The 57,671-nt window shown below is 45.8% G+C and carries 45 protein-coding genes, 1 other RNA gene and 2 pseudogenes (1 of these 48 only partly in view); 16 read left to right on the plus strand and 32 right to left on the minus strand.

Annotated elements, in window-relative coordinates:
* Together DN599_RS04455 and DN599_RS04460 are read left to right on the plus strand one after the other, a co-directional pair.
* A protein-coding gene (locus tag DN599_RS04455) for an efflux RND transporter permease subunit (RefSeq protein ID WP_110456417.1) crosses the window boundary here: on the plus strand, positions 1 to 2,036 show its 3' portion. It extends 1,033 nt beyond the left edge of the window; the window shows 2,036 of its 3,069 coding nt (coding positions 1,034–3,069); its start codon lies off the left edge, out of view; its stop codon occupies positions 2,034 to 2,036.
* 277 nt (positions 2,037 to 2,313) lie between these two features.
* Positions 2,314 to 4,314, plus strand: a complete 2,001-nt coding sequence (locus DN599_RS04460) for a methyl-accepting chemotaxis protein (protein ID WP_110456418.1) — start codon at positions 2,314 to 2,316, stop codon at positions 4,312 to 4,314.
* 723 nt (positions 4,315 to 5,037) lie between these two features.
* Here DN599_RS04460 and cydX read toward each other — a convergent pair.
* The 4 genes from cydX to purL form a co-directional block, all read right to left on the minus strand.
* Complete coding sequence (gene cydX / locus DN599_RS04465; protein WP_110456419.1) at positions 5,038 to 5,154, minus strand: cytochrome bd-I oxidase subunit CydX; 117 nt, start codon at positions 5,152 to 5,154, stop codon at positions 5,038 to 5,040.
* Positions 5,155 to 5,166: 12 nt separating this feature from the next.
* Positions 5,167 to 6,306, minus strand: coding sequence for a cytochrome d ubiquinol oxidase subunit II (gene cydB, locus DN599_RS04470; RefSeq protein ID WP_110456420.1), 1,140 nt, complete (start codon positions 6,304 to 6,306; stop codon positions 5,167 to 5,169).
* Positions 6,307 to 6,321: 15 nt separating this feature from the next.
* On the minus strand, positions 6,322 to 7,878 hold the full coding sequence (locus tag DN599_RS04475; RefSeq protein ID WP_110456421.1) for a cytochrome ubiquinol oxidase subunit I: 1,557 nt from the start codon (positions 7,876 to 7,878) through the stop codon (positions 6,322 to 6,324).
* 1,242 nt (positions 7,879 to 9,120) lie between these two features.
* Positions 9,121 to 13,002, minus strand: a complete 3,882-nt coding sequence (gene purL, locus DN599_RS04480) for a phosphoribosylformylglycinamidine synthase (RefSeq protein ID WP_110456422.1) — start codon at positions 13,000 to 13,002, stop codon at positions 9,121 to 9,123.
* Positions 13,003 to 13,611: 609 nt separating this feature from the next.
* Between purL and mltF the strand changes: the two are divergent.
* Positions 13,612 to 15,046, plus strand: a pseudogene (gene mltF / locus DN599_RS04485) (membrane-bound lytic murein transglycosylase MltF).
* A 247-nt stretch (positions 15,047 to 15,293) separates the two neighbouring features.
* Here mltF and tadA read toward each other — a convergent pair.
* The 4 genes from tadA to guaB form a co-directional block, all read right to left on the minus strand.
* Complete coding sequence (gene tadA / locus DN599_RS04490) at positions 15,294 to 15,821, minus strand: tRNA adenosine(34) deaminase TadA (RefSeq protein WP_110456424.1); 528 nt, start codon at positions 15,819 to 15,821, stop codon at positions 15,294 to 15,296.
* 86 nt (positions 15,822 to 15,907) lie between these two features.
* Positions 15,908 to 16,042: a hypothetical protein gene (locus DN599_RS19050; RefSeq protein WP_259650880.1), complete on the minus strand. Its 135-nt coding sequence runs from the start codon at positions 16,040 to 16,042 to the stop codon at positions 15,908 to 15,910.
* Between the two features lie 37 nt (positions 16,043 to 16,079).
* Positions 16,080 to 17,657, minus strand: coding sequence for a glutamine-hydrolyzing GMP synthase (gene guaA / locus DN599_RS04495; RefSeq protein WP_110456425.1), 1,578 nt, complete (start codon positions 17,655 to 17,657; stop codon positions 16,080 to 16,082).
* Positions 17,658 to 17,761: 104 nt separating this feature from the next.
* The gene (guaB, locus tag DN599_RS04500) at positions 17,762 to 19,228 is read right to left on the minus strand and encodes an IMP dehydrogenase (protein ID WP_110456426.1); all 1,467 of its coding nucleotides are present in this window, start codon (positions 19,226 to 19,228) and stop codon (positions 17,762 to 17,764) included.
* 119 nt (positions 19,229 to 19,347) lie between these two features.
* On the opposite strand from guaB, the gene xseA reads away from it, so the two are divergent.
* Together xseA and DN599_RS18840 are read left to right on the plus strand one after the other, a co-directional pair.
* Complete coding sequence (xseA, locus tag DN599_RS04505) at positions 19,348 to 20,676, plus strand: exodeoxyribonuclease VII large subunit (RefSeq protein WP_110456427.1); 1,329 nt, start codon at positions 19,348 to 19,350, stop codon at positions 20,674 to 20,676.
* 74 nt (positions 20,677 to 20,750) lie between these two features.
* A pseudogene (locus DN599_RS18840) lies at positions 20,751 to 20,964 on the plus strand (hypothetical protein); the annotation flags it as partial.
* A 382-nt stretch (positions 20,965 to 21,346) separates the two neighbouring features.
* Here the strand turns inward: DN599_RS18840 and DN599_RS04510 are convergent.
* From DN599_RS04510 to cysP, 4 genes are all read right to left on the minus strand, one after another.
* Complete coding sequence (locus DN599_RS04510) at positions 21,347 to 22,477, minus strand: sulfate/molybdate ABC transporter ATP-binding protein (protein ID WP_110456428.1); 1,131 nt, start codon at positions 22,475 to 22,477, stop codon at positions 21,347 to 21,349.
* Positions 22,474 to 23,334, minus strand: a complete 861-nt coding sequence (gene cysW, locus DN599_RS04515) for a sulfate ABC transporter permease subunit CysW (RefSeq protein ID WP_110456429.1) — start codon at positions 23,332 to 23,334, stop codon at positions 22,474 to 22,476. Before cysW ends, DN599_RS04510 begins: the two co-directional genes overlap by 4 nt.
* A gap of 6 nt (positions 23,335 to 23,340) precedes the next feature.
* Positions 23,341 to 24,192 carry a sulfate/thiosulfate ABC transporter permease CysT gene (cysT, locus tag DN599_RS04520; protein ID WP_110456430.1) on the minus strand — a complete coding sequence of 284 codons (852 nt, stop codon included), beginning with the start codon at positions 24,190 to 24,192 and terminating at the stop codon, positions 23,341 to 23,343.
* Between the two features lie 81 nt (positions 24,193 to 24,273).
* Complete coding sequence (cysP, locus tag DN599_RS04525) at positions 24,274 to 25,278, minus strand: thiosulfate ABC transporter substrate-binding protein CysP (RefSeq protein ID WP_110456431.1); 1,005 nt, start codon at positions 25,276 to 25,278, stop codon at positions 24,274 to 24,276.
* A 208-nt stretch (positions 25,279 to 25,486) separates the two neighbouring features.
* Here cysP and cysM point away from each other — a divergent pair, with 208 nt between their 5' ends.
* Positions 25,487 to 26,377, plus strand: a complete 891-nt coding sequence (gene cysM, locus DN599_RS04530; protein WP_110456432.1) for a cysteine synthase CysM — start codon at positions 25,487 to 25,489, stop codon at positions 26,375 to 26,377.
* A gap of 467 nt (positions 26,378 to 26,844) precedes the next feature.
* Here the strand turns inward: cysM and der are convergent, their stop codons facing one another.
* The 8 genes from der to rlmN form a co-directional block, all read right to left on the minus strand.
* Complete coding sequence (gene der / locus DN599_RS04535) at positions 26,845 to 28,314, minus strand: ribosome biogenesis GTPase Der (protein ID WP_110456433.1); 1,470 nt, start codon at positions 28,312 to 28,314, stop codon at positions 26,845 to 26,847.
* A 92-nt stretch (positions 28,315 to 28,406) separates the two neighbouring features.
* Positions 28,407 to 29,594, minus strand: a complete 1,188-nt coding sequence (gene bamB / locus DN599_RS04540) for an outer membrane protein assembly factor BamB (RefSeq protein WP_110456790.1) — start codon at positions 29,592 to 29,594, stop codon at positions 28,407 to 28,409.
* An 11-nt stretch (positions 29,595 to 29,605) separates the two neighbouring features.
* Complete coding sequence (locus tag DN599_RS04545; protein WP_110456434.1) at positions 29,606 to 30,229, minus strand: tetratricopeptide repeat protein; 624 nt, start codon at positions 30,227 to 30,229, stop codon at positions 29,606 to 29,608.
* 13 nt (positions 30,230 to 30,242) lie between these two features.
* Positions 30,243 to 31,514, minus strand: a complete 1,272-nt coding sequence (hisS, locus tag DN599_RS04550; protein ID WP_110456435.1) for a histidine--tRNA ligase — start codon at positions 31,512 to 31,514, stop codon at positions 30,243 to 30,245.
* A 148-nt stretch (positions 31,515 to 31,662) separates the two neighbouring features.
* Positions 31,663 to 32,778, minus strand: a complete 1,116-nt coding sequence (gene ispG, locus DN599_RS04555; protein WP_110456436.1) for a flavodoxin-dependent (E)-4-hydroxy-3-methylbut-2-enyl-diphosphate synthase — start codon at positions 32,776 to 32,778, stop codon at positions 31,663 to 31,665.
* Between the two features lie 19 nt (positions 32,779 to 32,797).
* A complete protein-coding gene (rodZ, locus tag DN599_RS04560) occupies positions 32,798 to 33,805 on the minus strand; it encodes a cytoskeleton protein RodZ (RefSeq protein WP_110456437.1) in 1,008 nt (335 codons plus the stop codon).
* On the minus strand, positions 33,805 to 34,590 hold the full coding sequence (gene pilW, locus DN599_RS04565; protein ID WP_110456438.1) for a type IV pilus biogenesis/stability protein PilW: 786 nt from the start codon (positions 34,588 to 34,590) through the stop codon (positions 33,805 to 33,807). The genes rodZ and pilW overlap by 1 nt, the downstream gene beginning before the upstream one ends.
* A 36-nt stretch (positions 34,591 to 34,626) precedes the next feature.
* The gene (gene rlmN, locus DN599_RS04570) at positions 34,627 to 35,748 is read right to left on the minus strand and encodes a dual-specificity RNA methyltransferase RlmN (RefSeq protein WP_110456439.1); all 1,122 of its coding nucleotides are present in this window, start codon (positions 35,746 to 35,748) and stop codon (positions 34,627 to 34,629) included.
* Positions 35,749 to 35,894: 146 nt separating this feature from the next.
* On the opposite strand from rlmN, the gene DN599_RS04575 reads away from it, so the two are divergent.
* Positions 35,895 to 37,010: a CNNM domain-containing protein gene (locus DN599_RS04575; RefSeq protein WP_110456440.1), complete on the plus strand. Its 1,116-nt coding sequence runs from the start codon at positions 35,895 to 35,897 to the stop codon at positions 37,008 to 37,010.
* Between the two features lie 128 nt (positions 37,011 to 37,138).
* Positions 37,139 to 38,881, plus strand: a complete 1,743-nt coding sequence (locus DN599_RS04580) for a bifunctional metallophosphatase/5'-nucleotidase (RefSeq protein WP_110456441.1) — start codon at positions 37,139 to 37,141, stop codon at positions 38,879 to 38,881.
* Between the two features lie 31 nt (positions 38,882 to 38,912).
* Here the strand turns inward: DN599_RS04580 and DN599_RS04585 are convergent, their stop codons facing one another.
* The 3 genes from DN599_RS04585 to DN599_RS04595 all read right to left on the minus strand — a co-directional run bounded on the left by DN599_RS04585 (position 38,913) and on the right by DN599_RS04595 (position 40,177).
* Positions 38,913 to 39,377 (minus strand): GNAT family N-acetyltransferase, encoded by a 465-nt coding sequence (locus tag DN599_RS04585; RefSeq protein WP_338054419.1) that lies wholly within the window; start codon positions 39,375 to 39,377, stop codon positions 38,913 to 38,915.
* 145 nt (positions 39,378 to 39,522) lie between these two features.
* Positions 39,523 to 39,825, minus strand: a complete 303-nt coding sequence (locus tag DN599_RS04590; RefSeq protein ID WP_110456443.1) for an NrfJ — start codon at positions 39,823 to 39,825, stop codon at positions 39,523 to 39,525.
* Positions 39,826 to 39,958: 133 nt separating this feature from the next.
* Entirely contained in the window at positions 39,959 to 40,177 is a 219-nt protein-coding gene (locus DN599_RS04595; RefSeq protein ID WP_110456444.1) for a DUF3820 family protein, read from the minus strand.
* Between the two features lie 517 nt (positions 40,178 to 40,694).
* Here DN599_RS04595 and DN599_RS04600 point away from each other — a divergent pair.
* From DN599_RS04600 to DN599_RS04610, 3 genes are all read left to right on the plus strand, one after another.
* Positions 40,695 to 41,438 carry an AAA family ATPase gene (locus tag DN599_RS04600; protein WP_110456445.1) on the plus strand — a complete coding sequence of 248 codons (744 nt, stop codon included), beginning with the start codon at positions 40,695 to 40,697 and terminating at the stop codon, positions 41,436 to 41,438.
* A complete protein-coding gene (locus DN599_RS04605) occupies positions 41,398 to 41,826 on the plus strand; it encodes a CopG family transcriptional regulator (RefSeq protein WP_110456446.1) in 429 nt (142 codons plus the stop codon). Before DN599_RS04600 ends, DN599_RS04605 begins: the two co-directional genes overlap by 41 nt.
* Positions 41,827 to 42,262: 436 nt before the next feature.
* Positions 42,263 to 43,087: a M90 family metallopeptidase gene (locus DN599_RS04610; protein ID WP_110456447.1), complete on the plus strand. Its 825-nt coding sequence runs from the start codon at positions 42,263 to 42,265 to the stop codon at positions 43,085 to 43,087.
* A gap of 24 nt (positions 43,088 to 43,111) precedes the next feature.
* Here DN599_RS04610 and DN599_RS04615 read toward each other — a convergent pair whose 3' ends face one another.
* The 5 genes from DN599_RS04615 to smpB form a co-directional block, all read right to left on the minus strand.
* A complete protein-coding gene (locus DN599_RS04615) occupies positions 43,112 to 44,512 on the minus strand; it encodes an HDOD domain-containing protein (protein WP_204165103.1) in 1,401 nt (466 codons plus the stop codon).
* Between the two features lie 530 nt (positions 44,513 to 45,042).
* Entirely contained in the window at positions 45,043 to 46,368 is a 1,326-nt protein-coding gene (aceA, locus tag DN599_RS04620) for an isocitrate lyase (RefSeq protein ID WP_110456449.1), read from the minus strand.
* 134 nt (positions 46,369 to 46,502) lie between these two features.
* Positions 46,503 to 48,131, minus strand: a complete 1,629-nt coding sequence (aceB, locus tag DN599_RS04625; RefSeq protein WP_162599147.1) for a malate synthase A — start codon at positions 48,129 to 48,131, stop codon at positions 46,503 to 46,505.
* A gap of 1,779 nt (positions 48,132 to 49,910) precedes the next feature.
* Positions 49,911 to 50,266, minus strand: a transfer-messenger RNA (tmRNA) gene (gene ssrA / locus DN599_RS04630).
* Between the two features lie 116 nt (positions 50,267 to 50,382).
* Positions 50,383 to 50,877: an SsrA-binding protein SmpB gene (gene smpB / locus DN599_RS04635; RefSeq protein ID WP_110456451.1), complete on the minus strand. Its 495-nt coding sequence runs from the start codon at positions 50,875 to 50,877 to the stop codon at positions 50,383 to 50,385.
* Between the two features lie 203 nt (positions 50,878 to 51,080).
* Here smpB and DN599_RS04640 point away from each other — a divergent pair, with 203 nt between their 5' ends.
* Together DN599_RS04640 and DN599_RS04645 are read left to right on the plus strand one after the other, a co-directional pair.
* Complete coding sequence (locus tag DN599_RS04640) at positions 51,081 to 51,515, plus strand: type II toxin-antitoxin system RatA family toxin (protein WP_110456452.1); 435 nt, start codon at positions 51,081 to 51,083, stop codon at positions 51,513 to 51,515.
* 24 nt (positions 51,516 to 51,539) lie between these two features.
* Positions 51,540 to 51,872 carry an RnfH family protein gene (locus DN599_RS04645; protein ID WP_110456453.1) on the plus strand — a complete coding sequence of 111 codons (333 nt, stop codon included), beginning with the start codon at positions 51,540 to 51,542 and terminating at the stop codon, positions 51,870 to 51,872.
* Positions 51,873 to 51,992: 120 nt separating this feature from the next.
* Here the strand turns inward: DN599_RS04645 and DN599_RS04650 are convergent, their stop codons facing one another.
* Complete coding sequence (locus DN599_RS04650; protein ID WP_110456454.1) at positions 51,993 to 52,502, minus strand: outer membrane protein assembly factor BamE; 510 nt, start codon at positions 52,500 to 52,502, stop codon at positions 51,993 to 51,995.
* A gap of 666 nt (positions 52,503 to 53,168) precedes the next feature.
* Here DN599_RS04650 and DN599_RS04655 point away from each other — a divergent pair.
* The 3 genes from DN599_RS04655 to DN599_RS04665 all read left to right on the plus strand — a co-directional run bounded on the left by DN599_RS04655 (position 53,169) and on the right by DN599_RS04665 (position 56,012).
* Positions 53,169 to 53,960 carry an SAM-dependent methyltransferase gene (locus DN599_RS04655; protein ID WP_204165104.1) on the plus strand — a complete coding sequence of 264 codons (792 nt, stop codon included), beginning with the start codon at positions 53,169 to 53,171 and terminating at the stop codon, positions 53,958 to 53,960.
* 62 nt (positions 53,961 to 54,022) lie between these two features.
* Positions 54,023 to 54,244 carry a hypothetical protein gene (locus tag DN599_RS04660; protein ID WP_110456456.1) on the plus strand — a complete coding sequence of 74 codons (222 nt, stop codon included), beginning with the start codon at positions 54,023 to 54,025 and terminating at the stop codon, positions 54,242 to 54,244.
* 1 nt (position 54,245) lies between these two features.
* Entirely contained in the window at positions 54,246 to 56,012 is a 1,767-nt protein-coding gene (locus tag DN599_RS04665) for a GGDEF domain-containing protein (RefSeq protein WP_162599148.1), read from the plus strand.
* A gap of 306 nt (positions 56,013 to 56,318) precedes the next feature.
* Here DN599_RS04665 and DN599_RS19055 read toward each other — a convergent pair whose 3' ends face one another.
* From DN599_RS19055 to ohr, 3 genes are all read right to left on the minus strand, one after another.
* Positions 56,319 to 56,453, minus strand: coding sequence for a hypothetical protein (locus DN599_RS19055; protein WP_275425999.1), 135 nt, complete (start codon positions 56,451 to 56,453; stop codon positions 56,319 to 56,321).
* 240 nt (positions 56,454 to 56,693) lie between these two features.
* Positions 56,694 to 57,098, minus strand: a complete 405-nt coding sequence (locus DN599_RS04670) for a DoxX family protein (RefSeq protein WP_373317378.1) — start codon at positions 57,096 to 57,098, stop codon at positions 56,694 to 56,696.
* Positions 57,099 to 57,129: 31 nt separating this feature from the next.
* Entirely contained in the window at positions 57,130 to 57,552 is a 423-nt protein-coding gene (ohr, locus tag DN599_RS04675) for an organic hydroperoxide reductase Ohr (RefSeq protein ID WP_110456458.1), read from the minus strand.
* Positions 57,553 to 57,671: the final 119 nt, after the last annotated feature.

A 57,671-nucleotide genomic window follows, 5' to 3' on the forward strand; every position in this document is an offset into this window, starting at 1 on the left:
TCATCTTAGTGGTGTTGATGCTGACCTTGGGGCTTCGTAATGCGGTGATCGTCTCCTTGTCTTTACCGCTCACCGCCCTGTTTACCCTCGCCTGCATGAAATACGTTGGCTTACCTATTCACCAAATGTCCGTCACTGGATTAGTCGTGGCGCTGGGGATCATGGTGGATAACGCCATTGTGATTGTCGATGCTATCGCGCAGCGTCGCCAGCAAGGTCTTAACAGGCTCACCGCCGTGGGCGATACCTTAAAACACTTATGGTTGCCACTGGCTGGCTCCACCATCACCACTATGCTGGCCTTCGCACCGATTGTGTTAATGCCTGGCGCGGCGGGTGAGTTTGTCGGCGGTATTGCCATTTCTGTGATGTTTGCCCTGCTGGGTTCCTATTTAATATCCCACACCTTGATTGCCGGATTAGCGGGTCGTTTTGGCTCCACAGCCAGCGCCAACAAGTGGTATCAAAAGGGCATTGATTTTCCCGCCCTTAGCCGCGCATTCACTTTCACTTTGCAACATGCATTGCAACGACCATTATGGGCGGCGATCATCATCGGCATTTTACCCGTCTCAGGTTTCATGGCGGCCGGGCAGATGACCGAGCAGTTTTTTCCTCCCTCGGATCGCGATATGTTTCAAATCGAGGTTTACCTGCCACCACAATCGAGTATTGAGCACACCCACTCAGTGGTGAAACAGATTGATACAACCCTACGGGCAGGCGGTGAGATCCTGCGTCTCGACTGGATGATTGGCACCAACGCGCCCTCCTTCTACTATAACTTGCTGCAACGTCAACAAGGGGCCAGTAACTATGCCCAGGCTATGGTTAAAGTGGCCGATTTCGCGACGGCCAATCGCTTGATCCCTGCGTTTCAGCAGCAGCTGGATAATGCCTTTCCACAGGCGCAGGTGATCGTTAGGAAGCTGGAGCAAGGTCCGCCCTTTAACGCGCCCGTTGAGCTAAGAATTTTCGGTCCAAACCTTGATACCTTACGTGAAATGGGTGACGCGGTGCGCAAGGTGCTTATCACCACAGAGCATGTGATCCACACACGCGCCACGCTCAGTGCAGGCGCGCCTAAGGTGTGGTTTCAAGTCGATGAAGATGCCAGCATGATGAGTGGGTTGACGCTTACCGACATCGCCCAGCAAATTGAAATGGCCACCTCGGGGATCGTGGGCGGCAGCATACTAGAACAAACCGAATCTCTGCCCATAAGAGTGCGCAGCCAGCAAACCACACGAGAGCAGCCAAACAAGTTAGCCGAAATCACCTTACTGTCTCACAGTGGTAACAGCATCGCCCTCTCGGCGCTGTCGACCAGTCGTGTCGATGTCAGTCTAGGCGCGATTACCCGACGTGACGGTCAGCGCGTCAACAGTATCGAAGCCTATATAGTCAGCGGCATATTACCGCAAACTGTGCTTAATCAAGCACTGGAGCGCATTGCGCAGCTGCCATTGCCGGCAGGCTATCGGATTGAGGTTGGCGGCGAAAGCGCCAAACGTAATGAAGCGGTAGGTAATCTGTTGTCGAGTATCCTCTTGGTGATCACCCTATTGCTGGCCACCGTGGTTCTGTCATTTAATTCATTTAGGCTTACCGCCATCATCTTATTTAGCGCGGCCCAGTCTGCTGGGCTGGGATTACTGGCGGTCTATCTATTGGGTTATCCGTTTGGCTTTACCGTGATAATCGGCCTCTTAGGCCTCATGGGACTGGCCATTAATGCGGCCATTGTGATTTTGGCTGAGCTAGAAGATATGCCCAATAAGCGCCATGAAAGCATCGGCGATATCATCAAGGTGGTCAGTACCTGTGGCCGCCATATCGGTTCAACCACTATTACTACCATAGGCGGCTTTATTCCCTTAATTATTGCGGGCGGCGGCTTTTGGCCCCCGTTTGCGATTGCTATTGCCGGTGGCACCTTATTAACGACCCTATTATCGTTAGTGTGGGTACCGACCATGTATCAGTTGCTTATGATAAACCGCCACAGTAACACAAGGGGCAACGCAGTAATTTAACATCCAGCGCCAGCGTTTACGATAACCACTTAAGTTCGTTGTATAAGTTAGACACATAAGTGAGTGGTTTAAATCACCACACCTTACACAAGGCTCCTGCACCAAGGCTAATCCCTTGGTGCAGGTCAAAAACACATCGTAAAGTATGCCAGCAGATATGCGCTACTCTGTAACCATCTAATTTATAATTATTAAGTTGAAGTAGACCTACATCAAGCTTTAGCAGATTAATTTATATATAATTATCACACAATTATAAACAGGCATGGATAGACGGATGAATTACAAACATTGGCCAGTCGCGAAGCAGATAGGCGTGCTCGCCTTTATACTCACTATCATAGTATTTAGTATTATTAGCAGTGTTTCCTATATCACAGCCAGTAACGTGCTTGAACAAAAAGGCATTAGCGCCATGAAGGCGCAAATGAACAGCACCGCCGACCTTATCGAGCTGCAATATAGCAGCTTATTATCACTAGCTCGTCGCAACGCCGATATCTTGCGTACCATGTATCCGGGGCAATTTTATAAACCCGATAAAACCGTCAAGGTACTGGGTACTTCTACGCCGGCATTAGCGCATGAACGCGAACAAATTAATGCCTCAAGGAGTAAGGTGGATCGTTACTCGAAACTCACGGGCGGCAATGCCACTATATTTGTGCGTGACGGGGACGATTTTATCCGTATTTCAACCTCATTGAAAAAAGCCGATGGTCAACGCGCTTTAGGCACTTATCTGGGCACGACGCACCCTGGATACGCCGCGATCATCAAAGGCGAAGAGTATGAAGGTTACGCCAAGCTGTTTGGTAAGGATTACATGACAGTTTATCGGCCAATAACCGGACCCGCTGGCGATATCATAGGTATCCTTTATATCGGCTTCGATATCACCGACTCCCTGTCAGTACTGCGCCAGTCGATGAATAAACTCAAGCTAGAAGAGTCGGGCTATTTCACCCTACTGCGAAATAGCGATAACATGATTATCTCACAGCCAAATCAAAAGGCGGACACACCGCTCACTGACAGCATGTTAGACGGCATAAGTCTTGAGCAAGCCAAGCAAGATAAAAGTGAGCATGAGTATCTCAATAGCCAAAATGAAGCCATGTATGCTTATTCACTCAATATTCCAGGCTGGCAATGGACCCTACTGGGGCAAACCAAAATGCGCGAGCTCAATGAAGAAAGCCTAACTTTATTGGCTATCAATGCGGCAGTAGCATTGTTCGGTATTCTGTTTATTACCCTGCTCCTCTCTTTAGTGTTGTTTAAAACCCTTAAGCCATTAGGCGTGCTGCAACACCAACTCACCCAACTGGGTGAAGGCGACTTGTCACAGCAATTTGCCACGGTATCAAGCGACAGTGATAACGAGGTAGATAAAATTACCATCAGCGCGCACCAAATGGCGACTAGCCTCAGAAGCCTAATTGATGCACTACAAACCTCGGTTAATACCTTAGAAACTCAAGCTGAAACCGCCCAAGAAACTGCTCGACTCAACGGTGAAGAATCGCAAGCATTGATGGCACAAACCGATCAAATTGCCACCGCTATTGAAGAGATGTCGACCTCTATCCGTGATGTGGCCAGCCATGCTGGTGAAGGAGCGAATCGCAGTCAGCAAGTTGACAGTGCATCGCGTGATGGCCATCAACAGCTAGGTATGGTCGTGCAAGGATTAAACACCTTAAGCGAGCAACTCAATACGAGTCACATCAGTGTCGAAAACGTCAGTAAAGAAAGTGAAGCGATTAGTAAAGTGACCGAAGTGATCAACAGCATCGCTGAACAGACCAACCTGTTGGCACTCAATGCCGCCATTGAAGCCGCCCGCGCGGGAGAACAAGGACGCGGGTTTGCCGTGGTCGCCGATGAAGTTCGCACCTTAGCCCAGCGCACTCAGTCTTCAATTTCTGAAATTAGCCAGACCATTACTCAACTACAATCACAGGTCAAGGTTACCGCCCAGCAAATGGGGCAAAGCCAACAACTGGGCACAGAGTCCGCCAATCAGGGCCAAGAAGTTGCATCGCAGCTTAATCAAATCACCACCAGTATCGGTGAGCTAGCCATCACCTCAAGCAGCATTGCCAGTGCAACAGAGCAACAAAGCGCGGTGGCCGATGAGATAACCCGTAACTTGCATCAAATCACTGAACTGGCTCGCGAGGGTGAACTGCGCGCCAATGAAACCCTTGATGCCGCAGAAGGTTTATCGACTCTCGCCCATGAGATAAAACAGAAGATCAGCATCTTTAAATAACCTCCGAAAAACCACCAGGCCATCGACATAATCAATGGCCTGGTGACTCTGATATCGACTAGCCCAACCTCATTGCCCCATCTAAGTGTTCTATATCAAAGCATTATCTAAGAGCCATTATCTAAGCCATCCATTTTAGATCCCCACCTAAGCTATCGGTCTTAGAACACTAGCTAAGCCATAGATCTAGCTAAGCCCTATATCTAAGTGTTCTGTAGCATTGGCAAGCGACTTCGACACCCAATAGCCCCATCAGCCAAGCGCCGCCCACTGCGATAGACACAGCCAACGCCCTCTCGTCCTGTGTATATGCTAGCAAAACTACGGTACCTCTTCGCTCAATTAACGTGTGCAAGACCAACACAGGAAGCTCATGCCACAGGCCATTAGAACTGGCCTTAACATCACGATAATGGCTATCTATCAATAACATGACAGTGAGAGCAAATGGATAAATACAATATAAACTCAATAACTTGAGCTATTGAAAGTTTAGGTAGCAGAGTAACCCAGTCGCTTACGCCTTAATGAACTAACTCACCAAAACTAAGTCACCGAAACTAAGTCACCGAAACTAAGTTGATGAGGTTAATGAGTCGCATGACCAGCACTTAGCGATCTATCACCCAATAAAAAACCCCGTATCTACCAAAGTAAAGTACGGGGTTTAGAGATAACGCGACCAGCCATATTTAGGCAGCGACGCTTATCTTAGCGACGAGATTAATCTTGTTTATCTGCGTCTCTGTCCATGTTTTCAGTATTTTCTAACCACAAGGCGTTGATAATACCGAAAGAACACGCCAGCAAAATGCCTAAAATCCAAGCAAAGTACCACATAGTGTCGGCTCCTTAGTAAAGTGACGTCTTGTTATCTTCGATGTAGCTACGACTTAAGCGGCCAAACATCTTCCAGTAAGTCCAAATAGTGTAACTCAGTACTATCGGCACAAAGATAGCGGCGGCCCATGTCATCACGCTTAATGCAAAATGACTTGCAGTCGCATCCCACATAGTTAAGCTCACATTGGGCTCAAGTGATGATGGCATAACAAATGGGAACATAGCAGCGCCACAGGTCAAAATAACCATAGCAACGGCAACAGAGCTGAACAAGAACGCAAAACCTGAGCGGTTAAAACGACTTGCTAACAAGGCCAGTAATGGCATTGCTATCCCCAAGATTGGGAACAACATAGTCACAGGGTACTTATCATAGTTCGCTAACCAGGCTCCGGCCTCAACAGCAACCGTTTTCAAGGTTGGGTTTGACACACCATGGGTATCGAGTGCAGAGGTGATCACATAGCCGTCAATCCCATTGGCTAACCAGACACCAGCAAGAGTAAACAGAACGGCCAATAACAGTGCAAACACTTGAGTGGCTTTCGCAGCGCGAACTCGCAGCTCACCTTCAGTCTTCATCTGCAACCAAGCGGCACCTTGCATCATGAACATTGCTACACTCACCAGACCCGCTAACAAGCCAAATGGGTTAAGCAGACCAAATAAGCCACCATGATAAGTTGCACGTAGGAACTCATCAAAGTTAAAGGGGACACCTTGTAACAAGTTACCAAATGCCACACCAATGATCAGCGGCGGGACAAAGCCACCAGCAAACAATGCCCAGTCCCAGCTCTTACGCCATCTTGGATCTTCAATTTTCGAACGATAATCGAAACCCACCGGACGCATAAACAGGGCAAACAGCACCAACATCATCGCCACATAAAAGCCCGAGAAGGATACCGCGTACACCATAGGCCAAGCGGCAAATAGCGCACCTGCTCCGGTGATTAACCATACTTGGTTACCATCCCAATGGGGGGCAATCGAGTTAATCATGATACGGCGCTCGGTATCATCTTTGCCTATAATAGGCAGTAATGCCCCTACCCCCATATCGAAACCATCGGTGACGGCAAATCCGATGAATAGCACACCAATCAGTGCCCACCAGATAAATCTTAATATCTCATAATCAAACATAATCAGATCTCCGGCTTAAGCATCTAGTTGTTCAAAGTGATAACGACCTGTTTTCAGGCTGCTAGGGCCTTTACGAGCAAACTTAATCATTAAGAACAGCTCGATAACTAACAACACTGAATAGAACAAGGTAATTGAAATGATACTGAACCACAGATCGCTGACATTTAGGCTCGATGCCGACATGAAGGTAGGCAAGACCTCTGAAATGGTCCAAGGCTGACGACCGTACTCGGCGACAAACCAACCACACTCAATCGCGATCCAAGGTAGCGGTAAGCTGTATAGCGCAGCTTTAAGCACCCATGGCTTCTCTTCGATTTGGTGGCGCGTGCTTTGCCAGAAGGCGGCAGCAAACACAAATAGCATGATCACACCAAGACCAACCATTACGCGGAAGCTCCAAAACATCGGCGCGACCGATGGGATAGAATCTTTCGCTGCAGCTTGAATTTGCTCTTCGGTAGCATCAACCACATTGTCAGTGTAACGCTTAAGCAGTAAGCCATAGCCTAAGTCTACTTTAGCCTCTTCAAAAGCGGCTCGCAGCTCAGGGGTTTCGTTACCCGCACGTAACTCCATTAGCATGGTATAGGCTTTCATACCGTTACGAATACGCACTTCGTGTTCGGCAATCAAGTCACGAATACCAGTCACCTCTTCATCGAGAGAGCGCGTTGCAATAATCCCCATCGCATAAGGAATTTTAATCGCATAATCGGTCTGCATGGTTTCTTGATTTGGGAAACCTACAGCAGTAAATGCAGCAGGAGCTGGCTCAGTGTGCCATTCGGCTTCAATCGCAGCTAATTTAACGCGTTGAACTTCGCCGACTTTATAGCCCGATTCGTCGCCTAATACGATAACCGACAAAATAGAGGCCATACCGAAACTCGCTGCAATCGCGAATGAACGACGTGCAAAAGGCAGATCTCGCTTTTTCAAGATGTAGTAAGCACTGATCGACAACACAAACATCGCACCCGCCACATAACCTGACGCCACAGTATGAACAAACTTCACCTGTGCTACAGGGTTAAACACCACCTCGGCAAAGCTCGTCATCTCCATGCGCATGGTTTCATAGTTAAATACACTACCGACTGGGTTTTGCATCCAACCGTTAGCCACTAGAATCCACAAGGCTGACATGTTTGAGCCCAGCGCCACTAACCAAGTAACAGCTAAGTGTTGACGCTTACTAAAACGATCCCAACCAAAGAAGAACATACCGACCAGTGTTGATTCGAGGAAGAACGCCATCAAACCTTCAATCGCCAGCGGTGCGCCAAAAATATCACCCACATAGTGCGAGTAATACGACCAGTTAGTTCCGAATTGGAACTCCATTGCCAACCCGGTGGCAACACCGAGGGCAAAGTTAATACCAAACAGCTTACCCCAGAACTTGGTCATATCTTTATAGATCTGCTTATTGGTCATCACATAAAGTGATTCCATAATGGCTAGCAAGAACGCTAACCCCAAGGTCAAAGGAACAAACAGGAAGTGATACATAGCTGTCAGCGCAAACTGCAAGCGCGAGAGCTCAACAACCTCTTCAACAATCATCGGTGACTCCTTAGGTGGTGCGAACATTATTACGATGAGATCCCCATCCACCGTAAAATGCCTTTTTTAGGAACTTTATTGTTCAAAGTGATTTGTATATGTCGCCATATACCAAACCGCCAAATTTTTACTTTTCAATCAAATTGAATGAAACAGTGTCTCAAAAGACGTTTTCAGCATTAAACTGAGACGTGCCCCACAATACGGTAAATTTTGTGAGCTGCGACTCCCTAAAATTAACAGCGAAACAATTAAATTTAATTTTTTCAGAAACTTACAACAGGGCATCGCAAGTATACCGTAGGTATTTTATACCATTATGAATTGATTCAAATCAATCAATCACGCCAGCAATACTGGGTTTTGCGGCGGACGACACACTTCACCCTCCAACGCCATTGCCAAAATATAAAAAACATGCTAGGCGGCCACCCTTCACAGTAAAAAGTCATTGTTTTAGCAGCCAACCTGCCCATAACGCACAAAACAACCATTTAACAACACTTAACATTTAAAGCATTAATCTCGCTAACCAAAAACATCGAGCTGAAATAAATAAATCTACATTAAAACAGAAGCTTGAGGTAGACACACAGTTTAATAAGTAGTCAGTCACATTTTTATTAATTAGATTTATTAATGATTAATATCAATTTTAATCGTTTGTCCTTAATGAAGGCTATCGTTAATATACTGTCTTGTAGATGAGCCGATTAGGGCACTCCGGTGAAGCCGCCCGGTAAAGCCCAGCTCCACTCACACCATCAACCACTATGTAGAGATATCAAAATGAAAAGCTTATTTGACCGTTTAGTAAACAGCTATAAGCGTATTTTTGTTGAGTTATATAAAGCTAATGCTCGTTAATACGCTGTTTAGCAAGAGTTTTAGTTAGAGTTTTGTTAGCGCAGAACCGCCATCATCTCGGTAACGGGGTGGTGGCGCTTTCATATCTAGAGCCTAATTTGCCATAATCACATTACAGTTTAGCACTTACTGATATACCTACTGAAAGTTAATCGCCGCGGTTTAAAAAATACCGCATAACCCTAAGTTTAAGTATATAAAGATAAAAATAGCGGATAGATAAGCTTTTATCGCTGTTTAGCACAAGATGATATAACTGCTAACCTATAACTCTATGTATTAATTGTCATTTATGTTTGCAGCGAATGATAAATAAAAAAAGGCCTCGAAATTTCGAGGCCTTTTTTGTCACTAAACAAGCACTAACAGTTCATGTTAACCTAATTTAGCTCTGGCATTTCTAAACATTCTCATCCAAGGGCTATCTTCACCCCATTCATCAGGATGCCATGAATTTGCCACGGTTCTAAACACTCGCTCAGGGTGTGGCATCATGATAGTTACGCGGCCATCAGTGCTACAGATCCCTGTTAAGGCGTTAGGAGACCCATTGGGGTTTTCTGGATACTGAGTGGCAATCTGCCCATGGCCGTCAACAAAACGTAGGGCGATGGTACCAGAAGCTTCCGCTGCAGCTAGGGCAGCAGGCGAAGCAAACTCGGCGCGACCTTCTCCATGGGATACGGCAATCGGCATACGCGATCCTTGCATCCCCTCAAAGAACAACGACGGGCTCTGCTGCACTTCAACCAAACTAAAGCGAGCTTCAAAACGCTCAGAACGGTTACGCACAAAGTGCGGCCAGTGCTCAGTGCCCGGGATAATATCTTTTAAGTTAGATAACATCTGACAACCGTTACAGACGCCAAGTGCAAAGCTATCTTGACGCTCAAAGAAACGGCTAAACTGCTCACGCGCGCGGGCATTAAACAGAATCGATTTAGCCCAACCTTCACCTGCGCCCAATACGTCACCGTATGAGAAGCCACCACAAGCCGCTAGGCCTTGGAACTCTTCAAGGCCAATTCGACCTGACAAGATATCCGACATATGCACGTCACGGCTTTCGAAACCGGCTCTATCAAACGCGGCCGCCATCTCTAGGTGTGAGTTAACGCCCTGCTCACGCAAGATCGCCATCTTAGGCGCAGCGCCTTTAAGAATATAAGGTGCTGCGATATCTTCGCTTGGATTAAAGGTCAGATCCACGGTCAAACCCGGAGCATCGGCCACTTGCTTAAGCTCGAACTCTTCTAGGGCGCATTCAGGGTTGTCACGCAAAGCTTGCATGCGATAGGTGGTTTCAGCCCAGATAGTTCTCAGCTCGGTGCGCGACTCACGTAATACTTCACTCGCGCCGTCACAAATAACAATATCATCACCAGCCACAGGTTTAGCGACGCTGACACACGCCACGCCAGCAGCCTGATACTGCGCCTTAATGGCACTGGCATCAGATGCACTCACTTGAATAACGGCGCCCAGCTCTTCGTTAAACAAGCGCTCAACGTGAGTTCCGCTCAAGGCCTCAAGATTAACCTCAAGTCCAGTATTACCCGCAAACGCCATCTCGACTAAGGTCGTCAATAACCCACCATCACTGCGGTCGTGATAGGCAATAATCGCTTTTTCTGCAACCAGTTTTTGGGTCACTTCGAAGAAACCACGCAGCAGCGCAGCATCATTGAGATCCGGCGCCACATCACCAAGCTGGCTATAGACTTGCGCTAAGCAAGATCCACCCAGACGCTGATTTCCGGCACTCAAATCCACCAGCAGTAACTCGGTCTCACCTTTATCGCTGCGCAGTTCAGGCGTTACCGTGTTACGAATATCTTGTACGACACCAAAGGCGGTGATCACCAGTGACATCGGCGAGGTTACCGCTTTATCGACGCCATCATCTTGCCAAGCGGTCTTCATCGACATAGAGTCTTTGCCGACCGGAATGGTTAAATCAAGCTCAGGACACAGCTGCTCACCCACGGCCTTAACCGCTTCGTAAAGGCCTGCATCCTCACCAGGATGACCGGCAGCCGACATCCAGTTAGCCGACAGTTTAATGCGCTTGAACGAGCCAATATCGGTACCGGCAATGTTCATAATAGACTCGGCCACAGCCATGCGAGCCGAAGCGCCAAAGTCTAATAAGGCCAGCGGCGTGCGCTCACCAATCGACATGGCTTCACCGGCGTAAGTGTCGAAACTCGACGCTGTCACCGCACAATCAGCCACGGGTACCTGCCAAGGCCCCACCATCTGATCGCGATTCACTAAACCAGTAACAGTGCGGTCGCCTATGGTAATAAGGAAGGTTTTTTCCGCCACAGTGGGTAAACGTAGTACACGTTGCACCGCCTCTTTCAAATCGATAGCGCCCTGATCTAACGCTGGAGACTGCGCTTTTTGTGATACCACATCACGGCTCATTTTAGGCGCTTTACCTAGCAATACATCTAAAGGTAAGTCGATAGGCATATTGTCAAAGTGGCTGTCAGACAGCGATAAATGCCGCTCCTGTGTCGCCTCACCGACCACGGCAAATGGCGCGCGTTCACGCTCACAAATCGCGGTAAATACCGCTAGATTTTCGGGCGCAACTGACATCACATAACGCTCTTGCGACTCGTTGCACCAGATCTCTAATGGGCTCATGCCGGGTTCATCAGATGGCACATTACGCAGTTCAAATTTACCGCCGCGCTCACCATCGTTAACTAGCTCAGGGAAAGCGTTAGATAAACCACCAGCGCCGACATCGTGAATAAACTGAATCGGATTGTCATCACCCATCTGCCAGCAGCGATCGATCACCTCTTGGCAACGACGCTCCATCTCTGGGTTTTCACGCTGCACAGAAGCAAAGTCTAAGTCTTCGCTAGACTGACCCGAGGCCATAGATGATGCCGCGCCGCCGCCCAAACCGATATTCATCGCTGGGCCACCTAACACAATCAGCTTGGCGCCAACGGTTATTTCACCTTTTTGTACATGTTCTTCGCGGATATTACCCAAACCACCCGCCAGCATAATGGGCTTATGGTAACCACGCACCTCAACACCATTATGGCTAGAGACTTGCTGTTCATAGGTGCGGAAGTAACCCACTAATGCCGGGCGACCGAATTCGTTATTGAAGGCCGCGCCACCTAATGGGCCTTCGGTCATGATATCGAGCGCGGTGACGATGCGATCTGGCTTACCATAATCACCTTCCCAAGGTTGCACGAAACCTGGGATCTTAAGGTTAGAAACACTAAAACCGGTTAAGCCCGCTTTAGGCTTAGAGCCGCGGCCAGTGGCACCTTCGTCACGAATTTCACCGCCCGAGCCAGTTGCCGCACCTGGGTATGGACTAATCGCCGTGGGGTGATTGTGGGTTTCCACCTTCATCAACACATGCATAGGTTCTGTATGGTAGGCATACACCCCATTTTGCTCAGGGAAGAAACGCCCAGCCACCGAACCTTCCATCACGGCGGCGTTATCTTTATAGGCGGACAACACATGTTCAGGCGTCTTTTCGAAGGTGTTTTTAATCATTTTGAACAGCGATTTAGGCTGAACTTCGCCGTCGATAGTCCAATCGGCATTAAAGATTTTATGTCGGCAGTGCTCAGAGTTCGCTTGTGCAAACATCATCAGCTCAACGTCATTTGGATTACGATTAAGACGGACAAAGTTGTCGACTAAGTAATCTATCTCATCGGCCGCTAGCGCGAGCCCTAGCTCGATATTGGCTTGCTCGAGCGCGCGTTTTCCCTCACCGAGAATATTCACACTGGTGACTTTGGCAGGCGCGGTGCGGGCAAACAAGCTAGCTGCTTGCTCAAAATCAGTGAGCATCACTTCGACCATGCGGTCATGTAATAGTTGGTTTAACTGCTTTTGCTGCTCATCGTTAAGGTTATCGCCTTGGACGTAATAGGCTATACCACGCTCTAAACGTTTAACTTTGTGTAAACCACAATTGTGTGCGATGTCTGTGGCTTTTGATGACCATGGAGAGATGGTGCCTGGACGGGGAGTAACAAAGTAGAGGGTACCTTGTGGAGCGTGTGCTTCGATAGCGGGTCCATAGGTCAGTAACTTGGCTAGCTGTTGGGTTTCGCTAGCATCTAGCGTAGCGGTTAAATCGGCTAAATGTACAAACTCGGCGTAGATATTGTTAATGGGCAAAGCTGCATTATCACAAGCTTCCATTAATTTTTGCACTCTAAACGCTGATAATGCAGGGGCTCCGCGGATGATCTCCATCACGTCTTTTCACCTTATTAATTATAATTGCAGGGTCAGATCTGGCGCTATTATAGGGAAATACGGTGCACAAATCATCAGGCTTATAGCGTCAAAAGCCTGTTTCATTAAGTTTATTAGCCCTGTAATGCGAAAACTGCATTACGTGATAAAAAAACTGACTTGAAAATAGAAAATATCACCATACTTAGGGGGGGGGAATAGGGCAATATGCCGGCAGTAAAATAATGCACCACCATTGGAGAGTGAACTGGAATCACCCAATTAATCAGCCATATACCAGTAAAAACTTGGCTGTTATTGAGTTTTATATCCTTATGATATAATTAGCACCCTGTTCGCTTTCAAACATATGATTACCGCGTATTGCAATGCTGTTATACCAGTCATTACGCAGTAACAAGGGCAATTGAGGGCGCTTCTCAATAGGCTTATTGCTCAGTGACGCGCAGTGGGTTTATTCATTGGCACTATCACACTGACATCACAGCGCTTCACAAGATTTGACCTAGCACTCGACCCATTGAGATTGACGACATACCATCTCAACCAATAAACAGGCTCTAGGGATAATCCTATGACAAACAACATGATTTACGGGGGACATTAATGCGACATCTTTTGTTGATTCTTTGCTGCTTGCTATTACTGACTGCCTGTCAGCCAAGCGCTGTGGACGCAACAAAAGTGACTACGCCAGTGGAAGTAAAAACCCAACTCAATGTTGGCACCCTTTATGGCGCGCAGGTCTATGTGACCACGGGCCAAGGCACCGCAGGCTTTGATTACGAGATGGCTGAGCGCTTTGCCGAGCACTTAGGCTTAACCCTTAATATGCGACCTTACGCAACCATTGCCGAACTCTATGATGCATTGCAACAAGGAGAGGTGGATCTCATTGCGGCCGGTTTGAGCGATACTCAGCAGCGCCGCGAGCGCTTTAGGATCGGACCGCCGCTGTATTATGTCAATCAAGTTTTGGTGTTTAAACAAGGGGAAAGGTACCCAGCGGATATCAGTCAGCTTGATGACAATATCAATGTGATTGCCGATTCATCGTTTATTGAAACCTTAGCCAACTTACAAAAACTCTACCCCGAGTTGATCTGGAATCAACATAACGATAAGGACAGCGAAGAGCTGTTGGCTATGATAGCTCGCGATGAAATTCGCTACACGATTGCCGACTCGACAACGTTCGAGATCAATCGTCGCTATATGCCAGAACTCAGGGCTGGCCCTGTGCTGCTGGAGGAGCAAGCCGTCGTCTGGCTGCTGCCGCCCAATAATAGTGATCGGCTAATGAGCCAGCTGTTGAGCTTTTGGCATGAACAACAACGCCTTGGCACCCTAGATCATTTAAATGAAAAGTATTTTGCGCACGTTAAACGATTCGATTATGTCGATACCCGCGCTTTTTTACGCGCCATCGACACAAAATTGCCTAAGTACCAGAAACAATTTCAACAATACGCAGGCAATATCGATTGGCGTAAACTGGCAGCAACGGCTTACCAAGAGTCGCACTGGAATCCCAATGCTCGCTCTCCTACAGGCGTGCGCGGGTTAATGATGCTTACCCTGCCGACGGCTAAACAGGTTGGGATCAGCAATCGCTTAGACCCAGAGCAAAGTATTAAAGGCGGCGCTAAATACCTTAACGATATTCTGGAGCGACTCCCCGAGTCTATACCGGAAAATCAACGTATGTGGTTTGCCCTTGCCTCTTATAATATTGGCTATGGGCATGTGGAGGATGCACGTAAATTAGCCGAGTCAATGGGGCTCAATCCCAGTGCTTGGCGCGATGTGAAACAAGTGCTTCCCTTGTTGCAAAAACGCAAATATTATAAGCAGACACGCTATGGTTATGCTCGTGGTAGCGAGGCTGTCCATTATGTTGATAATATCCGTCGTTACTATGATACGTTGGTGTGGATAGACAATCAGAACCAGCAACTCCAAGATAGCTTTGAGGATAATCTTCAGCAGACAGCCGACAAGACCGAGGTCGAAACAGAGCCCGAGCCCCCCCAAAGCTTAGGTGCCGCTCCAGCGCAATAAGTAAGGGTCATAATGCTGTCATAAAAGCGTGTCATCATCGGCAGCAAAGGCTGCGTTCAGCATCAAAAGGAGCTTAACGGTGAAAAGAAAATCTCTAAATAACTTAACGTCTCGACGTCGAACACAGATAAAAGTTAAACATCAAAAAACGCTCAATCGTCAAAAGAAGTTTTTTACTTTTATCAGACAAAACAGCGAAACCTGTATCGATTAACACCAACAAGGGCTTACTCAGTAAGCCCTTGTTGTTTTACAGCCTGCTTTATCGCCTTCTTCTCTTGTCTGCGACGACGAAAAAAAGCACTCAACTGGGTCGCGCATTCATCGGCTAACACCCCAGAGGTGACCTCCAACTGATGATTAAACGCACTAAAACGCAGTAAATCCAACACGCTACCCGCTGCCCCAGTTTTAGGATCGGCCGCGCCAAATACCACACGCGACACCCTGGCATGCACCATCGCCGCGGCGCACATGGCACAAGGCTCTAACGTCACATACAAAGTAGTATCGAGCAAACGGTAATTTTCAATCACCTGACCCGCAGCGCGAATGCACAGCATTTCTGCATGGGCGCTGGCATCATGCTGACCGATATTAAGATTAAACCCTTCTGCAAGGATCTTGCCCTCTTTCACCAACAGCGCCCCCACTGGCACCTCCCCCGCCGCTTCGGCCTTTGCGGCTAACGCCAGCGCATGGCGCATAAACTGAATATCTTGCTCTTGTTGCTCGTTTTTCACTATCTGAGACAAGTGACGTTCTCCCCAAACACAGCCCAATGCCAATAGTTTATCCCAAAGTGACACATGATGGTTGCAGCTTATTATCTGCAAGCCAATTAACTCACGTTAATCGCCATCACATTGACATAAATTCCTAATCGATACGCTAGATAATCAACGAGGTGAGCATCGGCGACCGCTAACCACGCCGATACAGATTGACCACACGGCGCCCATAAAAAAAGGGGCATATTGCTATGCCCCTCTGTTTAGTTGAGTGCTAGGAGATTATTCCCACTCAATCGTCGCAGGTGGCTTACCAGAAATATCATAAACCACACGAGAAATACCGTCGATTTCGTTGATAATGCGGTTTGATACGCGACCTAAGAAATCATAAGGTAGGTGCGCCCAATGTGCTGTCATAAAGTCGATAGTCTCAACCGCACGTAGCGATACCACCCAATCATATTTACGGCCATCACCCATAACGCCCACAGAACGTACCGGTAAGAATACGGTAAAGGCTTGGCTGACTTTGTTGTATAGGTCGGCTTTATGCAACTCTTCGATGAAAATCGCATCGGCGCGGCGCAACAGGTCACAGTACTCTTTTTTCACTTCGCCCAGTACACGTACACCAAGACCTGGGCCTGGGAACGGATGACGATACAACATGTTGTAAGGTAGGCCTAATTCGAGACCAATCTTACGTACTTCATCTTTAAACAGCTCACGTAGCGGTTCAACTAAGCCTAGCTCCATATCATCAGGCAAACCGCCAACGTTATGGTGCGACTTAATCACATGTGCCTTACCGGTTGCACTACCGGCTGATTCAATCACATCAGGATAGATGGTGCCTTGTGCTAACCACTTAGCGTTAGAGCATTTTTTCGACTCTTCATCGAAAATATCGACAAACACTTTACCGATAATTTTACGCTTAGCTTCTGGCTCAGCTTCGCTGGCAAGGGCGTCAAGGAAGCGGTTTTCAGCATCGACATGCACGATATTGAGCCCGAAGTGGTCGCCAAACATCTCGAGTACCTGTTCAGCTTCGTTCAAACGCAACAGGCCGTTATCCACAAATACACAGGTCAACTTTTTGCCAATTGCGCGGTGCAGCAACATCGCCACAACAGACGAGTCAACACCACCAGAGAGACCTAAGATCACTTCATCGTCGCCAATCTGCTGCTTTAAGCGCTCAACCGCGTCTTCAATAATTGATGACGGTTTCCAGTTGGCTTCACACTGACAAATCTCCAGTGCGAAATGCTCTAGCATGCGCTTACCTTGGCGAGTGTGCGTCACTTCAGGGTGGAACTGCACTCCATAAAATTGCTTGTCCTCATTCGCCATGGCAGCAAATGGACAGGTATCGGTTTTAGCGACTGTGACAAAACCCTCTGGGATTTCAGATACTTTGTCACCATGACTCATCCAAACATCCAGCAGAGCCTTACCAGTATCGCTCACCGCATCTTCGATGCTCTTAAAGAGGTTAGATGGGTTTTGTACCTCGATTTGGGCATAACCAAATTCACCTTCGCCTATGCCTTTAATCACTTTACCACCCAGCTGCTCAGACATGGTTTGCATACCATAGCAAATGCCTAATACCGGCACGCCAGCATTAAACACATATTCAGGCGCTCGTGGTGAGTTAGCTTCGGTGACACTTTCTGGGCCACCCGCCAGGATAATACCGTTAGGGGCAAACTCTTTGATTTGTGCCTCAGACACATCCCAAGCCCAAAGTTCACAATAAACACCGATCTCACGAATACGGCGGGCAATCAATTGAGTGTACTGAGATCCAAAATCTAAAATGAGGATCTTATGATCATGAATATTGCTCATGGTTTACCTTATATCTTTTAAATTTATCGCTTGGCCGAAAAACATCTCGGCAGATCAAATGAACCACCGGCAGAGCATATTGATGCCCTGCCTGAATGCATTTTTTATGAACCACTACGGTAGTTAGGCGCTTCTTTGCTGATGGTCACATCGTGCACATGGGACTCGCCCATACCTGCTGAAGTCACTTTAACAAATTCGGCTTTTTCGCTGAGCTCTTTAATGGTTGGACAACCGGTGAGGCCCATGCATGAACGCAAGCCACCCATGTGTTGATGGATGATCTCTTTCAGCTTACCTTTGTAAGGTACGCGACCTTCAATTCCCTCGGGTACCAGCTTATCAGCGGCGTTGTCGCTTTGGAAATAACGGTCTGATGAACCTTGTGTCATGGCGCCAAGAGAGCCCATTCCACGATATGACTTGTACGCACGGCCATTATAAAGTTCGGTTTCACCCGGCGCTTCTTCGGTACCGGCAAACATAGAGCCGGCCATGATGCATGATGCGCCAGCGGCTAAGGCTTTGGCTAAGTCGCCAGAGAAACGAATACCACCATCGGCGATCACAGGAATATCTAAATGCTTAACGGCAGCGGCAGCATCAGATACGGCGGTAATTTGCGGCACACCCACGCCAGTGACGATACGTGTGGTGCAGATAGAGCCTGGACCAATACCGACTTTAACGGCGTTAACACCAGCATCAACCAAGGCCAATGCACCTTCGGCTGTCGCCACATTGCCACCAACAATCTGCAGCTCTGGGTATTTGGCTCGGGTATCACGAATACGTTGTAAAACCCCTTCTGAATGACCATGAGACGAGTCAATCAAGAGTACATCGATACCGGCTTTAACCAGCGCATCGACACGCTCTTCATTACCAGGGCCTGCACCTACCGCTGCGCCCACACGTAAACGACCAAACTCATCCTTACAGGCATTGGGTTTACGCTCGGCTTTTTGGAAGTCTTTAACCGTGATCAGGCCTTTCAGTCTAAATTCACTGTCGACCACTAACACTTTCTCAACACGGTGAGCATGCATCAGTTTTTGCACTTCATCGAGCTTAGTGCCTTCAGGAACTGTCACTAAGCGTTCTTTAGGAGTCATCACCTTATCAACGGTGCGGCTCCAGTCTGTGATAAAACGAACGTCACGGCCGGTGATAATACCCACTAACTCGTGCGCATCATTCACCACAGGGTAACCCGCAAAGCCATTCTTTTCGGTTAACACTTTAAGCTGCTCAAGTGTCGTTGTTGGCGTAACCGTCACAGGTTGCTGAACAATACCGGCCTCATAAATCTTAACTTGACGAACTTGCTCGGCTTGCTGTTCGATACTCATATTTTTATGAATAAAGCCCAAACCACCTTCCTGTGCCATCGCAATCGCAAGACGCGCTTCAGTCACGGTATCCATGGCTGCAGAGACTATCGGCACATTAAGTTCAATTTTTTGAGTTAAGCGAGTTTTTAGAATAGCTGTATTAGGGAGTACAGTAGAGTGCGCTGGCACCAGTAGAACATCATCAAAGGTTAGCGCTTCTTTTTTCAATCGTAGCATGGCAACATCTCCCCACGTGGGTTAAATAAGAGGTAAAATATTGCGGCGAGATTATACCTTGCATATTGACCTTGGTAAATGGAAAATAGCAAAAAAGTCGCTTTAGAATGAAAATGCCCATGAAAATGCCGAAAAATAATGTTTACACAGTTTCACGCCTCAACGGTGAAGTGCGGCAACTCCTCGAAGGTGAACTAGGCAAGATATGGCTCGAAGCCGAAATATCTAACTTTTCAGCCCCCAGCTCAGGCCATTGGTATTTAACCTTAAAAGACAATCAGGCGCAGATCCGCTCGGCGATGTTCAAGGGTAAAAACCGCAGCGTCACCTTTCGCCCAGCCAATGGCCAACAAGTGCTGGTCAAAGGCGCCATTAGCGTTTACGAGCCTAGAGGCGACTACCAACTTATTATTGACTCTATGCTTCCTGCCGGCGATGGCTTATTAGCCCAGCAGTATGAAGCATTAAAAATGAAACTGGCTGGCGAAGGACTATTTGCCCTGGACACCAAGCGCCCCCTCCCCAGCTACATTCAGCGCATTGGGGTTATCACCTCACCGACAGGCGCCGCCATAAGGGATGTGCTGCATGTGTTAAAGCGCCGCGATCCGTCCATTGAGGTGATCATCTATCCCAGTGCCGTACAAGGTGAACACGCCGATAAGTCACTGTGCCATGCCATTATGCAGGCCAACGATCATAATGAAGTTGATGTCCTACTGCTGACTCGCGGCGGTGGCTCATTAGAAGATCTCTGGTGTTTTAACAGCGAAGCCTTAGCTCATACCATCTACAATAGTGCCCTGCCCATCGTCTCCGCCGTGGGTCATGAGGTGGACACCACCATTAGCGACTTTGTTGCCGACCTACGAGCACCGACCCCCTCTGCGGCCGCAGAGTTACTGTCAAATGATGCCATAAGTAAAAGCGACAAACTCAACGTCGCCATGAATCGTCTGCGCCAAGGCTGGCAACATTACCGCTTAACCCAGCAGCAACGCTTTAACCAGTTAGAACACAAGTTACATCGCCAAGATCCTAAGCGGCGCTTGCAGCAGTATGAACAACGTTTCGATGAGATGCAGCTAAGGCTCGAGTCTGCCATCAATGCTAGGCTCACAAGCTTCACAATGCACAGCCAAGGGTTGGCCCACCGTTTGGCTCAGCAGTCGCCCCACAACCGCTTACAACTAGAGCAGAGCCGCTTGAATTATCTCAATCAAAAGCTCAATAAAGCACTGCGCACTCAGCTTAGTGATGCCAATAAAGCCCTCGCCTATGCCGCCCATCAGCTTGAGACCGTCAGCCCACTGGCCACGTTAAGCCGCGGCTACAGTATTACCCTTGATGCAAAAGGAGGCGTGGTGCACAAGGTGGCCGATGTGAATGCTGGCGATAGGCTAACCACTAAGCTTATTGATGGTGAAGTACACTCGACTGTGGTGTAGTTGACGATATCACTGACCTTCACGTTCACCTTTAACCTGTGCAATGGCTTGCGGTATGTCTTACAGGTATTTTGATGGGTCGATATGAGTCTGAAATAACACATAAGAGTTATTTCAGACATTTACAGGTGAAGCCGTCTTGATGGTACCAGAGCAAGGTTATAGCATTGCTGATGCGGCAAAGTCACTTGAAGTTGGCACAAGTCTGTTTTAAAAGAGACAAGAAAAACACTAAGCCTTGCAACAAGGTGTCACCTAAGAAGGCCTGAGCGTGATGAACTACATCGATGAAATCGAGAAAACACCCCATTGCCCATAGAGAAAGACTAAAAAGGTAAGTGAAGATTTGCACTTACCAGCCTGTCAGGTCGGTAGCATCTAGGGATGCATTATCGCTTTCACGCAAAGCCGCTTAACATGCATCAAATTACATTATAACGGTATCTGCATACTGTACGAGACATTAACTCCATTGTTAACTTGCCAAGTGATACCGAATTTATTATGAAAAATTCCTGTCATAACGAGGAGTGAGGCAAATTTCACTTAAAAAATGGCAACGTACCTAAGTAATCGCTACCATTTTAATGCGGGCTTAATTCACTCCCCGCGGGACGGATACGCTATATGCTTTTATAAAATAAGGGGTTTTTCTTATCGATAGTAAAACCTAAATATCGAACATCAAGTGGCCTGGAGCAAGAAATGGCCAGCGTAAAATAATAGGCTCTCCCCTCACACCATCGGCAAAAAAATACCCAACTTGGGGCGTTGCATAAACCTCATCGCCACGGCTAAATGATTGCTCATTTAAAACTTGATGAGTCAATTTCGCTTCCCATAATTCGGTTGTATCCCAGCCAATAGGTGATAACTCCACCCGAACTTCAGCGCCCACAGGATTAATCGCCACCACCTTACAAGGCAGCGAGGCTTGGCTATTGGCTTTTTTCGATAAACTCAATTCATGGCTACGCACATAGAGATAACCATTTTTTTGAGTCGTTTCAGCCACCGGAGGCAGAATAAAGGCGTTGCCATTTTGCCAGTGTTTATTATTCCAATTAGCCTTAAATTGATTAACGTTACCAAAAAAATCAAACACAAAGCGGCTATTAGGGTGGGCATAAAGCTCTACAGGAGAATCCACCTGCTCTATTTTTCCGTTACTCATTACAACCACGCGATCAGAAAGCTCTAATGCTTCATCCTGATCGTGAGTCACAAATACGCTGGTAAAGCCTAATTCATCATGTAGATTACGCAGCCAACGGCGCAAATCTTTACGCACTTTAGCATCCAATGCGCCAAATGGCTCATCGAGCAATAATACTTCTGGTTTAGTTGCCAAAGCACGAGCTAACGCGATACGTTGCTTTTGACCACCTGAAAGCTGCTCTGGATAACGTGCCGCAAGATGACCAAGTTGTACGATCTCTAATAATTGTTTAACACGTTTACTCATTTCAGCGGGGCTGGGACGCAATGCACGCTCCATCACTTGCAAACCAAACGCGACATTATCTGCCACCGTCATATGACGGAATAATGCATAGTTTTGAAATACAAATCCCACACGACGTTCGCGCACATGAACATTAGTCACGTCATGATCACCGAAGTGAATGGTCCCCGTATTGGCATTCTCTAATCCAGCGATAATACGTAATAGCGTGGTTTTACCTGAGCCTGAAGGGCCTAGAAGACCTATCATTTCACCATTGTTGATATCTAAAGAGAGCGGTGAAAGCGCTTCAAATTTACCAAATTGCTTGGAAATATTATCTAAACGGATACTCATAATTCACCTTGTTGATCTTGTTCATTGATATGATTTCGTTCTTGTCGCCATTCAACAAAGGCTTTCAAAATCAGGGTTAATAAGGCGATAAACGCCAATAATGATGCGCTAGCAAAGGCTGCTTCAGATTGATAATCCTCATACAACAACTGAACATGTAAGGGTAAGGTATTGGTTTCACCTCGGATATTTCCAGACACTACGGCAACGGCGCCAAATTCACCCACAGCTCGAGCATTAGTTAAAATGACGCCGTAAATCAAAGCCCATTTGATATTTGGCAGGGTTACGCGGCGAAACAGTTGCCACCATGAAGCGCCAAGAATAACGGCGGCTTCTTCATCAGAGCGACCTTGCTGCTGCATGAGTGGAATAAGTTCTCTCGCCACAAACGGACAGGTCACAAATACCGTCACTAACACGATACCAGGCCAAGCAAACATGACTTGTAGATCATGTTCATATAACCACTCCCCTATCCAGCCATTGCTTCCATACAACAGCAGATACAAAAGGCCAGCAACAACAGGTGATACAGCAAAGGGGATATCAATTAACGTGATCAAAAATTTACGGCCAATAAACTCAAACCGAGTCACAGCCCACGCAAGCATTACCCCGAAAACTAGATTAACCGGTACTGTCAGCAATGCCACGATAAGAGTGAGCCCGATCGCATGCAGGGTATCGGGTTCGCTCAAGTTGTCAAAATAAGTGGCGAGCCCACTCGCAAAAGCTTGTTGAAAAATACTTAATAGCGGAATAATCAAAAGAATCGTGACAAAAAACAATGCTATTGAAATTAAGCTCCATTTGACTAACGGCTGCTCACCAACCCGTGACGGTGTCGACATCATATCCCCTTACTTACCGTGAATTCGGCGTAAATAAGCGCCTTGCCATAAGTTAATGATCAGAAGCAAAGACAGTGAGGTTAAAAGAACCACAGAAGCAATTGCGCTTGCCGCTGGGAAATCAAACTCCTGCAAGCGAACAAATATCATTAATGAGGTTATTTCACTCACATAAGGCATGTTCCCGGCAATAAAAATAACCGCGCCAAATTCGCCTAAGCTCCGGGTAAATGACAGGGCAACTCCAACCAATAACGCCGGACGTAATGAAGGCATAATGACTCGCCAGAATACCGCCCAGTCAGATGCGCCTAACGTCATCCCAGCTTCCTCTTCCTCTTGAGAGATTTCTTCTAATACAGGTTGAACGGTGCGAACCACGAAGGGAATGCTAGTAAATGCCATGGCAACGATAATGCCTAATGGCGTGTAAGCCACTTTAATACCGATACTTTCTAATAGGTTTCCAAGCCAACCAGTGCTCGAATAAAGCGTTGCTAGCGTAATACCCGCAACCGCAGTGGGGAGCGCAAATGGCAAATCCACCAAGGCGTCTAAAATCCGCTTACCGGGAAATTGGTACCGAACCAAAATCCAAGCAAGTAATAATCCGAAAACACCATTAAACAAAGAGGCCGCAAATGCCGAGCCAACGGTGACTTTATAACTTGCGACAAGGCGAGGGTCAGAAATGACGTACCAATACTCGCTAAGTGACATTCCCTTGGTTTGCATCACAAGCCCCGTTGCCGGCAGTAGGAGGATCAAGCTGATGAACAACAGAGAACCCCCCAAACTGATGGCAAAACCTGGAAGTACACGTTGATGTTTTGGGCGAGAAACTGCGTGAGATCCGCTCATAAACCCTCAAATAACTAATCAAAAGTGGGTTGTCACCCCCAAATAAAAGCGAAGGAGTAACAACATCTTAGACAAAGCAGATTAACGACGTTGCAATTGGTCTAGCTTAGCGCCATTGGCAAATTGCGTTTTCATCGCGTTATCCCAGCCGCCAACAATGTCTTCAACGGTGAGTAGCTCTACTTGCGGGAAGCGATCTGCAAACTCAGCTTTTACTTTCTCATCATGGATGCGGTAATTAAAGCCTGCCAACATACGTTGAGCTTCGGCGCTGTATAGGTAAGAAAGGTACTCTGTTGCCACTTCTGTCGTACCGTTGCGTTTTGCGTTACGCTCAACAACAGCGACAGGAAACTCAGCTAGAATAGACGTTTTCGGCACAACCACTTCGTAGTTATCTTCGCCATACTGTTTACGAATATTGTTCACTTCAGACTCAAACGTGATTAAAACATCACCAATCTTACGTTCAACAAATGACGTCGTCGCACCACGGCCGCCGGTATCAAACACGGCTACATTAGCCAGCATCTGCTTTAGGAACTCATCTTGTTTGGCTTCATTATCCTTACCGAACGTTTTCTGTGCGTAACCGAGGGCCGCTAAATATGTGTAGCGAGCATTACCTGATGTTTTCGGGTTAGGGAATACTGAAGCCACGCCTTCACGCGCTAAATCCCCCCAGTCCTGAATATTGTTAGGGTTACCTTTACGAACCAAAAATGCAGTGGTTGAGTAATAAGGCGAGCTCGCATTGGGTAATTTGCTTTGCCAGTCGGCTGGGATCAGTTTGCCTTTATCGTGCAATACCTGTACGTCGGTAATTTGATTAAACGTGACTACGTCTGCAGACAACCCTTGTAGAATTGAACGAGCTTGAGCAGAAGAGCCACCGTGAGATTGTTTAATCTCAATTTTATTACCTGTCTTTTCTTGCCAATGCTTCGCAAAAATCGGGTTATAGGTTGCGAACAGTTCACGAGCAATATCGTAAGAAGAGTTCAGAATAGTTTGCTCTGTAGCTGCTGATGCATTAAATGAACCTGCAATTAACAAGGCTGCAAACGCTGACTTCAATCGTTTCATTATATTCATACTCCTAATTCACTTGCCTAGATGACATGCTTTGTCACAAGAGTATGTGTATCATTTGATTATATCAAACGATACAACTAGAACAGTTTGGAATAAAAACAAACAATACATTATATACTTATTGTGAATTAACCTTGTGTTACTGTCGCTGCGAAACACATAATAATGACTGAATATATACCAGTGCAGAGGGTTACAAGTGTCTGAATTTCCAACTATTGAATCTTATGTAGGCCAAACGCCTTTAGTCAGACTGCAACGGCTTACTGCTGGTAGCCAAAGTACAGTACTGGTTAAGCTTGAGGGCAATAACCCTGCTGGTTCAGTTAAAGATCGCCCTGCACTTAATATGATTATTCAGGCTGAAATTAGAGGCACGATTAAACCAAGTGATACGCTTATTGAAGCCACCAGTGGCAACACGGGGATCGCATTGGCAATGGCGGCAGCGATCAAAGGCTATAAGATGATTTTGATCATGCCGGATAACGCCACCCAAGAACGTAAAGATTCAATGCAAGCCTACGGCGCAGAGCTCATTCTCGTCACTAAAGAGCAAGGAATGGAAGGTGCGCGAGACTTAGCATTGCAAATGCAACGCGAGGGTAAAGGCATTGTACTGGACCAATTTAATAACTCAGATAATCCTGATGCACATTTTCACTCTACCGGCCCTGAAATCTGGCAACAAAGTCTAGGCAAGATCACCCATTTTGTATCAAGCATGGGAACAACGGGGACCATAGTTGGTGTATCTCGTTATCTTAAAACTCAAAACCCAGACATTTGTATTGTTGGGCTACAACCATCAGAAGGTAGCGCCATTCCGGGCATTCGCCGCTGGCCTAAAGAATACTTGCCGGGTATTTATGATGATTCAACTATTGATGAAGTCATGGATATTGACCAAAAATCGGCAGAAAATACCGCCCGTGCATTGGCTCAAAAAGAAGGGATTAGTGCAGGGGTGAGCTCAGGAGGGGCTGTTTTTGCCGCTATTGAGATTGCGAAAAATAATCCAGGTGCAGTTGTCGTTGCCATTGTTTGTGATAGAGGCGATCGCTATTTGTCGTCAGGGCTATTTTCTTAAGAAGCACATCCCATAGTGAGGCAAATTGATGGTGCTGGGTCTTGTATTTTGGCACAGGGAAATACAAGACCTGACACTGAATATCTTACGTGAACCATTTGCAGAACCAAGCTGCACCTAGCCTATCAATATTTGTTATACCTTTTCAATGTAGCCAAACACAGCCTTTCACCATTCTATTAGATACGGCAAACAACCAAGCAGAATTCGTATCGTTCACTTTATATCGTTAATTGCTACCTCACATCAAACAGCACAATTGATGACGACTCACCCATGCGTTTATGATCAATATCTGCAATCGACTCTGGCGGTTTTAGCAAACCTTATGACTAAAAACTAACAGAGTATCCGAGCAGCTTGAGGGCTACAAATCATTGCTTTTAATGAGGGTTAACGTTAAAACAACCGACAAAAAGGCCAGCGATAATCGCTGGCCTTAAGTGAAGTTAATCTAAGTGATGAGACTACTTCTTACTGTCTTTAATATGCGTCATCATACGCTTACGGCGACGCTCTTGGCTAACAGTGAGTTTCTTACTGTTCATACCTTCAAACGGGTTACCGCCCTCTTGGAAGCGCACCTGAATTGGCGTGCCCATCACTTTAAGCGAACGACGGAAGTAGTTCATCATAAAGCGTTTGTATGAGTCAGGTAACTTCTTCACCTGGTTACCGTGAATAACCACAATAGGTGGGTTGTAACCACCAGCATGCGCATATTTAAGCTTAACGCGACGACCGTTAACCAGTGGTGGCTGGTGATCGTCTTGCGCCATCTGCATGATACGAGTCAACATTGAGGTACTGACGCGGCGCGTTGCACTCTCATAAGCTTCTTGTACCGATTCAAATAGATGACCAACACCTGTGCCATGCAGCGCCGAGATAAAGTGAATACGAGCAAAATCGATAAAGCCAAGGCGACGGTCAAGTTCGCTTTTAACCCTATCTTTTACTTCTTGGTCGATACCATCCCACTTGTTTACCGCGATAACCAGCGCTCGGCCTGCGTTTAACGCAAAACCCAATAGCCCTAAGTCTTGCTCGGCAATACCTTCGCGGGCGTCCACAATCAGTAATACCACGTTGGCATCTTCAACCGCTTTCAAGGTTTTAATAACTGAGAACTTTTCGACGGTTTCATGCACCTTACTGCGACGACGCACACCTGCGGTGTCGATGATCACATATTCTTGACCGTCGCGCTCTAACGGAATATAGATACTGTCACGCGTGGTGCCTGGCTCATCATAAACCACAACGCGCTCTTCACCCAAAATACGGTTGGTTAGCGTTGACTTACCGACGTTAGGTTTACCGATAATCGCTAGCTTAATGGGTAAATCCTGCAGGCGTTTTTGCTCGGCCTCCGCTTCTTCTTCGGTGTATTCACGCTCATCTTCAGGCGCTTCTTCATCCGTGTCGCGGGTTAGCCCCATCGCTTCTGCATAGGGAGCGAGTGCGTACTCAATCATGTTGGTGACACCGCGTCCCTGTGAGGCAGCCATTTGGTACACTTCGCCTAAGCCAAGCGCCCAAAACTCAGCACAGGCTGAGTCTGCATCGATACCATCGACTTTATTGGCCACCACAAAAGTGGTTTTTTGGCGGCGACGTAAATGCTCTGCAATCACCTGATCAGCAGCGGTTAAACCGGCGCGTGCATCGGTTAGAAACAGGACCACATCGGCTTCTTCAATCGCCGCTAATGACTGCTCAGCCATGCGGGTTTCAATACCCTCTTCGGTGCCGTCGATACCACCAGTGTCGACCACGATAAACTCGTAACCTGACAAATGAGCACGGCCGTACTTACGATCCCGAGTCAGTCCAGGGTAGTCAGCTACCAAGGCATCTCTGGTGCGCGTAAGACGATTGAACAGAGTCGACTTACCTACGTTTGGTCGGCCAACAAGGGCCACAACTGGAATCATTTTCTTGCCTCTAATCTACACATTTTTAAACATCTAAAATAAAAAGCCCCCAGAACTAACGTCCAGGGGCTTCATAAACTGTAAAGCTCGCCTTATGGAAGCGTTATTCTAGCAACCTTGCCATTACGCGTCTGTAGATAGATTTTATCATCTATTACTAGCGGCTGGCTAAACAAACCTGAACTATCCACTTCAACACGACCGACTATTTTACCACTGGTACGATCGATAAAGTGTAAGTAACCTTCATAATCACCCACGACGATATAATCTTGGTATACCGCTGGCGAAGTCAAATCACGATTGGTCAGCTCACTGTTGCTCCAGTTTTCTAACCCATTGCGTTTATCGACCGCATAAATACGGCTATGATCATCGACCAAATAAAGATTTAACCCTGCGGTGTCCAGCTCATTAAAGCTGGAGTATTTACGACTCCATACGATACGACCACTGCGTAGCTCCATCGAGACTAAATTACCGTTAAAACTGACGGCATACAGGTTTTCACCACTGATCAGTGGTTTCATGTCAACGTCTGCCATACGGGTAAATTCATTGCCCCCTTTTGGGGTATAAATGGCTTGCTCCCATGCAGCTTGACCATTGTTTTTAATGACAACGGCAATCTTACCATCGGCGGTTCCCACAAAGAAACCACCGGCCTCATAGATGGCCGAGCCAGTGCCGCGCAGGGTTAATGTGGGCAGTTTGCTTTTGTACACCCACAGCAGTTCACCGTCATCGACATTATATGCCTCGAGGGTGCCTGAACTGGTGTTAACCACCACCACATCTTCACCAACGGTGGGGGCTGATAATAACTCACCACCTGCAACCACATCCCAAACAATCTCACCAGTTTCGGCGTCAAGGGCAGCAAAGAAACCGCTTTCACCGCCAACAAAAACTTTGTTTCTGGCTGCAGTAACGCCAGCCGCTAAACGGGCACCATCATTTTTCGCTAATGGGCGATCTCGAAATGAGGCGCTGATATCGACGCTCCATACTGTTTCACCAGTGGCTTCATCAAAGGCTGAAATTTGCCCATAACGATCAACCGCATACAACTTACCGTAACGAACCGCTGGACGCAGATCAGAATAGTAATCGCCCACGCCACTACCGATATTGGTACTCCAGCTTACTTCTGGGAATACGCTAGCCTCGATCTCTGGCAGTGGACTAACGGGTTCCTCTTCGACATCATTTGAAGAGCAAGCGGTCAGCATGCTAATGCTCAGACCGCAAGCGAGTAACGTTTTGCACCAAGACTTCATGGGCAGCATCCTTATGCCTTGTTCAGGTTATCAAGCTTCATCTGAAGCGCTGGGCTAGTGGTCGTGCCGCCATTATCTATGGCAGACTGGTAGGCACTCTTTGCCTTATCGGCTTCACCCTGACGCACTAAAAAGTCACCTTTTAGCTCGTCGCGTTGTACCGCGAACGCGGGCGCTGACACTTGCTCTAGTGTCGCGATAGCCGTGGCAAATTGACCTTGTTCGGCCTGCACACGGGCAAGACGCAGAGTCGCAACCGTCACTAAGCCTTCGTCAGCTTGAGTCGCAACGACTTGTTTTAGCGACTGCTCGGCTTTATCTAAATCGCCGGCTTCAACTGCCGCCTTAGCGACAATAAGTTCTAGCAAGGCTTGGTAGCCTGTTTGTCCTGCATGCTCTTTAGCAAAACTTTCTGCGGCGGCTAACATGCTGGTGTCTGAGGTAACCGAGGCGCTGACGGTTTGAAACACTTCAGAGGCGGCTTGCGACTGTGCCACTTGATAATCTGAATAGTAGTTCCAACCATAGAGGCCACCGAGACCGACAACAGCACCGATAACGATAGAGTTACCGTAATCTTTCCAAAACTGTTTGATAGCATCGACTTGTTGTTCTTCTGTGCTATAAATTTCCACGTTCAACTTCCCCTTAAATGAGTTCTGCAATGTAAGTTGCTAACGCATCACGTGCAACTAATTGTTGTTCTTTATCTTCACGCAGATATTTGACGGCCACTTGTTCATTCGCCAGTTCATTCTCGCCAATCAAGATAGCCACTGTCGCTCCGCTTTTATCGGCGCGCTTCATCTGTTTTTTAAAGTTACCGCCACCACAATGGCTCATCACTTTAAGCCCCGGGATATCGCGTAGTTGTTGCGCAATCTTAATGGCTTCAACGCGGCAATTATCCCCCATCGCCGTGACATACACATCCACTGGACCACGTACATCGTCAGTTAACTCAAGGGTTTCTAGCATCAATACGATGCGCTCAAGCCCCATTGCAAACCCGACAGCAGGCGTGTCTTTGCCACCTAACTGGCCAACAAGGCCATCATAACGACCACCAGCAAGTACGGTACCTTGGGCGCCGAGACTGTCTGTAACCCACTCAAATACCGTGCGATTATAATAATCTAAACCACGGACTAAGCGAGGGTTAATCGTGTATTGGATACCAACAGCGTCAAGTAGTTCACATAAATGTGAAAAATGCGCTTTGGTCTCTTCACCTAGATAATCCATCAATTCTGGCGCATTAACCAGTAAGGCTTGTACCTCTGGGTTTTTAGTGTCCAGTACCCGTAGTGGATTGGTGTACATGCGGCGCTGGCTATCTTCGTCCAGTTGCTCTTTGTACTGCTCAAGAAAGGCAATAAGTGCATCGCGATATACCGCACGTTCAGCCGGATCGCCAAGGGTGTTAAGCTCAAGCTTTACATGCTGGCTAATGCCCAGTTTTTGCCACAGACGCGCCGACATCATTAACACTTCGGCGTCCACATCGGCAGAACCTATGCCGTAGACTTCGACACCAAACTGGTTGAATTGGCGATAACGTCCTTTTTGTGGACGTTCATGACGAAACATGGGCCCCATGTACCATAAACGTTGCTCTTGGTTATACAGCAAACCATGCTCGTTACCCGCACGCACTGTTGACGCAGTGCCTTCTGGGCGCAACGTTAAGTAATCACCATTGCGGTCGGCAAAGGTATACATCTCTTTTTCAACAATATCAGTTACTTCGCCGATAGAGCGCTTAAAAAGATCGGTACTTTCAACAATTGGCGTTCGAATTTCGCTATATCCATAGGCAGCAACGGTATCGCGTAACACTGCTTCTAGTTTTTGCCATAAAGGGCTTTGGGTTGGCAGAATGTCGTTCATTCCGCGTATCGCTTGGATCTGTTTGGCCACTGTTCAACTCGTCCGAAATTAGCTGTAAAAATAAAAAAGCGCCTCGCATTATAGGCGCATCATGCATAAACGCAAAACTGGCGACTAGCGCCAGTGAGCTATGCCACAGTGGCGGACATTACCGCGACTGTGACACCAAAAAATGGGGTTACTTACTGATATCGCTCGCCGGGATGCGGGCATTAACTGCCGCCACTTTAGCGCGTATTTTCGCCTCGAGCTGATCGACAATATGTTCATTATCGAAACGCTCTTTTTGACGAACACCATCGGTATAATAGCCACTCTTACGATGGCCACCGGTCAGACCGATATCTGAGACTAGCGCCTCACCGGGTCCATTGACCACGCATCCAATAATTGACACATCCATAGGGGTAACCACATCTTCGAGGCGTTGCTCGAGAGCGTTAACGGTAGCAATCACATCGAACTCTTGGCGAGAACACGATGGACAAGCGATAAAGTTAATCCCACGAGAGCGAATGCGCAGTGACTTTAAAATATCAAAGCCAACTTTAATCTCTTCAACTGGATCGGCGGCTAGTGAAATACGCAGGGTATCGCCTATGCCTTCTGCCAGTAACATGCCTAAACCAACGGCAGACTTTACCGAGCCGGCGCGGGCGCCACCTGCTTCGGTGATGCCAAGGTGCAGTGGTTGTTTAATCTGTTTAGCCAGTAAACGGTAAGACTCGACGGCTAAAAACACATCGGACGCCTTAACACTGACTTTAAACTGATCGAAGTTGAGGCGATCGAGAATATCCACATGCCGCATGGCTGACTCAAGCAGCGCCTCGGGTGTGGGCTCTTTGTATTTGTCCATTAGATCTTTCTCTAATGAACCGCCATTAACACCGATACGAATAGGAATATTTTTGTCTCTAGCACATTCAACCACACTGCGAATACGCTCTTCATTACCTATATTGCCAGGGTTGATACGCAGGCAGTCAACGCCGTATTCAGCCACTTTAAGGGCAATACGATAATCAAAATGAATGTCGGCAATAAGCGGAATATTGGTCTGCTGTTTAATCAACTTGAAGGCTTCGGCGGCATCCATGGTGGGCACAGAAACACGCACCAGATCGGCGCCGACTTTTTCTAAGGCTCGAATTTGAGCCACGGTAGCGTCAACATCGGTAGTGCGAGTATTGGTCATCGATTGCACAGCAATAGGTGCGCCATCACCGATAGGAACATCACCCACATAAATACGTGTCGATGGGCGTCTAATGATTGGAGACTCGTTGTACATCTTAATTTACTCTTCTACGTCAAAGATTGGCTGAGCTAGTTAATGTCAATCTCGCCACTCGACCCTTAGGGAACTTGGCCAAATCGATGTTTTTGCCATTGATACTCAAGGTCAGCGATTGCGGCGCACCTAATATAACCTTAAACGGCTCCTGCCCAAAGACATTCAACTGACTCCCAGCTTTCTTTAAACCGTTAACTAAGGTTTTGCCTTGCGCATCGGTAACCTTAATCCAGCAATCATCACTTAAGTTCATCGCCACAGCCGACGCAGTTGAAGCGCCTTGGCTGTTTGAGCTGCTTACTGGAGTTTGGATAATTGCAGCGGGGGGGGCGATAGTGGTCTCGCTAGCACGTTCAGTCATTCCTTCTGTCTCTGTTACTGCAGTTCCAGAATCATTAGCCCCAGATACCATAGATTGAGCAACACTGGAACTTGGAGCATTGAGTTCTTCAGGGGTAACCACATCTTCTGCTATTTCATCAGCTTTAATCAATTGCTGATCAGCATCAAACAGCGTACCCGTCGGGTTGGCCGATGCTTCAAGGGATATATCAGCGACCTCCTCTGCAGTTAACTGTGACAGATCAACCGCTGCCATATCTGACTTTTGTACCCACCAAAGCACGAGTAAAGCCAATAAGACGAAAATAATAAAGTAGGTGACCATCATCAGGCGGCCATCTCTGGCTTGACGGGTAGTTTTTCGTGAAAAACTCTGCATAGTTGGTGCATTGATCACCGGAAAATGATGCGCCAACGCCTCGTCAAGCTCCTGCTTGTTTAAACCAACGATACGGGCATAGTTTTTAATATAACCTTTGGCGTAGGTTACCGAAGCGATATTATCAAAATTGTCAGCTTCAATATCGATAACAATGGAGGGGCGTAAATGCAGTAAATCTGCCATTTGGGCCACACTTAACCCCTGCTTTTCTCGCGCTAGCTTGAGCAGCTCGCCAAGTTTTGGGGCCGGATGAGTGTTATTATCATCGCTATTGAGCATATCGATTTTATCATCTGTCATTAGTACATACTTTCTCGATACTGCTTAGCCTCATCGGAGCTAGGAAATTTAGCCAGTAATAAAATACCAAATTTCTTCATCGCTTCCGTATTATTGAGGCCTTGCTCTATTTTAATTCCCAACGCTAGACTTTGAGCGGACTCAGGTACAACTCTATGATAACGAGCTAATCCATCTTTGGCCGCTTGATAGTGACCGAGCTCAAAATCTATTTCACTCAGTTCTAATAATGAAGTTGCACGGCGAGGATCGTAATTAAGCGCCATGCCAAAGTAACGTTGTGCTTTTTTTAAATCACCCGACTCACGACTGCAGATCCCTAAGTTTTCATAGCTGGCTGCAGAACGGGTATATTTGGGCATTTTGACCGCTTTAAGGAACATTTGTTCAGCTTGGTCATACTTTTTCTGCTGACATAAGAAGACGCCGAAGTTATTCATCGAGTCTCCCGTAGCATCGCTAGCATTAATCGCTTGACGATAGGCTTTTTCGGTCAGTTCAATTTCACCAACAGCCTGATAATAGTAGGCGAGCGCCACGTGGACATCTTCGAGATTAGGAGCGAATTCTAATGCTTTATCAAGGTTATACTTGGCTTGCTCGCTGTTGCCCTTTTGTAGATAGGTCAACCCCAGTTGAACTCGCTGACGCGCAGCTGAGACATTATCAAAGGCGCGCTCAGTAACCGGCACATCGGTGCCGCTATAGGTTCGTTCGGTCACACAACCTGACATCATTAAGGATGTCAGGCTAATCAACAACACCATTTTTGGCTTTTTGAGCATGATTCGCAAGCCTATACTATTAGCAGATACAATAAGTTAGTTTATTGTGACTGAAATCTGACTATCTTGCATGCGTTTTTTCGCTAAACGTTTAGTTCTGTCTCGAATATCACCGGCTAACTGCCCACAAGCCGCGTCAATATCATCGCCGCGAGTCTTACGCACAATAACAGTCAAGCCATATTCCATCAACACCTTAGAGAATCTGTCGATACGTGAATTTGACGAGCGACCATAAGGCGAACCTGGATACGGATTAAAAGGGATCAAATTGATTTTACACGGGGTGTCTTTCATCAATTCGGCCAATTCATGGGCTTGCTCTGTGCTGTCATTAATGTGATCAAGCATCACATACTCAACCGTCACTCGGCCACGGTTGGCATTTGACTTGGCTAAGTAACGACGAATAGCCGCTAAGAAGTCTTCCAAAGGATACTTTTTATTAACGGGAACGAGCACATCACGCAGTTCATCGTTAGGGGCATGAATACTGACCGCCAGCGCCACATCTAAATTATCGCCAAGTATATCTAATGCGGGCACTACACCAGAGGTAGATACCGTGACCCGGCGCTTAGATAAACTAAAACCAAAATCATCAAGCATGATATCGATAGCAGGCATGACGTTTTTCAGGTTGAGCAGCGGCTCACCCATTCCCATCATCACCACGTTTGAAATCGGACGATCACCCGTCTCTTTTTGAAAACCTAAAAAATGACACACACGCCAGATTTGGCCGACAATCTCTGACACCGTCAAGTTACGGTTAAACCCTTGCTGCGCCGTTGAACAGAAGGTGCACTCTAGCGCACAACCCACTTGCGACGATACACACAAGGTGGCACGGTCTTCTTCAGGAATATAAACCGTTTCCACTTCTTGGCCGTTACCTACGTTGATGGCAAACTTGATGGTGCCGTCAGCAGATTTTTGGTAGTTAGAGATCTCAGGAGCAACAATTTCACAGCGCTCGGCAAGCTTGCCACGCAGCACCTTGTTGATATTGGTCATCTCTTCGAAGTCACTCACGCCAAAATGATAAATCCACTTCATCAATTGATCGGCACGAAACGGCTTTTCACCCATCTCGGAAAACAATGCTCTTAACCCTTTACGGTCAAGATCCAATAAATTGATCTTTTTCTCACTCATTTTGACTAACCTCAACACCAAATACCTGCCACAGGGCGGCGAATTATACAGACACCTGCAAATTTTAGCCAGCAACGAAATAGACTATGATATTATTGCCGCTGAGCTAATATTGGCTTGTTACTCGGAGTTATTTTAACCCCACTATGATAACCCTTATTGTGATTATCTTGGTCGCTATTGGAGTCTCGTTTCTCTGTAGCGTATTTGAAGCAGTACTATTATCTGTCACACCTAGCTACATTGCTAATTTGAAAGAGACTAATCCTGCAGCAGCTGAACGTTTAAGTCAGCAAAAGGCTAATGTTGAGTCACCTCTGGTGTCGATTCTAACGCTCAACACCATAGCTCATACTGTCGGTGCCGCGGTGGCGGGCGCACAAGCTGCAAAAGTCTTTGGCGATGAAATGTTAGGTATATTTTCTGGTGTACTGACGTTCTTAATTCTGTTCTTTTCAGAAATTATTCCGAAAACATTAGGCGCAAACTATTGGCGCAGCCTAGCCCCTAGCGTATCGCTGGCCTTAGTCTGGATGGAACGTATTACCAAACCTTTAATCTGGATGTCGCAGCAAGTGACCCAATTAATGGGTAAGGGTGATGACGGTGCCTACATACGCCAAGAGTTGAGTGCGATGGCCAAGATTGGGCATGAGTCAGGTGAGCTCGACGAGCAAGAGTCTAAAATTTTAACCCAGATGTTATCGGTTAAAGAGATGCCAGTTACTGCGATCATGACCCCCAGAACGGTGATGTTCAGCTTGGACGGCAATATGACTCAACAAGACTTTGCGAAAAGACACCAAAAAAGTCCGTTTACTCGCATCCCCATATTCGAGGATGATCGCGATAACATCATAGGTTACATCAACCGTAACGCGATATTGCTGTCTGAGCGTAATACGCCCGACGCCCCTATTTCGGCACTGAAGCGTAACTTGCTAATCGTCCCTGAAACAGCAAAAATATTACCGTTATTTGAATTGATGATTAAACGCAGCACCAAAATTGCCATGGTCGTCGATGAATACGGCAGTAACCAAGGTTTGGTGACCTTAGAGGACATTATTGAGTCGCTACTGGGACTTGAAATCGTTGACAGCAATGATCCGGTTACCGACATGCAGCAACTGGCGCGTAAGTTATGGAAACGTCGAATGACCCATAAAGGTATCCGCATCTCTGATGAAGGCGCCTTCGACGACGATACCAGTAACGACCATATTGGCGACGATAAACAACAAGATATTGTCATTAAATAAGCCTAACTGACATAACGCAGCCTCAACACGCTCCGTCAGATAATATAGCATTTTAAAGGGAAGCTTCGGCTTCCCTTTTTCATTTTAGTTTGGTGCGTTATAATCCTTCTTTGAAACAAGAGGCCTACATGACAATAAGATATACCCTTAAGCTTGCGCACATTAACGACACCCATTCACATTTCGACCCTTCTCGGGTGCAATTTTTACTTACTGAGCAACAAAAGCAGTATGAAGTGTATAGTCATAGTGGTGGTTATGCGCGCATTGGCTATCACGTTGAACACGCGCGTAAGCAGGCAAAAGCCTCGCGGCAATCCTTCTTATTTCTCCATGGCGGCGATAGCTTTCAGGGCACTCTTTATTTTAATCAATTTAAAGGTGTGGCCAATGCCGACCTATTAAGACGGCTTAGCCCAGATGCTATGGTGCTAGGCAATCATGAAGTTGATGCGGGCAACGGCCCAGTAAAAGACTTTCTCGACGCTATCGACTTCCCGCTATTAGCGGGTAACATGGATCTGAGCCAAGAAGAGGCTAATAAAGAGGCGCCACTGAGAAATCATCCACGCCTATTTGACTATGCTTACCAAGAGAAGATAGCCAAAACTTTACTTAAACCGCTTGGCGATACTCAAATGGCGATCATGGGAATAACCCTAGATCAAATGAAGCTGATCGCGCGCCCCGATGACGACACGCTATTTGCCAATGCCATCGACACCACGCGAAATACCGTTAATGCATTACACCGCCAAGGGATAAAGCACATAATTGTGCTGAGCCATTTGGGTTGGGACATGGACAAGCAACTGGCAGCGTCAGTTGATGGCATCAGCCTTATCGTGGGCGGCCACTCCCATACCCTGCAGGGTGATTTTGCCAGTCTAGGCATTAAGGCCCTCCCCTATGGTGAGCGCATCAATAACACCCCTATTTTGCATGCTGGTAAATACGCCGAAACATTAGGGCTGTGTAATATCGAATTTAATGCCCAGGGTGAAGTTACCGCCCTTGATGGCAGTAACTATTTTATGCTCGATAAACACTTAATCATCGAATCAGAAGAGCAAATCAATCCCGAGGTTTATCAGCAGCTGTGGCAACAACTCGATGACCACCCCCATGTATTATGGGATGAACAAGACGATGAAATACATAGGGTTATTCAGCAGCAATATCGCCCAGCGATCACCGCGCTGGAACATCAAGTGCTGGGTTTTATTCCTCGCAACTTAGTTCATACCCGCTTGCCCAGTAAGGCACTTCCTCACGGCAGTGAGATCGCCCCTTGGGTATGTAAAAGCATTTATCATGAAACCAAGCGGTTAAACACTGAGCTCGACTTTGCCCTACACAATGCCGGCGGTGTGCGTCAGTCGTTAAATAAAGGTCCGGTGACCATGGCCGATGTATTAGGCCGCTTATTGCCCTTCGCCTTACCATTAGTGCAATACCGAATTCAGGGAAAGTTTTTATATCAGACTATAGAATCGGCGATTAACTCGGCAACAAATAACAGTATTTCTGGTACTGGGGCCGGTAGTTTTCCGTACACTTATGGTTTGCGCTATTGCTATGATGGTCGCCGCCCCATAGGTGAACGGATCCTCACGCTAGAGGTGTTAAGGATCCAACATGAGCAAAAGTTATGGTATCCAGTGAGCCTCGATAGCTATTATTATGGTGTCTCATCAAACTATACGGCGTCAGGCAAGGAGGGCTACCATCCGCTGCTCGAAGCGCAGTGGCAACATCCTTTAGAGGAGTTAACCCTACCTAACGCATTCATTCGCTTTATGGAACGTCAGCAGGGGTTAAACGGATTATTAACACCGCAAGTCGAATACACCAGCCATCTTTGGCCTTAAGCTTAGCCCTAGTATTTAATTTAACAAAAGATTATGACAGCGTTTTTGACAAGTAAAAGGCTTGGAATACTTGGCCACACTTCTCTTGATAACGCCTGTGATGCAAGTTAAAGCCTTGGGAGATAAATAGGGCGTGCGACAGCCTAGAGGCATCGACACTCAAACGGTTAACACCTGTTTGCAACGCCCATCGCTCAACGGTTTGATACAGCGTCTTTGCAAGTCCCTTCCCTTGATATTCAGGCAACACATATAAGCTGTCGATATAACCACGGCTATGAAAATGGGTTTCAACATTAATAAACCCAACACATAGCCAATGTTCACCCACATACTGCTCAGTATCAACCATTAGCCAGGCTGCTGTCCGCGTCAGTCGCTTATGCCAATGGTAGGCCGATCTTGGTGCCGCTGACCAAGCCTGTTTTTGCGCCGCGCTGTAATGGCACTCCGCAATCTGTTGCACTGCACTGTGGTAAAGTCGACTGACTTGCAAGGCATATCCAGCCTGATAAGGGATCACACTGTACATAGATAGTTAAGGTAGGCTTAAAGTGACGCTAGTTTGCATTAAATCGAGACAAAAAAATAGCACCGATAATGGCATATCGGTGCTATTAAAAGAATAGTAAGCAGACGGGTTATTTTTTATCGATACGGCCAACAAATAATAATTCATCAAAAGTGCGATTCAGTGTTTTGCTAGTGAAATCATTCATCCACATCTGCTCTTGCACGACAACGACATCACCTTTGGTTAATTCGACCTGAGGGCCAGCAGCCCAAAAGGTTTTATCCGCTTGTTTAATCTGTACATAGGTATAACCACCTGCATTCATGGTGTCGAGCACTTTACCTTCATGCACAATACCCGCCGCCCATGCGCTCGAAATACCCAAAGCCAGAGTAGCCACTGCAACCAAACGTACTAATTTAGCTATCATCATATTTCCTTATCTAATTTAAGATCACCTTTGCATTAAAGCATGCCTTAGGTGATAAATCTTTAGTCGATTCAGGGAAATTGCCTAGCAATACTAAAGTTTTAGAGCAAGCTCTCATTCCCAAATATTAAGGTTACTGTTTGGGAACTAATAGCGGCGCAAGCATTTCCTCTAATCCATTGAGTTTGATCTCATACATCAAGGCCAACTGTTGACCTAGCTTGCCCTCAGGAAATCCTTTGCTATGGAACCAAACTAAATAAGGTTCGGGTAGCTGAAGTAACTTACGTCCGGCATATTTGCCAAACGGCATGGTTTGATTAATTGCTTCGAGCAGCAGCTTGTCATCCATTGAGTGTCCTCATCTGGGAGCCATTTGGGAGGGCTATTGGAACATAAAGTACCATCCCTGCCTAGCCTTGGATGCTTCCCTAAGTCTTAAGTCACACCCTAATCACCCAGCTGTCTCCATAAGAGATATATTAAATTTGAATGTAAAACCTAAACACCAAAACAAATTAACATATAAGCAACCCTGTTTATCTACCTATGCCATATCCATCCGAGTCATCTTCCGTATCATAACGTCATGCAAAACATATAACTCATTGTTAAAAAACATATAATAAAAAATTAAACCACTGCGACGATTAGCGCCAACTTTTTGCCGCTCATCCATGTAGGTCAATATAATGGCGCCTGCCATTATCAAAAAAAGTGTCAAAAATCATACTGTTGACGGATAACACATTAGCCCCTAAATTAACAAACAAGATCGATTCAGCAAGGCGTTAAGTAGCGTCCCCCTCAGGGATTTACGAGCTAAAAATCAATAACATCGGCAATCATTCACAGTCGAGAGGAACGAAATGATCATTTTAGTTGGCGGTGAAAAAGGCGGCAGCGGCAAGAGTTGCTTAGCCCAAAACGTAGCTGTATTTCTAACGATAGAGTGTGGCGCCTCGGTTATCATGGTTGACTGCGATCCCCAGCGCACCACATCAGACTGGATCCAAGCGCGCAATAATAATCGCGATTTAGCCAGTATTAACTGCGTGCAGTTGTACGGTAAAATTCGCAACGACTTGCTCAGCCTAGAACAGCATTATGATTTCGTGATTGTTGATTGTGGCGGACAAGATAACTTAGCCCTTCGAGCGAGTATGTCTGTGGCCTCTCATGTATTGATGCCGCTCAGACCTAAACGCCGCGACCTCAAAACCGTAAGCCATATGGACGATATCGTCGCCACGTGTATGATGATTAACCCTAACATGCGCGCTTCATTTGTTATCACTCAATGCCCTAGCCTGCCTAATCAGGCCAATCGCATTATCGAAGCCAAAGAAGTCTGCAAGACCTACGATATTAATGTACTCGATGCGATCACTTACAGTCGTAATATTTATGATGACAGTGAAGAGTCAGGTTTATCCGTTATGGAAACCGACCCAAAAAGCAAAGCCACCGACGAGATCCGCACTATTGCCTGTGAAATGTTGCAAGCTGCCAGTGCCACGGAAATACGCAAGCGTCTCACCAAAAAGCAGATGGATAAGTTAAGAGGTAACTATGGGACTGGCGGATCTCAAGAAAAACGCTACGCAGTGTGAACAAAACAATGGTCAGCGACAGGCTAAACAGGTTTCGTTAGATGCATTGATTAATGACTTCATTAATGATGCCGACCATTATGCCAGCGGACGCCCCGAGCACAGTCGCACCGCGGCACAAGTCATTGCACTTGAAACCGGCTTTAATGGCGTACGCGAGCCACTAACCTTACCCTCAAGTGCGGCTGTAGCGCAGCGTAATAAAAACGTCGCGCCCTACCGAAAAGCGACCTTCACCTTGAGCGAGTCCGCTATCGCCCATCTGGCTGAATTAGCCGATGGCTGTGATATGGCTAAATCAAAGTTAATCCGCTGTTTGATTGAACATCATTACTCACTTAATGACACCGAACGTCGACAAACAGAGCAATCAATGCATGTCGATTAACTCTAAACGTCAATCAAATAACGTAACAGAGACTCAAAACTCGCGTTTGAATACGAAAAAATACACTTTACAAAGACAGTAAGCCCCCTATTTCTTCCAACCTTTTCTGGCAGTGAACTTTCCCAAATAGTTCATCCACGCTGCCAGCTTTTTTTTGTTTCAGCCACTTTACTGTATTGATTACCATCTCATGAAAGCAAACCTACCGTTACCCTAATTAGGCAAGGCTCCCAAACCACAATTCAAACAAGACAAGACCTTCAATTTAGCGGATGACAGTCCAACGACAAGGTTGTAGTAACAAGCACTTGTAATGCATTTATCGGGACTCGGGTACTCAAGGTGACTTATGGCACACCACCAAAGACAACGCACCTCGCCCTTGAAAACCCATTGCGCGCCCAAATATCAATCATATCGAATAAAGGAGATTGAAATGCTGGCGATTTTTCTCATAGTCTTGCTTAGCGGCGCAGCCATTAGCTATATTTTGCTCAAGCCAGCATATATCAGGTTTAAACGGCACAAAATTAAGGCTCAACCTTTTCCTCGCCATTGGCGCACCATAATCAAACGGCGTATGCCCTATTTTCGCGCTTTACCGAGTAACTTACAGTCACAACTTAAACAACACATCAAAATTTTTATTGCCGAAAAACAATTTATTGGCTGCCAAGGTGTCGTGATTGATGATGAAATCAGGGTCACTATTGCAGCACAAGCATGCCTGCTCTTGCTCAATAGGAATACAGACTACTATCCCAAATTGAAACAAATATTGGTCTACCCTAGCCTCTTTATCGTCAACAACTCACTGCGTAATACCGACGGCGTAGTATGGAATGGACAAAACGTCTTGTCGGGAGAGTCATGGGAATTTGGCAAGGTGGTTCTGTCATGGGATACCGCGAAAGACGATGCCGCTCAGCCTAATAATGGCCATAATGTGGTTATCCATGAATTTGCCCACCAGCTAGACCAAGAGGATGGTCACTCCAACGGCGCGCCTATTTTAGCCTCCCCCCGAGATTACGCCACGTGGTCTGAGATAATGCGTAAGGAATATGCAACCTTACAATATCAAGCTGAACATCGGCTCCCCTCACTGTTTAACTATTACGGTGCGACCAACCCGGCGGAGTTTTTTGCGGTCGTCACTGAAACTTTTTTTGAGCAGCCAGAGCCATTTTATCAACAACATCCAGCACTCTATCAGCAGATGAGTCAGTTTTTTAAGCTCGATCCTGTCAACTGGCATTAATAGGATTTCACTTTAAAAGTGGATCTAATGACCTAATGTCATAGACAAACACAGATTGGTAAGTTGCGCAAAGTGGGTAAAACGCTCAAAGTCATCTTGAATAATTGGCCTATCTGAACTGTGGCGATCCGCATACAAAATACCAATCACTTTATTGTCGATGATCACTGGAGCCAACATAAACCCCGTTGCCGAGGTATGCTTAATGAGTTCGCTCGTAATATGCAAACGCCATTTATCTGCGTAAGGATTATCGATTAACAGCGACAATTTGCGATCTATACAGTCAGAAAAGACACTTTTACGCGGCAGCAGCTCAATAAGCAAATCATGCTTCATCGACTCGGCGTTATCACCCAACACAATGCGCGGTTGCAAGCGTTTGCGATTTGGCGACAACAACATGACACTACATCGATCGAGCCCTATACCCATTAACATCCCCTCCAAGGTAATGCCAATGACCTCATTAAAGTTAGCTCGGCTCATGGCGCAGTCGGTTAATTGGCAAAGCTTATTCATTTGTACGGCGACATTCGGTTGACGTAACGGGTTCATTGCAGCAGCCTGATCCATCGGCAATGCCAACTCCTTAGTACTAGGTAAATAATCCACTAACACGTGATCGCCATAACTTTCGGCTAACTTTTGGGTGGCGTCACTACAGCTAAGCATACGATTTTTAAATTCATCTATATCGATAGCTAACATATCCGCCGCCTGCTTTATCCGCTTATTAAGCATGATAATGTCGATAGGATTAGCTTGCATCTGCTCACTGATCTTATTAGCTAAAAAAACAGCCCTGATCTCCGGCATACGGTCATCGGGGTGAGATAACGACTTTACCAATACATCACCTAAGCCCCAACTTCTTGCAATACCTATCGACAATTGGTTAAAAGAGGTGCCTAAATGCTCGCGTACTAGGCCGCTTTGCAATGCAGGTTCGGCGAGAGTTAAGTCGGCGTCGAGCCGCTCGGTGATCTCTCCGCCCATACTCCAAAAGGCACTTTCGCCAAGATGATAAAGTAATGCCGCAACAAACACCTCTTCTTGTAACTCTTCATCGTGCTCAATAAGCATCATTTTAGCCAACATTGCCGCCTGAAAAGCGCGCGCCATTAAACTCAGCAGACGTTGGTATACAGGCTCAGATAAGCCCTTGTTATCTAATAGACTACTAAGGAGTTTAGCGGTGATACAGATATTACGTATGGTATCAAAACCTAATACCACAGCTGCGCGGCTGATCGTAGTGACATGGGAGATGCCCTTATTGTATATCGCACTATTCGCAACCCGTAATATGCGCGAGGTTAGCGCATTATCATGCATCACACTACGACCTAAAATGGCCAAGGAGGAGGTATCATCTTTGGCCAGTTTCTCTAACGATTTGACCATAGATGACAGCGCAGGCATCTCTTGTTCACTGATGCGTTTGGCCCAATAATCGGTGCCTTTACCTGGATTATTAGCCTTCAATGGTGACTCGACTCTAAGAGAAATGAAATAGGGTCACAGCGCCATAACCCACACTAAGTAGCCATAAGTATAGACACACAAAAGATTAACATAACAGATACATGCAAACATGACTTTATACTTTTGCACTACATCACAGTTTTACCATTTTACTTAGCACATTGGGAATGAGTAACCACAGGCTTCACAACTTAGCCGACAGCGAGTGACGGCATCTATTAATGTCGATTCCTATGTAAAAAACTGCATACAATACTGACAGATTATTGTTTCAAACGAGTATGAGTAAATACGGTCAGAGGGTTTTAAAAAGAAAGGGAGGCAATAAAAAAGGCGACTCAAGGTAGGCCGCCAAAACACGCTAAATTATCTATCCAAATTGGATGAAAATAAAAACCTCGCACTGCACGTAGGACACAGTGCGAGGAACAACCGCTGTAAACTACAGCAAGTCGAAAGGGTTACCCTTAGAACTGCTCTTCTTCGGTAGAGCCTGTCAGTGCGGTCACTGAAGATTGACCGCCTTGAATAACATTAGTCACTTTATCGAAATAACCAGTACCCACTTCTTGCTGATGCGCCACGAAGGTATAACCTTTCTTCGCCGCGGCAAACTCCACTTCTTGAACTTTTTCAACATAGTGCTTCATGCCTTCGCCACGAGCGTAGTCATAAGCAAGATCGAACATGTTGTACCACATGTTATGAATTCCGGCTAAAGTGATAAACTGGTACTTATAACCCATATCAGACAGCGCTTGCTGGAAGCGTGCAATAGTGGCGTCATCCAAGTTTTTCTTCCAGTTAAATGAAGGTGAGCAATTATAAGCAAGCAACTGATCTGGGTATTGCGCATGGATTGCTTCAGCAAAACGGCGTGCTTCTTCTAGATCGGGCTTAGCGGTTTCACACCAGATAAGATCGGCATAAGGTGCATAAGCCAGACCACGCGAAATCGCTTGCTCGATACCTGCATTCACGCGGTAGAAACCTTCAGATGTACGCTCACCAGTAACAAAATCAGCATCATATGGGTCGCAATCAGAGGTCAGTAGATCAGCAGCATTGGCATCGGTACGTGCAATAACCAGCGTTTCAACGCCACTTACATCGGCGGCAAGACGTGCAGAGACCAGCTTCTGTACCGCTTCTTGAGTTGGTACTAGTACTTTACCACCCATGTGACCACATTTTTTCACTGACGCTAGCTGATCTTCAAAGTGAACACCGGCCGCACCTGCGTCAATCATATTTTTCATTAGCTCGTAAGCATTCAAAACACCACCGAAGCCGGCTTCAGCATCGGCAACGATCGGTAGGAAGTAATCAGTGTAACCTTCATCTTCTGGATTAACTTCGTTGCTCCACTGAATTTGGTCAGCACGACGGAACGAGTTATTGATACGTTGTACGACTGCTGGCACTGAGTTCGCTGGGTATAGTGACTGATCTGGGTACATGGTGCCCGCGAGGTTGGCATCGGCCGCGACCTGCCAACCTGAAAGGTAAATGGCTTCGATACCGGCTTTAGCTTGTTGTACTGCCTGACCACCCGTTAAAGCACCTAGCGAGTTAACATAGCCTTTTTTCGCGCCGCCATTAACCAACTCCCATAGCTTGGCAGCACCGCGAGTTGCAAGAGTATTTTCTGGCACAATTGATCCGCGTAAGGCGACTACTTCTTCCGCTGTGTAAGGACGACGAACGCCTGCCCAGCGAGGATTTTCAGCCCAGTCCTTTTTTATCGCATCAATTTGCTCTTGACGTGAAATCTGTGTAGTTGCCTTAGTCATAATCATCTCCATAAGTGTGTTAGGATTCAGTGCCAATCAATACTGCTTCATTCCAAAGGCGCTAAATATTGCGAGTTGGGGTAACCCATTTACCCCATTTATTCAAATTAAATTAATAGGTTAAATCGATAAAACTAATCAGCCTGCGTTAAAATTTCATAACCTGGTAATGTTAAGAAGTCGACCAGCTCATCAGAAGTGGTGATCTGCTCTAGCAGCACCGCCGCTTGGGTATAACTACCACGGGTAAACCTATCAGGCCCGACTTCAAGTTTGACGTTGGCTAACTCCTCAACGAGCATCTCTTTAAATAAATCCTTAGTCACCAGTTTGCCATTGGACAATTTCTGCTTATGTTGGATCCACTGCCAAATAGAGGTGCGAGAGATCTCAGCGGTCGCAGCATCTTCCATCAAACCGTAAATAGGCACACAACCATTACCATTGATCCAAGCTTCGATATATTGCAGCGCAATGCGAATATTGAGGCGCATACCGGCTTCGGTTCGCTCACCGTCACAGGGAAATAGCAGATCTCGGGCTAAAATCGGGGCATCGACATCACGAGTGATATGCAATTGATTGACATGATCTTCACCAATATATTCGTTAAAAATACTCATAGCCGTATCAGCAAGACCAGGATGCGCCACCCAAGTACCGTCGTGACCGTTGCGCGCTTCGAGCTCTTTATCGCCACGAACTTTGGCTAGTACCGCTTCATTTTGCGCTGGATCTTTAGCAGGAATAAATGCTGCCATTCCGCCCATGGCTAATGCACCACGCTTATGACATGTTTTAATCAAGAGTCGAGAATAAGCACTCAAAAATGGCTTATCCATGGTGACGGCTTGTCTATCAGGTAATACACGATCTGGATGGTTTTTAAGGGTTTTAATATAGCTAAAGATATAATCCCAACGACCACAGTTAAGCGCTACGATGTTTGAGCGCAGTTCATAAAGGATCTCTTCCATTTCAAACACAGCAGGGAGAGTTTCAATCAAACAGGTACATTTGATGGTGCCCGGTGTTAAACAAAAACGTTCTTCAACAAAGGCAAATACCTTGGCCCACCAGCGCGCTTCAACATGGCTTTCCAGCTTAGGAATGTAAAAATAAGGTCCACTGCCTTTTGCCAATAGTTGACGATAGTTATGGTAAAAATAGAGACAAAAATCGAATAGCGAACCAGGAATAGGCTTACCGTTAAACTCGACATGCTTTTCAATAAGGTGAAGGCCACGTACGCGGCACACCAATACAGCAGGATCGTCTTTTAAGGCGTAATGTTTACCCGTTTCCGGAGCGGTAAACTCAATCTCACCGCGCACCGCATCACGTAAATTAATTTGACCTTCAATCACCTTAGACCAACTGGGGGCCAGTGAATCCTCAAAATCGGCCATAAACACTTTAACGTTAGCATTCAGGGCATTAATGATCATTTTACGATCAACTGGGCCAGTGATCTCAACCCGGCGGTCGGTTAAATCATCAGGAATACCACGGATTTGCCAGTCGCCATCTCTGATAGCGCGAGTTTCAGGCAAAAAGTCAGGTAAACTGCCCCCATCAATCACTGCTTGCTTAGCTTTGCGAGCAGCTAATAACTTAGGCACTTCATCGGCAAACTCACGACATAACACTTCGAGTAAACTCAGTGCCCCCTCATTAAGTATCGTTTCTTGTCCTTCAACACTTTCACCCGTAATGCGAATGGATGTGTCCGTCTGCTCTTTATTTAATACTGGTTCAGTCATCCTGATATCTCCCGAGTGCATAGCATAGCGTCGCGTCTTAATGTATGTATTTAGTAAGCTCTAATTCATTTGATTCTGCCTGCTGAAACTCGTTATTCGCGGCAGTTTGTTTCTAAGGTACGACGTAACACAATTAACAACCCACCAACCTAAACCGCAGCGACTAAATGTCGCGATGATCATGAGTGAAGCGGCTATACATGTACCTTTTGAATAAAACCTACTAACAAAAGGTTGTATTTGCAACAGTCAACTCAAACATAAAATTAACAACAAGAGCAATTCACACCACAATAAAATTGGTATTACCAAACACAACAATCAACCCAGAATACTGATAATAAAAGAGTTTAATTAACAACAACCAAATATCACTTAACGCTAACTTAAGTTGTCTGACAATTTGACCAAGCTGCTACCAATGAAACTTACAACGTAATTTAATTACACCTAGTAACAACAAAAATACACAACAACAAGCTTCAGTAAAAGCTACAAAGGGTCAAGTATGTTTTGATTAACCTTATAGGCAATCATCGAAAAGAGTTTAAAATCAAACTAATAAGAGAAAATATCCTCACACCAAAATCAAACGATCGTTTTAAAGTTACGTTAACGTAAAGGTCAATAACCGCACAACCAGCGCTACGCAACATAACCGCAACGTTTGTCGATCAACATCACAAAAAACATTGGTTAACCAGCACTTTTTTATAAAAAATCGACTTTGATACATATTTAGTTAAGTGAGTAGCCCATTGTTAAATGAACCAGATATAAACAACTCCTATGATATGAGGAAAAAACACATAAAGCAGACTCTGACTTTAAGCTGAGTTCCTCACAAGCAGAAAGAACATCAGCAAAGAGCAAACATCAAAGAGCAAACATCAAAGAGCAAACATCAAAGATGTGAATATAGAGGTAAATTAACCGCAGATTTAAAGTGGGTGTAAACCATAACCATTAACAACCTAGCTTTTAAAAAGAAAGTTAGTAAAAATCATTGAAAAAATTGCCAAACTCGACAAGTAAATTAGCCCTGGTGATTTGTAGATAGGATCATAGTCACATGAAAAAGCTATATACCGTTCAGTAGCCAAATCTAGTATTTGGCCTTTACTGTTAAAGTGCCGAGCCTTGGCATAACAAGCCGCTAAGCTGGACTGCTCACTGTTTAGCGGCCTTTGAAGGTTATTGTTAATCTTGTATTTGTAATGTTCTGGGGCTTGAGCCTGCGCTACGAAATCCGCACTCTCCTCCCCCTCCTGAACGCTTTATACCTTAATTTTTTTCAGTTTTAGATTATTGCAGTTCATAGCCGCAGCCAGCGCCACGCCTAGGGCTTTTATAAGATCAAAGATCTGAAAAGATAGAAGTTTTTTTCAGTGTTTTACAGTTCCATACAGGCGCTGTGAGAGCATGCGGAATTACCAAAGCCGCATAGTTGTTGGGTTTTGTCTCGTTTACGTGAGGTTTTCATGCGTTGGGCTGCAATTATGGGTAACGATCGAAATGATTTAAAACAGTGAGTTACGCAAAAATAAAACTGAAATGAAATTAAACTGATTTACTTGCGAAACAATAAAGCGACAAGTGACAAGTGACTAGTTGTGGTCAAAAATCTTAGTTGCGTGGGCAAATTGTGGACATAGGAGTCAAACTCAAAGTTGAGCACTTACTTAATTAGGTTGTATTCGTCAAATACAAAAAAGCCGCTAAACCCGTCTGGTAGGGGTTTAGCGGCCTTTTGAAGGTTATTGCTAACCTTGGTTTTGTTGGTGGAGGCGGCGGGGCTCGAACCCGCGTCCAAAAAGCCTACATCCTCGGCGCTACATGCTTAGTCTCTCTTTTGGTTAACCAAGTACACTCCGAAAGACAGGATTGCAATTGGCGAGTTCAGTACTGTTTCGCGGTTCACCCCTGAACGTGGTTCCCTCGCTATCAAATGTAAAGGTGACCATCTTATTACTCTGCCCATTTGAGAAACGTGAGCAAGATGGCTAGCTAGCCTAAGCTGCTAGAGCGTAGTTATCGTCGTTTGCAACTATAACTGTGCGGCTTTTTACGAGGCCAACCGCCCCTCGGCATGCTCCTAGGGTTTCGTGAATCTTGTCGAATCCAGAATCGCCCCCAGTACAATATGATTGTAACCGTGAATGCCTCTATTACCAAGGATTAATCCAGTAGCTACAATCGATTGTTGTTTATCTGTACGTTTTCACCTATTTAAACAGTCGATTATCTTGGATTACTGTTGAACAGCTTTTTTCATCGTACGAGATTTTTCAATCTTCCATTCGCGCTCTTTGGTATCGTCGCGCTTATCGTGCTCTTTCTTACCTTTACCTAAACCAATCTCAATTTTTACCCAGGCACCTTTGCGCCAATACATAGAGATGGGCACTATGGAGTAGCCTTGACGATCGACTAATCCCTGTAGTTTGTCCAACTCTTTGCGATTGAGCAGTAGCTTTCTGTCGCGCATGGGGTCGCATACAACATGAGTTGATGCTGTATTAAGTGGGGAAATGGTACAACCGAAAAGATAAGCTTCACCATTACGCAAGAACACATAGCTCTCGGACAGGTTTACTTTTCCGACTCGGATAGACTTTACTTCCCAACCCATTAAGGACAAACCAGCTTCAAATTTTTCTTCAAATTTGTAATCGAAAGTTGCGCGTTTATTGCGTGCAATCGTCGCTGATGGATTTTTTGAGTTTTTTGCGTTTTTCTTAGCCATAGGCCAGCTATTATACGCGCGGCGATTTAATTTGGAATTGGCTGAAGAGATTATTTCTGTTTTTTGTTGGGTTCAGTGAACGTATTGATGGTTTTTCACCCAGTTTTACGCGGTGCAGTGTAGGTGATCCTTATGGCTGGTCGTGTTAAAATTGGCGCCAGATTTTTATTTGTCAGCCCGATGGTGTTAGGTAAAGCGAACATATGGCCAAGATTTCCCGCAGTGTATTAGTGCGCTTTAGTGCGATGCAGATGTATGAGCTAGTAAATGATGTTGAGTCTTACAAAGAATTTCTACCTGGCTGCGTTGGTGGCACAGTGCATGAATTTGACGGTCAGACCATGGTGGCCTCTGTCGATGTTTCCAAGGCAGGAATAAGTAAGACCTTTACCACTCGAAATCAGGTTATCCCCGGTGAACGTATTGAGCTGGCTCTAGAAAATGGTCCATTTAAGCATTTAAACGGCTGTTGGGTATTCACGGCATTAACTGAAGATGCCTGTAAAGTCGATTTTGAACTCAATTTTGAGTTTTCCAATCCCATGGTAGATATGGCATTTGGTAAGGTGTTTAAGGAGTTAATGTCATCTATGGTCACGGCTTTTACTAGCCGAGCAAAAGTCGTTTATCAATCTTAGTTTACTGAAGGAAGTTGAGTCACTATGATAGAACAAGAGAGTTTTGCAGTTGAAGTGATCTATGCGCTGCCGACACAACAGAAGCGTATTACGGTAACGGTGGCTCCAGGCACTACGTGCATCGAAGCGGTTAAACAGAGTGATATATGCCGTTTTTTCCCTGAGATAGATCTTAAAAATGTCAAGCTAGGTATTTTTAGCCGTGCGGTTAAACATGATGAGGTACTTCAGCCAGGGCAACGAGTAGAGATTTATCGCCCGCTGATCGCCGATCCTAAGGATGTGCGCCGCAAGCGTGCCGAGAAAGCCAAAGATGAAGGCCGCGCTAATAAAATTACAGGTGGCCGCGTAAACTAACCAAGCTTGTTAAATTGGTTGCAATAAAAAAGGTTCTTAGGCTTATGCGTTAAGAACCTTTTTATTGAAGTAAACGCCACTCATTTTTTAAATAAGCTTAGTTAAATGAGCTTAACTGTGTCATTCAAATTCTTGCTGTTTATTCAGCTCTTGTGTTTTTTTCTCTTCAACCAATGGCTTAGTATCTGGACGTTGTTCCGGGTTTAGTGGCACCAAGTCACCTTGCTCACTAACCAAAGATCTCATTTCAGGTAAAGAGCTTTGCTCCAGTGGCGTAGCAAACTCCGGTGATAATTCATAGTCGCCAACCACTTGGGTCAGTTTATCTTGCTCGAAGTGCAGCACTAACTCTTTGTGTATGATGCTAGCGTCACGACCACTTTTATAATGGTAAACATAGTACCAAGTATCGTCTGCGAAACTATCGCGCAATACGGGACGTCCTAAAATATACTCTACTTGTTCTTTGGTCATCTCGATACGGAGTTTTTCAACTTGCTGAGTTTCCATATAGTTGCCTTGAGGCACATCAGGTTTGTAAATCAGCCAGTCAAAAACACTGCATGCACTGAGTGAAAGTGATAATGCGGCAACGCCGAATAGAGTAATGCTGTGCTTTTTTATTGTCATTGAAATGCGCTACTTCCCTAAAAATCTGCTAGCCATAATACCCAAGCTATGACCATGCTGACAAGCGCTATCGTTATTTAATCAGATAAGACGCATGCCGTTAAAACAAGCTGTTGAGCTAAAATGGACTATCAAATATCCCTTGAGTCGAATGCTCAGTCTGACAGGGATTAAACCAATAAGTTTCTTGTCTCAGTTGAATAATCTACTGATGGCTGTCTAATCTCCCATTTTTAACTGCGGTTAAAAATGGGAGGATTGCCCCCCCTTGAGCAATGATCCATTACGTTATTACTTTACCTCAAACTTAGCATGGGTGTAACGAACCAGAGGATTAACACCTTAATCGCCTATCTATTACAGGTAACAGATACAAATGAATATAACTGGAATAGAGGAACATCACACTTGTTGATGACGACTATCCCCTTAATTTAGGTAAAGTGGGCTGTATGCTTACACATTTACTCAACCGAGTTATTAACAAGTATTTGCAATGTTAATAATTGTGGTAAGTTAAGTCATAAATGTTGAGCCGGTAATTTGTGAGCGTTAGTAACGCCTTGTGCCAATGACAAACAGCCATATTCGGTATCGTCACTGAATCTGAAGGTAAATGATTAACGTCAAAATGGGATTGATTGAGTAATGAAGTCTAATATAAATGTGGGAAGTTTAGTGTGTGTTGGCACAGGGCTCAATCTAGCCGGACAGATTAGTGTCATGAGTCAAAGTCATATTGAACAGGCAGATGTGGTGTTTTGTTTGGTGCCAGATCATTTTGCACAATCTTGGCTTGAGTCCCTTAATAATGATGTGCGTTCATTGCAATGTTATTACGCTCAGGGCGATGAAGTAAAAAACCGCCGCGACAGTTATCAGCAAATGGTTGATGCTATTGTTGATGAAGTGCGTGCCAACAAAAAAGTGGTGTGTGCACTTTATGGCCATCCTGGTGTGTTTTCTTGTGTATCACACATGGCTATAGCCAACGTTCGACAATTGGGGTTTAGCGCTAAGATGGAACCCGGAATTTCGGCAGAGGCCTGTTTATGGGCCGATTTAGGGATTGATCCCGGTAACTCTGGCCATCAGAGTTTCGAGGCAAGTCAGTTTATGTTTTATTGCCATACGCCCGATCCAACGGCTTATTTGCTACTTTGGCAAATTGGCATTGCTGGTGAACATACCATGACCCAATTTCACACCAACGCCGATAGACTACAAGTATTGGTTGAGCAGTTGAGTCAGTGGTACCCACTTGAGCATGAAGTGGTCTTATACGAAGCGCCTAATTTACCGATACAAGAACCACGGATAGAGACTTTGTTATTAAAAGATTTACCCAACGCCATGTTAACCCCAATTACCACGTTATTGATGCCACCATCGCAGGCGTTAACGATTAACCATGCTGTACTGGCAAAATTAGGGATAACAGCGGCCGAGTTAGGATAATGCGACTGCCAGTGCAACAAACGACAAATATTAAATTCAACATAAAATGGAGAGTAAAAAAGATGGCAACAATAAATGAGTTTTTTGAACAATTAGGCTCAGATGCTGCATTATTAGACGCATATAAGCGCGATCCTAAAGGAGTGATGAAAGCGAATGGTTTAAGTGACGAAGCAATTGAAGCCATTATGTCTGGCGATAAAGCACGCATCGACCAGCTGGTAGGGCCGAGTAAAAAGAGTGTCATTTACCAAGTCGTATATGCGCCTAAAGATAATAATTAAATTGAAACGCTATACCTTAATTTTCTTAGCCTTATTAACCACGATCTTACCAAAGATCGTGGTTGCGGACGTGGTGCAAAATATAGATGCATCATTGGATGCGCTCGAAGCGGCTGTAGCTTCTAAACCAGCCGATTTTGAAGCCCTACAGCAACAATTAAAACCTCAACTAGACGACTATTCACAGCAACAAAAGATCCGTTTTTGGGTACTTAATAGCGTCTACCATATCTATCAGTCTGACTATAACAGTGCGCTGGAGATCTTAAATCAAGCCGAAGTGTTGTCGCCCACCAATAGCACGCTGACGTCGATATATTTGTACAAAGCAACAGCATTAATCGGCTTAAATGCTTTTTCACAAGCTCTCGATGTCATGGAGAGGAATTTAAGCCGCATAGAGTCCTTAGATGATGTGCAGTTAAAAGCCAGCTCTTATATACGGCTTGCGGCATTATTTCTTGAAATGGAGGCCTGGGAGGAAATAGAAACCTACGCTAATCAGGCCTTGCGCCTTAATAATCGTCAAAATCCTAGAAATCATTGTTATGGGCTACTGTATATTGCGGTCGCCAAACTGAAAAAAGATCAGTTAAATAGTGCCTATCAACAATTTAATGACAGTATGAATTACTGCCATGATAATAATTTTATGATGATTGAAGCTATGTCACTTAAAGGGATTGGCGATGTCGAACTCAAACGAGGAAACGTAGAATCTAGCATCATTTTTTTAGAAAAAGCATTACAGGCCTATGAACCATTTCAATATCAGATTGAGATTAACCATATACATTCACTATTGGCTATGGCTTATAACCGCCTAGGTAAGCCACAGCAAGCTCAATATTATGCTGATCTTGTTATCGCAGCACCCAGCCATGGAATTAACCTTCAATACCAAAAAGATGCTTACAAAGTACTGGCGGCCTTATCGCAACAACAAGGCCAATTTGAATCAGCCTATAACTATTTGAATCGCTATCAAGAGATCAGTGAAAATTTACATAATGAAACTAAAGCTAAGGCTTACGCCTATCAATTAGCCAAATTTGATAATGTAGAAAAAACACGTGAAATCAAAATGCTAAATCAAGATAGAGCCTTGTATACAGCACAGCAAAAAGTGATGGAGCTACAACGCTATAAAGAAAGTATGGCACTCTTAGTTGCATTAGGGTGTTCGGTGTTTTTTATTATTTTCGGCGCTACCATGTTTTTACAAAAACGAAAATACAAACGTGTCTCAGAACTCGACCAGCTAACCGGTATATTTAATCGAGGAACCGGACAAGATCTCGCGGAAAACTTATTTATCGATGTGATAGCCCGTCAGGGAAAGTTTAGCGTGGTGATGTTTGACCTCGATAATTTTAAAGCCATCAATGACACTCTTGGTCATGGGACCGGAGACTGGGCCTTAAAGCATGTGGCTCAAGTTGTCCGTCCATTGTTAAAGAGCCGCGATCTGTTTGTGCGTATGGGCGGAGAAGAGTTTGCGCTATTTCTTCCTGATGCAGATGCTGATGTTGCATTAAATATGGCAGAGCAATGCCGTGCGGCAATAGAAGCCATTAATACTAAACCACATTATAGTGATTTAGTGATAACCGCCAGCTTTGGTGTGACAACGAATATCGACACTGACTTAAGCCTTGACCCCATGATGAAACGAGCTGATATCGCCATGTATCAAGCTAAGTTGCAGGGTCGTAATTGTGTGGTCGAATACCAAGAAACAATGTCTATGATCGCAGCGATAGCTTAAGTACTTAACTAGCCCCCTAACCTTTTGCACCTGATATTAATCATCTAACGCTTCCTCTGTTCATTTTTGTTTAACAGCCCCACCATTAATGGCAACAGGCAGCTTGAACCGCTGCTAGCATACCACTTAGACGCAGCCCTAAAAACAACCATACTAGCCCATTAATGCAAATAAACAGCATAGTGGGTTACCCAAAAGACAGTGGCCATTGACGTGCTCAGCGCCAAGCCAACACAGGCTTGTCCAGTGATGCCTGTACATTCGCCGTTAAGTACAAGCGACTTAAATAACTAAGGCACTAATTTATTAAGGTAAAACGGCTAATACTACTGCAAAATGGCGCATGGCGATAAGCGGCAAACGAGTCACTCCCAGTGTTACCGCATCCACCAGCCAGTAACCACCGACCAACACGGTTAAGCTAATGGCAACATGTTGCAACCAATACGGTAGTCGTCGCTGCCCATAACGCTAACTCAGAGTGCGCCCTAGCGTACTTAGCGGATAAGTACAGCAAAACAACAGCAGGATAGACATAGTCAAGAGTGGCCAGAAAAATCGCCAAACTAAGTAACATAAAAAAGAATTGACACAATTAACCTTATTCAGGCTTCATCATGTCAATTCAAACGCAATGGCAGATAAGCTTTGACAATTTTATCGCGCACCATATTCGCAAGCTTAAGCGTTTACTCTTTGTGAGTCGGCAGTTTGATTTGTCCCCGCTAACACCAACAAGCCTGCCAAGATCCCAAGGTTTTTAACGAAGTTTTGCATCTCGTGCGCGCCTTCTACCCCGTTGAAATTCCAAAAGTCATGCAAACTAAAGTTAATCACGATAACCAAACCAGCCAATAACAGTGAAGCCAATCCGGTGTAACGATTTAAGATTAACGCTAATGCCGCAGTAATTTGGAACACACCCGCAGCGGCTAATAACACAGGTATCATCACCATATTGTGCTTTTGCATCAGCGCCACATGCATATCCCAGCTGATGAATTTCATCATCCCAGGTAACAAGAAATAAAGTGCCAGTAACACCCTGCCGATGGTGACAAATATTGGGGCCATATTATTCAACATGATTCTCCATTAATCAGTGTTAACCAACTTATTACAACTGCTGACCATTAACATGCAAACTCACGTCGATATTGTTACGTACCGCATTCGAGTATGGGCATACTTGATGAGCCGTGGCGACTAATTTAACCGCTTGTGCTTGTGGTAAATCCAGCATCACGCTCAACGCTACACTTAAGGCAAATCCACCTTCTACACGCGCACCAATCCCAACATTGGCCGTCACTGGCGCTGCAGTTAAATCGATTTTAGCTTCGCGGGCAACGTGTAAAATCGCATTTGAGAAACAGGCACTATAACCTGCGGCAAACAGTTGCTCTGGATTTGTGGCTTCGCCGCTGCCGCCCATCTCTTTTGGATAACTAAGCATGAGAGCTAGATTTCCATCATCGGTGGCGACATGGCCATTGCGTCCTGCACTCGCTGTGGCACTGGTTTGATATAAGGTTTTCATCATGTTCTCCTTGAATAAAATTATTATCAATGCACAGCCCATTGGCTCACGGCCAAATAACTGCCGCTTCAACATCTACGACAACTAGGTTGTGCGCAACTGATTAGCTTATTTATAAC

Origin of the sequence: Shewanella algidipiscicola (genome assembly GCF_900380485.1) — a bacterium.
GTDB lineage: Bacteria > Pseudomonadota > Gammaproteobacteria > Enterobacterales > Shewanellaceae > Shewanella > Shewanella algidipiscicola.

Coding starts and splice junctions, on each gene's coding strand:
- DN599_RS04460 (WP_110456418.1), top strand. CDS start 2,314: ATGAATTACAAACATTGGCCAGTCGCGAAGCAGATAGGCGTGCTCGCC.
- cydX (WP_110456419.1), bottom strand. CDS start 5,154: ATGTGGTACTTTGCTTGGATTTTAGGCATTTTGCTGGCGTGTTCTTTC.
- cydB (WP_110456420.1), bottom strand. CDS start 6,306: ATGTTTGATTATGAGATATTAAGATTTATCTGGTGGGCACTGATTGGT.
- DN599_RS04475 (WP_110456421.1), bottom strand. CDS start 7,878: ATGATTGTTGAAGAGGTTGTTGAGCTCTCGCGCTTGCAGTTTGCGCTG.
- purL (WP_110456422.1), bottom strand. CDS start 13,002: ATGGAGATCATCCGCGGAGCCCCTGCATTATCAGCGTTTAGAGTGCAA.
- DN599_RS19050 (WP_259650880.1), bottom strand. CDS start 16,042: ATGCCCCTTTTTTTATGGGCGCCGTGTGGTCAATCTGTATCGGCGTGG.
- guaA (WP_110456425.1), bottom strand. CDS start 17,657: ATGAGCAATATTCATGATCATAAGATCCTCATTTTAGATTTTGGATCT.
- guaB (WP_110456426.1), bottom strand. CDS start 19,228: ATGCTACGATTGAAAAAAGAAGCGCTAACCTTTGATGATGTTCTACTG.
- xseA (WP_110456427.1), top strand. CDS start 19,348: ATGAAAATGCCGAAAAATAATGTTTACACAGTTTCACGCCTCAACGGT.
- DN599_RS04510 (WP_110456428.1), bottom strand. CDS start 22,477: ATGAGTATCCGTTTAGATAATATTTCCAAGCAATTTGGTAAATTTGAA.
- cysW (WP_110456429.1), bottom strand. CDS start 23,334: ATGATGTCGACACCGTCACGGGTTGGTGAGCAGCCGTTAGTCAAATGG.
- cysT (WP_110456430.1), bottom strand. CDS start 24,192: ATGAGCGGATCTCACGCAGTTTCTCGCCCAAAACATCAACGTGTACTT.
- cysP (WP_110456431.1), bottom strand. CDS start 25,278: ATGAAACGATTGAAGTCAGCGTTTGCAGCCTTGTTAATTGCAGGTTCA.
- der (WP_110456433.1), bottom strand. CDS start 28,314: ATGATTCCAGTTGTGGCCCTTGTTGGCCGACCAAACGTAGGTAAGTCG.
- bamB (WP_110456790.1), bottom strand. CDS start 29,594: ATGAAGTCTTGGTGCAAAACGTTACTCGCTTGCGGTCTGAGCATTAGC.
- ispG (WP_110456436.1), bottom strand. CDS start 32,778: ATGTACAACGAGTCTCCAATCATTAGACGCCCATCGACACGTATTTAT.
- rodZ (WP_110456437.1), bottom strand. CDS start 33,805: ATGACAGATGATAAAATCGATATGCTCAATAGCGATGATAATAACACT.
- pilW (WP_110456438.1), bottom strand. CDS start 34,590: ATGCTCAAAAAGCCAAAAATGGTGTTGTTGATTAGCCTGACATCCTTA.
- rlmN (WP_110456439.1), bottom strand. CDS start 35,748: ATGAGTGAGAAAAAGATCAATTTATTGGATCTTGACCGTAAAGGGTTA.
- DN599_RS04575 (WP_110456440.1), top strand. CDS start 35,895: ATGATAACCCTTATTGTGATTATCTTGGTCGCTATTGGAGTCTCGTTT.
- DN599_RS04580 (WP_110456441.1), top strand. CDS start 37,139: ATGACAATAAGATATACCCTTAAGCTTGCGCACATTAACGACACCCAT.
- DN599_RS04590 (WP_110456443.1), bottom strand. CDS start 39,825: ATGATAGCTAAATTAGTACGTTTGGTTGCAGTGGCTACTCTGGCTTTG.
- DN599_RS04595 (WP_110456444.1), bottom strand. CDS start 40,177: ATGGATGACAAGCTGCTGCTCGAAGCAATTAATCAAACCATGCCGTTT.
- DN599_RS04600 (WP_110456445.1), top strand. CDS start 40,695: ATGATCATTTTAGTTGGCGGTGAAAAAGGCGGCAGCGGCAAGAGTTGC.
- DN599_RS04605 (WP_110456446.1), top strand. CDS start 41,398: ATGGGACTGGCGGATCTCAAGAAAAACGCTACGCAGTGTGAACAAAAC.
- DN599_RS04610 (WP_110456447.1), top strand. CDS start 42,263: ATGCTGGCGATTTTTCTCATAGTCTTGCTTAGCGGCGCAGCCATTAGC.
- DN599_RS04615 (WP_204165103.1), bottom strand. CDS start 44,512: ATGCCTGCGCTGTCATCTATGGTCAAATCGTTAGAGAAACTGGCCAAA.
- aceA (WP_110456449.1), bottom strand. CDS start 46,368: ATGACTAAGGCAACTACACAGATTTCACGTCAAGAGCAAATTGATGCG.
- aceB (WP_162599147.1), bottom strand. CDS start 48,131: ATGACTGAACCAGTATTAAATAAAGAGCAGACGGACACATCCATTCGC.
- smpB (WP_110456451.1), bottom strand. CDS start 50,877: ATGGCTAAGAAAAACGCAAAAAACTCAAAAAATCCATCAGCGACGATT.
- DN599_RS04640 (WP_110456452.1), top strand. CDS start 51,081: ATGGCCAAGATTTCCCGCAGTGTATTAGTGCGCTTTAGTGCGATGCAG.
- DN599_RS04645 (WP_110456453.1), top strand. CDS start 51,540: ATGATAGAACAAGAGAGTTTTGCAGTTGAAGTGATCTATGCGCTGCCG.
- DN599_RS04650 (WP_110456454.1), bottom strand. CDS start 52,502: ATGACAATAAAAAAGCACAGCATTACTCTATTCGGCGTTGCCGCATTA.
- DN599_RS04660 (WP_110456456.1), top strand. CDS start 54,023: ATGGCAACAATAAATGAGTTTTTTGAACAATTAGGCTCAGATGCTGCA.
- DN599_RS04670 (WP_373317378.1), bottom strand. CDS start 57,098: ATGTTGAATAATATGGCCCCAATATTTGTCACCATCGGCAGGGTGTTA.
- ohr (WP_110456458.1), bottom strand. CDS start 57,552: ATGAAAACCTTATATCAAACCAGTGCCACAGCGAGTGCAGGACGCAAT.